Genomic DNA, 57,464 nt, shown 5'->3' with positions numbered 1-57,464 from the left:
CGATGCTGCGATCGGATATGGGCGACGGCATTGGAGCGCCGCTCCTTGCTATAGTGTATAGTAATCATCAGTGTTCGATTGGAAGCAGACGGATCATTGCATAAAGATGGGGGAGCAGGATGATCACAGTTGAGCGCAAACGAAACCTGGACCTGCCCGCCGAGCGTGTTCGCGCTGTGCTGTCGGATGTCGAGCAGATGCAACGCCTGATGCCACGGGCGGAGCGCGTGGAAGTGCTGTCGCAGAACGAAAACCGGGCGCGGCTCGCGGTAACGCTGCGCTTCGGCAGATTCGGCACGCAGCGTGTCGAAGGCGAGGCGCGGCTGCTGGACGACGGCGTGCGATTCGTAGCGGTGCAGCCGATGGAGATCGACGCGCGCTGGACGATCGTGTCCTACGAAGCCGGGACGGAGGCAGTGGTGCGGGTGATGACCGCGATGCCCAGAGTGCTGGGCGCGTTCGCGCGGCTGATTCCACATCGCGTGCTTGAGGAGCGCATCGGCGTCGAGCTTGAGGCGGCGCTGGATGCGCTTGAGGCGGCGGGGAAGGAGCAGACGCCGGACAAAGAGCAGGCGCTGGGCAAGCAATAGATGCAGGAGGCGCTCGCTCCCGTACAAGCCAGCACAGATCAAGAAGGGCGTAGCACAGGCTACGCCCTCCATCGCGCCGTATTGAATGCGAGAGCTTAGCGGCGGCGCGATGCGTCGACGAACTCCGGTCGCTCGACGCCGACAAAGCCGAAGTAGGCCGCGGCCAGCGCCGTCAGCGCGTGCAAGATGACGTCAGCGCCATGAATCGGAATCAGCCCGAAGGTCGTGCGAATGGCATCGACCGGGATCAGGCCCAGGATCGTCAGCAGGCCATAGAAGATCGCCAGGCCACGGGCAAACGCGACCGAGCCGCTGAAGCTGCGGTACGAGAAGATGCCCCAGGCGCCGATCGCCAGGTGGACGAGGTTATGCAGCACGTTGATCGGGAACAGGCCCAGCAAATTACCTGCGAAGGCGTCAACTGCGAGATCAGGCCCGGTATAGGCAGAAAGCAGGGGAGGAACGAATCCCAGGAGGCCAACGAGTAGATAAACGATTCCGGCGATGAGCGCGAAATATCGAGTTCCCATACCTTCCGCTCCTTGATGTTGATCGTAGATAGCCCTTGTGCTAATCTAGTCGAGCACTACCTAAGCAACTTGTATGCCAGCTTCAAGCGTTCAAAGGTCTGCTCTGTCCCAATGATCGGCCCGTATTCACTGTTTCATCTCAGGCTATGCTCGATCCGCTGCGTCTAGCGCTCAGCCTTGGTTTCAGCGCGCTGATCGGCGCTCTCGGCTACTGGCGGCACTCGCTGACGCTCAGCGGCTGGCTCGGCGCGATCGTCGTCGGGACGGCGGCGGCTGGGCTGGGCGGCTGGCTCTGGGGCGCGCTGGTCGTCGTCTTCTTCGTCACATCGTCGGCGCTCTCCCACTGGCGACGAGCGGCCAAGGAGCGGGTCGCCGCCGATAAATTCGCCAAAACCGAGCGGCGCGACTGGGCGCAGACGATGGCGAACGGCGGCGTGGTTGCGCTGCTGGCGCTGGCGTACGCGCTCGATCCGCAGCCGCTCTGGTTTGCCGCCGCGCTGGGCGTGCTGGCGACCGTGACAGCCGATACCTGGGCGACCGAGGTGGGCACGCTGAGCCGCGCCGCGCCGCGCCTGATCACGACTGGTCAGATCGTCAGCGCGGGCACATCGGGCGGTATAACGTCGCTGGGTCTGAGCGCGACACTGGCGGGCGCGCTGACGATCGGCGTAGCGGCGTACGCGATAGCCTGGCTGCTGGGCGAGCCGCAGCGTACGTGGACGATCCTGGCGGCGCTCGGCGGTGGCGTGGCGGGCGCGCTCGTCGATAGTTTCCTCGGCGCAACGGTCCAGGCGATGCGCTGGTGTCCGCGCTGCCGCGTCGAGACTGAGCGGACGATCCATCGCTGCGACACCACCACGGAGCATCTGCGCGGCTGGTCCTGGCTCGACAACGACTGGGTCAATCTGCTGTCGTCGTGTGTGGGCGGGCTGCTCGGCGCGGTGATCTGGGCCGCGCTGGCGCGCTAGCTGACGAAAGAACCAAGAACCGGGTGTCACGCGGGTGCCAGACCGGGCGCTCTTTGGGCATGGGTGCCCGGAGTGAGGGCCGCAACTCACAACCTTGAACGCGAAACCCGGATGTTTCCCGAACATCTTCCCTGATTCTGCGCGATCCAGCGGAGCAGACGATCGATCCTATCAGACCGCAGCCTTTGACAGCGCTATCGCGCTCGCGTACAATCGCCACGCAAACGAGTTGTTACTGGAGAGATTATTCATGCGTGCCTACCTCGTCGTGGTTCGTCCGCAGCAGCCGACCGACGATCGACACCTGATCGCCGCCGCTCATGCCGCGCTGGGCCTGGATCTGCACAGCGCCTACGAAGAGCGGCGCTACCTGCTCAGCGGCAGCCTGGATGACACAACGGTTGAGCGCCTCGCTACCGAATTACTCACCGATCCGATCATTTCGACGGCGCATGTGTTTGCTCTGAATGCGCTGGAGCCGACCGACGCGAGCGCCACCTGGGCGATCGACGTGGCATATCGGCCCGGCGTCACCGATAACGAAGGCGAAAGCGTGCGCATCGGCGCACAGCGCGCTGGGCTGAGCGGCCTAACAGCCGTGCGGACGCTGCGACGGGTCTATCTGCGCGGCGAGCTGGCCTACGATGCGATCGAAGAGCTGGCCTACGAGCTGCTGGCGAACGATCTGGTCGAGGCGGCGCTGATCTCGCTGCCTGACGATACATCCGCGAGCGCTGCGTTCTACAATAAGCTGATCGAACCGCCAGCGCCGCAGGCACCGCGTATCGCGACCGTGCCGCTGCACGAAGCCGACGATGCCGAGCTGATGCGCATCAGCCGTGATGGCGTGCTGGCGCTCGATCTGCACGAGATGCAGGCGATCCAGTCGTACTTCAACAACGCGGGCCGCGCCCCGACCGACGGCGAGCTTGAGACGCTGGCTCAGACATGGTCGGAGCACTGCTCGCACAAGACCTTCAGGGCGCGCATCGCCTACCGCGAGACTGAGGGCGGCGACCTGGACACGCCCGCGATCCCAGAGACGATCGACGGCCTGCTGAAAACGTTTTTTATCGCCGAGACGCGGCGGATCGATCCGCCCTGGCTGCTGTCGGCGTTCGTGGACAACGCGGGTATCGTCGAGATCGGCGGCGATGCCGTCTCATTCAAGGTCGAGACGCACAATCATCCGTCGGCGCTTGAGCCCTTCGGCGGCGCGAATACCGGCGTCGGCGGCGTGGTGCGCGATATTCTGGGCGTGTCGGGCCAGCCGATCGCCAACATCGACGTGCTCTGCTTCGGGCCGCAGGAGATGCCCCACGACGCGCTGCCTGAGGGCGTGCTTCATCCTCAGCGCATCGCCGAGGGCGTGGTGGCGGGCGTGCGCGACTACGGCAACAAGCTGGGTATTCCCACCGTCGCGGGGGCGGTGCTCTACGACGAGGGCTACACGCGCAATCCGCTGGTCTTCTGCGGCACCGTCGGTCTTTCGCGTCCTGAGCAGCATGTCACGGGCGCGCAGCCGGGCGATGCGGTGGTGGTGATCGGCGGGCGCACCGGGCGTGATGGTATCCACGGCGCGACCTTCTCCAGCGAGGAGCTGACGCACCAGACGGCGGAGCTGGTCGGCGCGGCGGTGCAGATCGGCGATCCGATCACCGAGAAGCGCGTGATCGACGTGGTGCTGCAAGCGCGCGATGCGCGGCTCTACCGCGCGATCACCGACTGTGGCGCGGGCGGCCTGTCGTCGGCGGTGGGCGAGATGGGCGAGAAGACCGGCGTGCGCGTCGAGCTGGAGGACGTGCCCTTGAAGTATGCCGGGTTGCAGCCGTGGGAGATCTGGATCAGCGAGGCGCAGGAGCGCATGGTGCTGGCGGTGCCGCCGCAGAATCTCGCGGCGTTTCTCGATCTTTGCCGCGCCGAGGATGTGGAGGCGACGGTGATCGGCCATTTCAGCGACGATCGACGGCTCCAGGTAACGTATCGCGGCCATATGCTGGTCGATCTTCAGATGGAGTTTCTGCACGACGGCCGTCCGCAGCGACAGATGGAGGCGATCTGGTCGCCGCCCGCGATCGAGACGCCGCCCGCGCCCGACTCGCGTCCGGCGGCGCTGCGCTCGGCGCTGCTTGCGCTGCTGGCGCATCCAAACATCGCCACCAAGGAGCCAATCGTCCGCACCTACGATCATCTGGTGCAGGGCCGCACCGTGCAGGGGCCGCTCGGCGGCGTCGCGGGCGATGCGCCGATGGATGCGGCGGTGCTCCAGCCGCGTCACAGCCAGCCGACCGGCGTGGCGATCGGCTGTGGGGTCAATCCGCGCTATGGCCTGATCGATTCCTACTGGATGGCGCTGGCCTGCTGCGATGAGGCGCTGCGTAACGTCGTGGCGGTCGGCGGCGATCCCTACCGCACGTCGCTGCTGGACAACTTCTGCTGGGGCGATCCGCGCGAGCCGGATCGGCTGGGCGGGCTGGTGCGCGCCGCCGTGGGCTGCCGGGATGTCGCGCAGGTCTGGAGCACGCCGTTTATTTCCGGCAAAGACTCGCTCAACAACGAGTATCGCGACGCTAGCGGAGAGCGCGTGCCGATCCCGCCGACGCTGCTGATCTCGGCGCTGGCGGTGGTGCCGGACGTGGCGCGGACGGTGACGAGCGATCTCAAAGAGTCCGGCAATCTGGTCTATCTTGTCGGGCGGACGCGCAACGAGCTTGGCGGCTCGCACTACCTGCTGCTGAAGGATCGGCTGGGCACGACCGTGCCGCGCGTCGATCTGATCCAGGCGCGGCGTACCTTCCGCGCGCTGCACGCGGCGATCAAGGCCGGTCTGATCCGGTCGTGCCATGATCTCAGCGAGGGCGGGCTGGCCGTGGCGGCGGCTGAGATGATGATCGGCGGAGGGCTGGGCCTGGATCTCGATCTGGCGGCGATGATCGCCGACGAGGATTGTGCCGACGATGCGGTGCTGCTCTTCAGCGAAACGCCCTCGCGCTTCCTGGTCGAGGTCCGGTCGGCGGACAGCGCGGCGTTCGGCGATCTGATGGGAGGCGTCGAGGTCCGGCTGCTGGGCTACATCTCCGACGAGCCGGTGCTGCGCGTCGAGGGGCTGCGCGGCGATGCGGTGCTGCGCGAGCCGATCGCGGCGCTCAAAGCGGCCTGGCAGCAGCCGCCGACCGGAGCGGCGCTGAAAGCATGAGCGATATGAGCGAGACAACCTGGTCGGCGGTAGAATTTACGCAGGCTGCGGCGCAAATGCTGGCAGCGCAGCCCGACGTTGAAGTGATCGGCATCGGCGATCTGACGCTCAGCCTGCGGATTCGTGGTCGTGAGGTCGTCGGCGATCTCGCCAGCTTCTACAACGTGTACCGCGGCTCGCCCGATCGGCTGGAGGAGGTCTGGCTGCTGCTGGCGGATGCGCTGCTGGACCAGCCCGTCGATCGCAGCGAGGACGATCCCGATACGCTGCTGGGCCGCGTCATGCCGATGCTCAAGCCCCTAGCCCTGCTCAGCGAGCTGCGGGCGCAAAACGTGCCGCTGGTCGTCTACCGTCCGCTGGTCGGCGATCTGATGGTCACGTATGTGATCGACGAGGGCCAGAGCGTCGTCTTTCTGAACGAGGAGCATCTGGCAAAGTGGGGCGTGCGCGAGGCGATGCTGTATCGTCAGGCGCTCGCCAACCTGCGGGCCAGGCCGTGGCAGCCCTATCCCGGCGTGATGGGCACCGGCAAAGGCGCGCTGCTGATCCTCAACGGACGCGACGGCTTCGACGCGACGCGGCTGCTCCTGACCGAGTTGTTTGCGGAGTTTGCCGCGCGAACACCGGGCCGTATGGTTTTTGGCGTGCCCAACCGCGACTTTTTGATCGCGTTCTCCGACGCCGACGAGCGGGTGTTCAATCAGGTGCGAGCGCAGATCGAGGTGGACGCGCGGACTCAGGCGCATCCGCTGACCGATCAACTGCTGACGCTGGTCGATGGACACCTGCAACTGTACAGCGCCGATGCCTGATACTCCCCCTTGGCTGTGAGCCTACAGCCCTCGCGGCATCGACGGCAGATGATGATGCGGCAGGTCGGCTAGCGAATGATCGGCCCCGGCCTGTCGGCGCACTGAGAAGATCGACGATATCAGCTTGTACCATGCGTAGAGGCGGCTATCTCCGCCAGTGATCGCGGATTTTAGGCGCTGAGCGGCGGAAGCGTTCCCGCCGCGATGCAGCCATCGCGTATTGTCGCGCACGTTACCGAATGTGGTTCGCGACACGTCTTTGTTGTTTGCAGGAGCCGCCCATGTCCATCTTGCTGGTGCTGATCATAATCGTGAGCTACGGCTTAGCGCTGTTCTTACTGTGGCGGGATGGCTCGCTGCGCTATCTCCTGATGTTGTTCGCGGGGCACGTCGTGATGCTGCTGATGCCGCTGTGGCAGCGCATCTATCAGGTCGCGCCGATGGAGGGCGCTGGATTGTCGCTCCTGGGTCGCTTCACGATCCCGTGGGCGCTGCTGCTCGGCGGCGGGCCGCTGCTGGCGCTGCCGCCGCTGATCTTCTACTATGGGCTGCGGCACCGCTGGTGGCCTCGGCACTACGTCGCGATCTGGAGCGCCTACGTCGTCTTTGTGATGTACTTTCTGTTTATTGAGGCGGTGCTGGTACGCAACGAGGCGCTGATCTTTTCCGATACGCTGCTGGTTGCGGAGACGCCGATTCCGGCTGAGATCTTGCAATCGGTGCTGCTCGGCGGCGTGAGCCTGGGCATGGCCTATACGCTGGTCAGCACGCGCCATTACGCGCTGCAAGTGGCGGTCCTGCCGCTGCTGCTGTCGGGCCTGGTGTCGGCGCTGCTCTTCTTGGGTATTTTCGCCAGCCCGCTCTGGGTGACGGGCTTGCTCGAACAAGAGGGCCTGATCGTCGTGGGCGGCGCGCTGGTCAGTCTGGGGCTGGTGCTCTGGGGTGTTCATCTTCTGGCAAGTGGTCTTCACGCGGGGCGGAGGCAACAATTTAGGTGGCGGTAGTGTGCCGTCAGGCCGGGGGTATGGGGGTGCTCCCCATCATTTCTTTCCCCAGCCTGCCGGAGAACAAAGAACAACGAAACCGGGTGCCATGCGGGTGCCTTAGGACATGGGCACCCGGCAAAAGAACAAAGAACAAAAAGCAGAGAGCAAAGGGGAAACGTGGAACTCGCAACGTGGAACTCGCAACGTGGAACAAAGAACAAAAGGATGGGAGAAGGTTTCTAAAATTTTCCTCTGATGCTGAATTGCATGAACGCTTTCCCCCAAAGGTTCTGTGATTCTGCACCAGCGCAGTTGAGACAATGTATGCGTCCTGAAGACATTCTGATCTTATACAGCTTCAATAGTCTGCGCACGATTGCCCGCATACGCGAGTATCCCTTCGGCTCGCTACGCCGGGCGGAGTTGATTCCGGCGCTAGCCGAGCGCCTGTTTGATCCCGATGAAATTCAACAGCTTCTAGAGCGGCTTTCGGAGCGCGAGCGAGCCGTGCTGGATGTCGTGGCGCACGCGGGCGGACGCCTGGCAACCGATGATCTGGCGCATCTGCTGCTGGAGCAAGGCCTGGTGGAGAGCGTCGGCCCTGCGCGTCCGCGCGAGACGATCGATCGGATTCAGCCGAGCACACAGCGCTTCGATGAGCTCTGCGCGCGGCTGACGGCGTATGGGCTGCTCTTCTCCGAGCCGAAGGCGGGCGGCACCCTGGCGGGTCCGCACGATCTCTCGCCGGGGCAGGTCTTGTTCGTGCCCGGCCCGGTCTTCGAGGTGCTGCGGCGGCGGGCGCATCTTCCGGCGCAGCACACATCTCCTGTAGCCGAGGCATCGCGCGGCCAGCGTCAGGCGGCGGCAGCCGACGTGCAGATCCGTGGGCGGCTGATCGTCCAGCCGTCATATCAGGTGTTGGTGCTGCCGCCGCTTGACGAGCTAACGCTCCAGCGCCTGGGCGAGATCGCCGAGACAGTGCGCGTTGCCGAGGTGGCCGAGTTCAAGCTGACGCAGGCGGCGCTCTTCGAGGCGGTGCAGCGCGGTACGACGGTGGCCGAGGTGATCGCCTTTTTGGAGCAACGGAGCGAGCAGCCGCTGCCGCAAAATATCCGCTACACGCTCGGCTCATGGGCACGAGTCTTTGAGCAGGTGCGGATCTACGATGATACCGCTCTGGTCGAGGGTTCCGCCGAGCTGCTGGACCGCTTGCAGACCGCGCCGACGCTGGCCCCGCTGGTGATTCGGCGGCTGAGCCCGGAGCGCCTCCTGCTCCGGCAGGCCACGGCGGTGGAGCAGGCGCTCGCGGCGCTCGACGAGCTACCGCTGGTGCTGCGCTACGACGCGCCGCCCTCACGCGCGCAGTTCTCAGTCGCCGCCGATGGCACGCTGACGCCGACTACCGCCGATCTGCTGCTTCCGTCCCGTCTGCGTCGTGTGGCCGAGCCGCTGGCCGATGGGCGCTTTCGGCTCACGCCCGATCGGGTGCGTTCGGCGGTGGCGGCTGCTCCCGATGGGCTGACCGGCGTGCTCAAGTGGCTGCGGAGCAACGGCGACGAGCTACCTAGCGATTTGCTGGCGCGGCTCAGGATCTGGGCGCTGCCCAAGGATGCCGTCGCGCTTGAGCAGCCGCTGCTGCTGCGCCTGCCGCCGGAGCTGCTCGCCGATCTGCGGGCGATCCCGGAGCTTGCGCCGCTGCTTACCAACGAGTATCGCCCCGACTCGTCCGTGGTGCATGTGATGCCCCGCGACCGCGAGCGTCTGCTTGCGGTCTTGAGCACGCTGGACATCGTGGTGCCGCGCCCCGCCGACGAGACGTAGCGGCGGAGAACCGGGTGCCAGACCCAAGGGGTACCCCGGCGCACCAAGAACCGGGTGCCCACGCCGGGCACCCGCATGGCACCCGGCGTAGTGAGGGCCTGGAAGCTCGAAACTTGGACCTTGAAGTTGGAACTCGAAACGCTAGACAAAGAAAAACGCATGTGCTATACTCCTGGGCAAAGTAGTACATAGGTTCGAGTGGCTACGTTTGTAAGGAGTGCAGCCCCATGTTTCAGCGCCTCGATCAACTGCGAACCGGGTCCCTTTACATTGTTACGGGTCAAGCAGGCGCAGGCAAGTCTCACCTCGCAGCCAGCGCGCGGCGGAGCGGCACCGTCTGGGTGCTCGACACCGAGGGCGCGTCGCAAAATCTGATCGGCAAGCCCGGCATCCATCCCGATATTCAAGCCGTGCAAAGCCTCTCGCTGCGCCAGCTCCTCGACGCCATGCGCGAGGTCAAGCGCATCGGCAAGCCCGGCGATACGGTCATCCTCGATAGTGTTTCCAAAGTGCTCCAGGCGATGCGCTCGTATGCGCAGCAGCGGGCGGGCGCTGAAACCGATCGCAAGGCATCGCTCTCCTACGACGAGCACGCTTCTGTCAACCGCAATATGCAGGCGATCTACACGGGCCTGACCGAGCTGAAGCACGCGGGCTTCCACGTGCTGATCATCGGCCACCTGGCGAAGAAGTACCAGACCAACGGCAGCTCGCTCTCCGATGTGGGGCTGCGCGTGCTAGCCGACGAGCAGATCACCTACGAGGCCGACGCCGTACTGCTGGTCGAGCGCAACGGGGCCAAGCGCTCGGTGACACCGATCATCAAGCCGCCCCGGCAGCGCCATTTGCAGCTCAACCAGGAGTATCCGGCGACGCTTGCCACGCTCTACCCCGATCAGGCGGTCGAGGAGGCGGCTGGCGCAGAGGCGGCGGAGGCTCCGAGCAATGTTTCGCAGTTCCCCAGCGAAGAGGCGCGATCCAGCACGGCTCCTAAAAGCCCCCGCGATGCCGAGCGGCGCTTCTACGCCCGGTACGGCGCGATCATCGGCGGCACCACCTGGGAGAGCGTCGAGGCGTTCTTAGGCTATCCCTCGGAGAAGCCCAAGACGGTCGAAGATTGGGTCGAGGTTGCCGGAGAGGTCAAGGCCAAGATCGGCGATGCCGAGCTGGCGGCCTGAGCAGGATCGCATGAGCCTACAATCAGCGCAGCCCGACGGATGATGCGACGGCGTCGATCCGGCGGGCTGTGTGTTTGCCCGTATACACACGATTCAGCGATCTCCTCTATAATGTGCTGTCCATAACTTTTTCTAAACCATCAGTCACACATGGCACGTGAGAGGGACACGACATGGGCGGATTCATTCCCTGGCGCACGATCGATCTGCACCTCAGTAGCATCCGATCAATCTGGATCAGCACGACACAGCCAGACGGGCGGCCACACGCCGCGCCGGTCTGGTACTGCTGGGACGGCCTGCATATTTACTTTGTCACCGGCAGAGCGACGCAAAAGGCCAAAAATCTGGCGCATCAGCCGTGGACGATCGTACATGCAGGCGATGGCGATGATGTGATCATCCTCGAAGGCAGCGCTGCTATCGTCACCAATCCCAAGGAACAGCAGCGGGTCAACGCCGCCTACATGGAGAAATATGTCGATCCGCGCAGCGGCGCAAGGGCGACGATCTTCAATCCCGGCGATGATCTGTATCGCGTGACTGTCGAGCGGGTGATGGCCTGGCAGTATGGCATCGAGGCCACCCGCACCGAATGGTGCTTCACCCCGGAGCTATAGTCCGCATCCAGGCATAGCAACCTGGCGTCTCGTGCCCCCCACGAGCGCCTCATGTTTCCAAACCCGGCCCGACATCGGCAAAGACCCGGCGATTGCTGCGCTGTCATGCCAGCCAAGCGTCACGAGGCTGTGGAGCGCTACAGCATCAGCGCCGCCGCGCCTAGCACGCCCACTTTATCGGCGAGCTGCGCAAGCTGGACGGGCGTGTCGCGGTAGGGCGGCATCGCACGCTCGTTAATCATCCGAAGCATGTGCGGCTCCAGCAGGTCCATGCTTTTAGTAACGCCGCCGCCGAGCGCGATGCGTTCGGGCGCGAAGAGATGGAACAGGTTGACCAGGCCGACGCCGATCAGCTCGCCTTCGCGCTCCATCAGCGTTTGGGCCAGCCGATCGCCCTGAGCGGCGGCGGCGGCAATGTGTCGCCCTTCGACCGGCTCCGCGCCCGCGATCTCGGCGATCAGCGAGCGACGACCAGCCACCTGCTCTTCTCGGAGCGCCCCGACGGCGACGCGGGCCAGCGCGGTGCCGGAGGCCATCGACTCCCAGCAGCCATAGTTGCCGCAGCCACAGAGCGGCCCGTCGGTCTGAATCGTCATATGGCCGACCTCGCCCGCGATACCTTTACGGCCCAGCAAGAGCTTGCTATCGGCGATCACGCCGCCGCCGATGCCGGTGCTGATTGTGACGTAGATGAAGTGCTGGCAGCCGCGCCCGCAGCCAAAGCGCCACTCGCCCAGCGCCGCGACATTCGCATCGTTGCCAACCTCAACCGGCAGCCCGGTGCGCTCGCTCAGAATCGCTTTGATGGGCACGTTGATCCAGCCGGGAAGATTAGGCGCTTCCAGCACCACGCCCGCGAAGGGATCGATCGGGCCGGGCGTGCCGACCCCTACGCCGATGATCTCGGAGCGGCTGGTGTCGCCGGTGACGGTAGTGATCAAGCTCTCGATCTGGGCCAGCACTCCCGCAGGCCCGCTCTCGGCGGCGGTTTCTGCTCGTTCGTATGCGAAGATCTGGCCGTCGCGGTCGATCCTGACCGCGCGCACCTGTGTTCCGCCCAGGTCAACGCCAATGACATACTTCATGAAGCTCTATCCTTATAGCTGTAGCCAGGCCTGGTTGTATCGCGCTACGCTATTATACGGGCAAAGAACAAACGGAGAACAAAGAACAACGAAACAAAGCACAACGGAGCAGCGGACTAACTCGCTTGTCCGCTTGATCCCCGGTTCGCTTGTTCCCCTGCCCGCTGTTGCCGCTGCCAGGGCACTATGCTATACTTGCCGCCATTCAATTCCGCAGTGCTGCTTGATTCCGGTCATGGATACAGGAATCGTGTGTCCGCCGGAGGATCGTCCAGCAAGCATCTTGCATGTTGAACGGAGTTGCTATGCAGTTGCGGCATGCCGCCCGCACCGATGTCGGCAAGACGCGCGATCACAACGAAGATAGTTACGGCATGGAGGCTGGTGGGGAGCGTGCCGCAGCAGGTGCGCTCTTTGTCGTATGTGATGGCATTGGAGGCTATGCCAGCGGCGAGGTCGCCAGCGATCTTGCGGTCAAGACGATCATCGATCGGTTCTATGCAGGAGCCGATCAACCGCCGGAGGTCGCGCTCAGCGCGGCGTTTCAAGAGGCTAATCGGGTCGTCTTTAATCAGGGCGGCGGCAAGATGGGCACGACTGGCGTCGCGGCGCAGTTCCGCGACGATGTCGCGGTGATCGCCAATGTCGGCGATTGTCGCGCGTATCTGATCCGCAGCGGCAAGGCTCGCCAGATCACGCACGATCACTCGTTCGTCGCCGAGCAGGTGGCGGCGGGGATGCTGACGGCAGAGCAGGCGCGCGAAAGCTCCTACCGCCACATTATCACACGGGCCATCGGCCACCGCCCGGAGATCGAGGTCGATACGTTTCGCGAGCCGCTGCTCCAGGGCGATGTGGTGGTGCTATGCAGCGACGGCCTGCATGGTCAGGTCGAGCCGGATGAGATCGCGCTGGCTGTCACCAAGGTGCCGCTCGACGATGCCTGTCGCGGCCTGGTGAAGCTGGCAAACGAGCGCGGCGGTCCCGACAATATCACGATCATCGCGGTTGAAGTCGTCGCGCTCACGTTCCGGCCCGATGTGCCCTACGGCCAGCAAGAAGCGCCCGCCAGCTCGGTGGCGAAGACTGTGCGGCTCGTCCCAGAAGAGCCCGTCGAGCAAGGAACTGCGCGGCTGGATCGTACCGCGCCAGCGCAGGAGGTCTACGGCCCACCGCCGCTGGTCGATCGGCGTACCGGCGTCGAGCGGCGCGCGGCGCAGCGCGCGGCGGCTGCGGAGCGGCGCGCGGCGCAGCCAGCGCCAGCGGCGGCACGCTCCGGCCCTAATCCAGCACGATCGTTCATCTTCTGGCTGATCGGCCTGCTGCTGATCGGCGCGATCATCGTCGGCGCGTACACGATGGTCGTGTTGAACGCGGGCGGGCAGCCAAACCAGCCGGTCAACCCCGGCCCGACGCTCACGCCTCTGGTCCAGCGCACCACCACGCCGGTGCAGCCGACGTTCGTGCCCACCAGCAGCGCGACGACGGCTCCCTGAGCGTAGCAATCGATACATCCTAGGCGGCTCTTTCACGAAGGTGAGAGGGCCGTCATGGTATAATGCGCACAGATATTCGAGTGTACACATGGGGGATGAGATGCCGATTCGCGTGCTGGAGACGGACGTTGCAGCAAAGATCGCCGCCGGTGAGGTCGTCGAGCGGCCCGCATCCGTGGTCAAAGAGCTGGTCGAGAACGCGATCGATGCGGGCGCGACAGAGATTCGGGTCGAGATTCGCAGCGGCGGTCAGCGTGAGATTCGGGTGATCGACAACGGCTGCGGTATTCCCGCCGATGAGGTCGAGCTAGCCTTTCAGCGCCACGCGACCTCCAAGCTGCTGACGGCAGACGATCTCTTCGATGTGCATACGCTCGGTTTTCGCGGCGAGGCGCTGCCGTCGATCGCCACCGTAGCCCAGGTGGTCTGTATGACGCGCACCGCAGACGCGCCCAGCGGCGTCGAGCTACGGATCGCGGGCGGCGAGATCCAGAGCCGCACGCCCTGCGGCGGCTCGCCCGGCACAACCTTCATCATCAAAAATCTTTTCTACAACACCCCGGCCCGCCTGAAGTTTATGCGCTCCGAGGCAACCGAGTCGTCGCAGATCAGCTCGGTCGTCGAGCATTACGCGCTGGCCTATCCCGAAATCCGCTGGACGCTGATGGTCGATGGGCGGCTTGGCTTGCAGACGCCCGGATCAGGCCAGCTACTCGATGCCCTGATGGAGCTGTACGGCCTGGATATTGCCCGCCAGCTGATCACCGTGGACGCCGAGGACGGCGAGGGCGAGAGCTATACCACCGTGCGCGGCTTTGTCAGCCAGCCGTCGCTGAGCCGCTCCGGGCGCACATCGATTCATCTCTTCGTCAACAAGCGCTGGGTCAGGGCGAGCGGCCCGCTGGTCTATGTGATCGAGGAGGCGTATCAAAACCTGCTGATGAAGGGTCGGCATCCGCTGGCCGTGCTCAATATCGAGGTCGATCCGGGCGCGGTCGATGTGAATGTCCACCCGACCAAGGCCGAGGTCAAGTTTGTGCATCAGCCGCAGGTCCACGCGCTGATCGGGCGCGCGGTGCGTACGGCGCTGGCGGAGCAGACGGGTATTCAGGATCTGCTGATGCCCGGCGCGCGGCCCGCCGAGACATTACAGCGCCGGATCGAGCTGCGCCAGATGGGCACCAGCCGCGAGTCGCCGGGCACGCGCTGGTCGCAGCCCGCGCTCTACTCGTCCAGCCAGGAGACAGCGGCTCCGGCGGTCGAGCCGTTCAGCGACCAGGAGTGGGACGCCGCGCCGGAGTCCGCGCCCACGGCGGCAGCGCTCGATCGCGAGCCGGTGGAGACGACCGACGAGGCCGGAGTCGCCGCCGATCCGGTGTCCGCGCCTGCCGCGCCCTCGCCGATCCGCGCCGAATCCGCATCTTTTCGGCAGCCGGTCGCGCCGACAGCGCCGCCCGTTGCAGCGGCGACAACCGCTCCGCCAAAGGCCGGGCCGAATCGTCTGCCTCCGCTGCGGGTGGTGGGCCAGGTCAGCGAGACGTACATCGTGGCGGAGGCTCCCGACGGGCTGTATCTCGTCGATCAGCACGCCGCGCACGAGCGCGTCGTCTTCGAGCGGCTGATGAGCGACCACGGCAGGCAGCCGATCGAGCGGCAACATCTGCTGCTGCCTGTGTCGGTCGACATGCCGCCAGCGGTCGCGATGCTGCTGCTGGGTAATATGCAGGTGCTCGACGAGTGGGGCTTTGAGATCGAGGATTTCGGCAGCGGGACGGTGCGCGTGCGCGCGGTGCCGCATGGCCTGCTCGAAGCCCAGGTGACATCCGCGCTCTACGAGCTGGCCGACCATCTCGACGATCGCAGTGGCTCGACGCCCGAAGACTGGCGCGAGAAGATGCTGACCACGATCGCCTGTCACTCCGCCGTTCGCGCCGGGCAGACGCTCTCGCATGAGGAGATGCGGCAGTTGATCCAGCAGCTTGAGCGCTGCGCCTTTCCGCGCACCTGCCCGCACGGGCGGCCTACCGCGCTGCTGCTGAGCCAGTCGCAGCTTGAGCGGCAGTTCGGGCGGAAAGGCTAAAAAAGAACAAAGACGCGGGGTGCCAGGCGGATGCCATGCCCAGAGGGCACCCGGCATGGGCACGCGGCCTGGCAGCCGGAACCAAGAACAAAGCAGCTCAATCTTGTTCGTGGTTCTTACTGCGCCAGCAGCTTCTCCACGTCGGGCTGAAGCTCCTCGAAGGTAATGCCGCCCTCGTAGCGGCCCGCGACCTTGCCGTTTTTATCGACCAGAAAGAGCCACGGCTCGGTTTTCAGGCCCCACTCCTGCATCGCCGGAACCTGCTGAAGCTTCTCGAACGGGTACTGGTAGATCTCGACATGCACCGGGACGATCTTGTCGCCGAAGGTGTCGACGAGCTTGCCGAGCACATCCACGCCGGGGCCGCAAACGGCGGTCTGGCAAAAGCCGGGCGTGGCAAACAGGATCAGGCTCGGCTTGCCGCTGGTGACGGCCTGATCGATCGACGTCTGGTAGAGCCGGGGATCGGGCTCCGTGGACGAGGTGATCGTCTTCAGATCCTGAACGTCTGCGGCGGTCGGGGTTTTGCTCCGTGGCGCGTCCGAGCCGATCGTCGGGGCGGAGCCCTGTTCGGCAACGTCTAGCTGCATACGGTGCGTCGTGACGGGCTGGTTTGGGCGCTGCGCCTCGACCTCCATGCCCCAGGCTCCGGCGCTGTCAAAGCTGGGATGGACGATAAACGTGCCGCGCGGCCCCAGGCCCTCGCCGTAGTAGCGTGCATCTTCCTCGCCTGCAAGCGTCGCCTGCTGGCCGTTGAGCTTGTAGTAGCGCACGTGAACGCGTGTCTGCGCCGCGTCTGCGATCGGCACGTTCTTTTCCAGCAGCCCGATCGCCAGCCGGTTCGGCCCGACGACGACCTCCGATGTCGCCAGCACCGGCTGAAGCGTGGTGGTCGCAGCCTGCGCGGTCTGATCCTGATGATTGTCGCCGGCCTCGCCGCTGTGCTCGTGAGGCGTATTCGCCACAGCTCCAAAGCTGTCGTCGTTGGCTGTGGGCTGACCGCAGGCCGCGAGCAGCCCGATCATCACGACGATCGCGCAGAGCAATCTGTATCTCCGAATGGACATGCCGTGTCTCCAGTTCGTGTATGATGATGTGCTAGACTTTACACCATGAATGATCGATTGAAACATCAAGCGGGCATTGTACAACGAATTGTACGGCTTGCGCTGGTAGCAGGATTGCTCGTCGCGCTCGGCGGCTGTGCTTCCGCCACCACGCAGCCGAGCGCGCCGGTCGTCGGTGCTGCCGCGCCCGATTTTGCGCTGCCGACGCTCGATAACACCACGGTGCGGCTCTCCGACCTCAAAGGCCGCGTGGTGGTCGTCAACTTCTGGGCGACATGGTGCCCGCCCTGCGTCAACGAGACGCCGCGCCTGGTGCAGTGGTACGAGCAGCACCAGGCGGCGGGGCTTCAGGTTATCGGCGTGGACACGCTCTACCAGGATTCGCGCGAGGCAGTGGAGGCGTTCGCGCAGGAGCAGCAGGTCAGCTACCCGATGCTGGTGGATCAGCAGGGCGATGTCTCGCGGCAGTGGCAGGCGCGGCAGCTTCCGCGCTCCTACGTGATCGACCGCGATGGCGTGGTGCGCTTTGTACGCATCGGCGAGCTGACGGAGCGCGATTTTACCGAGCGGGTGCTGCCGCTGCTCCAGCAGACCGGGCTATGAGCGGGCTAGCGCGCGTCGAGATGGATCTCGGTCGCGTCGGAGTGCGGCTCTTCCAGTTGCAGCGTGACATGCTCGATACCGAAGCGGCTGTGTAGCAGGTGGCGTAGCTCGCGCAGCAGCCGCTGGTGATCGGCGCACGACGGCGCGTGCTCCAGGCCGATGTGGCCGCTCAGCGCAATAAAGTTCGAGGCCACGCTCCAGATGTGCAGATCGTGAACGTTGTCGACGCCCGGCACGGCGTTCAGCGTGCGCTTGACCTCGGCTACGTCGATCGAGGCGGGCGCGGACTCCAGCAGCACGTTGACGGTGTCGCGCAGCAGCCGCCACGCGCCCAGCATGATCAGCGCGCTGATGCCGAGGCTGAAGAGCGGATCGGCCAGGTACCAGCCGTAGGCGTACATCAGCAGGCCCGCAAGGATCGCCCCGACTGAGCCGAGCGCATCGCTCAGCACATGCAGGTAGGCGCTGCGCACGTTGAGATTCTCGCCGCTGGAGCGCATCAAGACCCAGCCTGAGGCGAGGTTTGCCAGCAGGCCCAGCGTGGCGATGATCAGCAGCGGCTCGCTCGCGACTTCTGGCGGCGCTTGCAGCCGTCCGAGCGCCTCGTACACCACATACAGCGATAGGACCATCAGCGACAGGCCGTTGATCAGCGCCGCCAGGATCTCGGCCCGGTGATAGCCGAAGGTCCGCTGCGCCGTTGTGGGCCGTCGCATCAGCCAGGCCGCGCCAATGCTCAGCCCCAGCGCGGCGACATCGGTCAGCATATGCCCCGCATCGGCCAGCAGCGCCAGGCTGCCGGTGATAATGCCGCCGATCACCTCCAGCAGCATCAGGCTTACGGTGATCAGCAGCGCGATCGTCATGGCTCTGGTGCTGCCGCCGTGGTGATGTCCGTGATGGTGGTGATGGTGATGATCGTGGTGGTCGTGGTGGTGATGTGCGGTGCGGACGGCATGCGGCGGCGCGACACACTGCTCGGAGCCGGGTCCACAGATGCCTGGGTTGTGCCGTTGTTCGATCATACGCTCTGTGCTCATGGTTTCATGCATGGGTTTGATGCGCAAGGCCCTGCTGGATCAGGCTGCGGATATGCTCGTCCTCCAGGGCATAGAAGACGTGCCGCCCGGTCTTGCGGCGGCGGACGATGCGCAGCGCGCGCAGCAGGCTTAGCTGGTGCGAGACGGCAGACTCGCTGATCTGCACGAGCCGCGCGAGGTCGCACACGCATAGCTCCGACAGCGCCAGCGCGTGCAGGATGCGTACGCGCGTAGGATCGGCCATCGCTTTGAACGTCTGCGACAGCCGCTCGCTGATCGTCGCCGAGACAAGCGCCTGCTCAACTGCCGCTAGATGCTGCGAAGGCGGGTGCGCCTCCGTGCTGTGCTCGTAGTTTTGTGTCGTCATACTCATATCTGAGCAATTGCTCAGGTGTTGTATCTATTAAACCGCGTTTGTCGGGCGATGTCAACCAGGGGATGTTCCTCACGCAGAGGCCGATCAGGTGAGGGTAACGCAGAAGATGCGGCGCGGGACGTGCCAGCCTACCGCACCAGCAAGCCCAGGCTTTGGGGGCGGGGATCAGGCTCGTAGGCTTGCTCAAGCTTGGAGCGGTAGTAGCGCCGCTGCGCCGCCTGTCCGGGCGGCACCGGCACCGCGCGCAGACGCGCCTGCGGCAGGCTCAACGTCCCGGCCTTGCCAACGGGCGACTCGACGGGGAAGCGCTGGCGGTACATGCCGACATTGTGCTCATCGACCAGCACCAGCGAGTCGAGGATCTGCTGAACCATCTGCTCGCGCTCGGTATCATCGGCCAGAGCATGCCAGAAGTAGAGCTGCATCACCTGATAGGGCGCGTCGTCCATCACAAACCAGGCCATCGTCGCCTGGGGCAGCTCAAACGGGCGGATCGTATAGCGACCGTCCGTAAATTCGTGGTCGAGCCGATCCCAGGGCACGGGCCGCAGCGCAGTGCGCGGCGTGACGATTGCCAGCGTGCTCCACTCGCCCTCGTACACCTGCAAGATCGCGGCGTTGATGCCGTTCAATCCGCGCAGATGGGCGATGAGCGTCGGATCGGGAAGATACTCTGGAACCGGCAGCGAGCTGTAGCGCACCGCGACGCTCGGATCGAGGTTGGTGACGGGGTAGATCACGAACTGACGCGGATCGATCTGCGAAACCACGGTGGTGCGCGTGCCCAGCTCGAAGGTATAGGGCGGAAGCTCCTCGCGCGTCAGGACCTCGACTGTCTCGGCCTCCCACACGCGCCGGATGCTGGCCGCGCCATCCACATCGGGCGCGACGCGGGCCTCAAGCACGCTCAGCGTTTCGCGATCGATCGTCAGAATCACCCGTCCAACGCCCTCGGCGACGCTGGAGAGCATATACGCCGACCGCCCGCGCCACTGAGTCGTGCCCAGCAGCGTGGGCTTGCCGCGCTGCGCCTGGGCCAGCAGCGCCAGATCCATCGACTCCTGCTCGATCGGCGTTTCGCTGAAGGTGCCGACGAACGGAAGCTGGCGGAGCAGCGGCATCAGCGTGGCGATCTCAGGATTGCGGACGAGCGTGCTGATCGGGCGGCTAAAGCCGTTATCGACCTCGTAGGCGATCCACGAGCTGCCGTCGGTGGCGAGATCGAAGACGGGCTTGGCCTGGTTGGGCTTCCGAACAGTGACACGTAGCCGCTGGGGCGAGCGATAGTCGTACCAGCGCTCCAGGAGCATCGTCGTATCGCCGCTGCCGACGCGGACTCGCTCGTGAAGCACGCCGGTCTGCGCTGGCTGCCGCGCGAACCTGTTCAGGGCACGATCCAGCAGCTCGGCGGCGCGCGGTGGCGGCTGTATCAGGGCAGCCGCTTGCGGCTCCGCCCGCTGCCACCAGCCGAGCGCTACCAGCAGCAGTGTCGCGGCCAGGGCTGGCTTCCAGTAGGCCAGCGCGAGCGGCTGTCGCTGGTGGCGGTGCTGTTGCACGATCTGATCGAAGTTGGCGGGCAGCGGCGCGCGAAAGAAGATATGCAGGGCTTTGCGCAGAAGCTCTGCCGTGCGGCGCAATCCACCGATCCGGCGGCGACATGCATCACAGCCGATCAGGTGCAGGCGGATCGCTCGTCCGATCTGCGGATCGTGCGCTTCCAGCAGATCGGGGGCGATCTCAGCGCACTCCTCGGATCTGCCGCCGGGCACAACGATGTTGAGGCCCTCGCCGACATAGCCGATCAGCTCGCCGACGCACTCGGCCATACCGCTGGTGCCCAGCCAGCTATCGAGGTCGTCGCGGCGCACATCCCACAGCAGATAGAGCGCCAGCGCGATGCGCTCCTGCGCGTCCCACTCGCCCAGCACCGAGAGCAGCCGGTCGGCCTGTTCGCGCCGTATGCCGAGCGACAGCCACTCGCTTGGACCGGCAGCGCCGGGCCAGCTCAGCCAGCCCTGGGGCACGCGCTCGACCAGCATCCGCAGGGCGGTGCCTTCGTTGGCCGGTGCCTGCGCCAGCACATCAGCGGCCAGCAGCGCGGCGCTATCGGCATCGCCGACCGCAATATGCGCGAGTTTGAAGAGCTGAGGAGCATTGGCAAGCAGTGCTGGCGCGATTTCGGGCGGCTGCTCCGCGAGGAGCGAGAGCTGTCGAAGCGCACCAAGGAGTTGAACGGCTCGTTGTCGCAGCGTCACGATCCGTGTGCTCATGACATAAAGTATAGCAAAAGTCCAGCCTGCTGTCCTGCGTATGTCATGCTGAATCTGCGCCGGGTTCATCCGCATAAACCCGGCGCGGGCAGCGAGCGTGATCGACATGAAGCGCCGTTGTGGAATACTCTCTGCTACACTATGGAGCATCAGTGATCAAGGAGGCTTACGATGATCACGAGCCACACGAATCTCCTGAGGCAGCTCCACGAGTACGTCGATGAGTACGTCGATTACCTGGCGACGTGCGCCAACACACCCGCGTCATGCGCCGAGGTGCGGGACGACATTCGGAAGATTATTCAGGAGCTTGAAGCGTTACAGGCGCATCCCGATCAACGGTCGGAGGCCGAGCGCTTATCGCAGCGTGTCGGCGATCAGATCGCGCATCTCCGAATGCTGCACGCGCAGATGCCCGCGCGCCCGGTGCGGCCCTCGCAGCCCAGGCGCACGCTCACACAGGCTTTTCAGGATTACATCAACACCGAGGTCGAGTATCTGGCACGGGCTGGCGGCGGCGCGCAGCGAACGCAGATCAATGCGCTGCTGTCCGATGTTATCGCCGATCTAAAGGCGCTGACGCTCAACCCAACCGACGAGCAAGCGCTGGTGCTGGCTCACGATCTGGAGATCAAGCGCGAGCAGTTGAAGAGGCTTCAGCGTCCGTGGCAGCAGTTGCTCAGCCGCGAAGCAGGTAGATAGGGACGAGAACAAAGAACAGCGGAACAAAGAACCAAGAACAACCTGCTCCCCTCTCCTACGCCGAAGGGGGCGCCCTGTGGGCCTGGAGAGGGGCTGGGGGTGAGGGCCTGCAACGCGAATCAATGCATCGATCTAGGCGTCGGTGATGTCGATCCGGCTGGTTAGCGTCTGGTGAACGGGACAGCGACCGGCGATCTCTTTCAGCCGCTGGCGCTGCGCATCGTCCAGGCTGCCCTTGAACGAAAGCCTGACGCTGATTCGGTCGAGCTTCACATCTTTCTCGACGCACGCCTCACAGTCGGCGGCATAATCTTTGGTATGCGTCAGCTCCACCTCGACGCCTTGCAGATCCCAGCCTTTGCGCTGCGCATACATCGTCACGGTGATCGCCTTGCACGATCCCAGCGCGCCGAGCAGCAGCTCATACGGATTCGGCCCGGTATCGTCGCCGCCAATATCCGTCGGCTCGTCGGCAAAGATGATATGATCGCCTGCGATGATCTCCTGCTGGTAGCGGTTAATGCTGCGGACGGTGACGGTGGTAGCCATACCGGACTCCTTGCTAGGCTGGTGGTGCTTCGGCTTCGGGCGGCGTGTCCTGGTCGGGCTGTGCGGTATCGGCCAGCAGCACCAGCGTCTTGGGCGTCAGCAGCGTCACCATGCGCCCGCGCCCGGCCTGGGGCCTGCCGTCAACGTCGATGCGGATCACGCCGCCTTTTTTGAGCAGAATGCCGCGCTCGTCGGCGTTGATCAGGCGGGCGGCCAGCGCTGAAAAATCAGGCTCGTGACCAACCAGCATGATCGTCTCGTGGGCGTAGCGCCGCAGCAACCGCTGGAGGTCGTCGAGGATACAGCCAGGCTGGAGCTCATTGGCCGTTTCGAGCGGCGCTTCAAGCACCGGCGCGACGATCTCGGCGGTCTGTGCCGCGCGCGCCAGCGGGCTGGTCAGCACAACATCGGGCCTGATGTTCAGCCGCCGCAGCGCCTGGGCGATGTGCTGGGCTTGAGAGCGGCCCTCCTCCGTCAGCGCGCGCTCACGATCGCCAATGGCTCCGTGAGCAGGCTCGGCAATGCCATGCCGCAGAAAAAACAGTTTCATAAACCTATTCCTTAATGCAGAATCAAGGCGCCTTTTTGGAAAACAGCGTATGCGGCTTTGCATCAGCAAGGGAATGTTTGGGGGACTCGCGCGCCTCGTCCCTGACCCCAATCCCTGATGCCTTTGTTCCCTTGTTCCTTTGTTCTGCGGCCAAAGGACACCCGCCCCGGCCTGTCGGCGCATGAGCCAGGACAAAGCTTCGGCAGGCGACTACATGCCGTCAGTATAGATGTGGTGCCGTGGCTCCGTCAACCGCTGGCAACGGGCCTCACTGCCGACTCGACGGCGCGCGGCTGCCGTCCGACGCCGATCAGGTAGCTGTACAGCGACAGGCCCGTGCCGAAGGAAACCGCAAGCTTGGTCCAGACCGGCAGGCTCGACGGCGAGATAAATGCCTCGATCGTTCCTGCGATCATCAGGAGCGGGACGCAGCCAATCATGATCACGATCGCGCGCTGAGCCGCCTCGCGCAGCGCAGCGCTGCGCGACAGCAGCCCCGGATGCAGGATCGCCCATGCGAGTTGCAGGCCAGCGCCGCCCGCAAAAAAGATCACGCTCAGCTCGATCGCCGCGTGGGCCGCGATGAAGCCCCACAGCCGCGCGCTAAAGCCGTAGAAGGCGCTCAGCCCGGCGATCACGCCGAGCATCAGGCCGTTGAAGATCATCGCGTAGATCGTCAGCAGGCCGAGCAGCATCCCGCCCGCGAACGCCTGGATCGTCACCAGGATGTTGTTGCTGGCGATCAGCGCCGCGTTGCCGCTGCGCGAGTTGTTGATGTCCAGCCACCACTCTTCCTGGTTCTGGATCTGCTCGGCGAGATATTCCGCGCCCGGAAAAAGCAGCCCGGCCTGGCTCGGCTCCTGGTAGGCGACGAAAAACGCGATCAGCGCGGGCAGCGCGAAGAACAGAAAGGCTACCAGCGTAAACGGAAAGGTCTGTCTCCAGGTCTGCGGAAAGGTCAGCACCACAAAATCACGCAGCCGACCCCAGGTGGTCGCCTCGCTCTGATAGACCGCCCCATGTGCCCGCCCGACCAGGCCGTTCAAGAACTCGGTGACGCGATGCTGCGGAAAATCGCGGCGCGCGACGGCGAGATCGGAGGTTGCCTGACGGTACAGTCGGCCTAGCTCGTACAGCTCATCGGCGGAGAGCGCCGCCAGCCGTGCCGACTGGGCCTTGCCCAGCAGTTGCTCCAGCCGCTCCCACGACGAACGCTTGGCATTGATAAAATCTTCTGCTACCATACACTATCCTCAAGACGTGCTCGCAACCGCGCGACACGTAGCATACTATAGCTGCCGCCGCGCTTCAAGGGTACTATCGGCATGGAGCGGATACCACCGCCCGCCAACACTGGACGCCTATGTTTGACGATCGCCTGTATACCGTAGAAACGCCCGAACAGATTGAGCTTGCCTACGACGTGGCCGGCATCGGGTCGCGCTTTCTCGCCGCGCTGATCGACCATATCATTATCGCGATTATTCTGTCGCTGTCGTGTACCGGGCTGGCGCTGGCCGCCGATCAGATCGACCTGGGCCTCGACGACTCGCTGGTGCTGGGGCTGTTCGGTCTGGGCGTGTATCTGTCGCTCTGCGCCTACTTCATCTTTTTCGAGACTGTGTGGAACGGCCAGACGCCGGGCAAGCGCCTGATCGGCCTGCGGATGGTCCGCACCGGCGGTCGTCCGATTGGCTTTCTCGGCAGCACCGTGCGAAATTTTATCCGGCTGGCCGATTTCCTGCCTGTGCTCTACGGCCTGGGCGTGATCGTCATGTTCATCGACAAGCGCTCGCGGCGGCTGGGCGACCTCGCGGCTGGCTGCATCGCGGTGCGCGAGCGCAAGGCGATCACGCTAGCTAGCCTATCCGCCCCCACCGTCGCCGAGCCATCGGTCGTCGCGGCGGCGCAGCAGGTGACGATCCCCAACCTGGGCGTGCTCCAGCGCGAGGACTATGACATCGTGCAGGAGTACCTGCGGCGAAGTGCAAGCCTGAGCATCGACGCGCGGCAACGCCTGGCGCTGCAACTGGTCGACGGCTTGCAGCGACGGCTGGGCTATCCGATCCGCAGCCAGGGCGGCGCGGCGCTTGGCCTCTACGATGCCGAGAACTTCCTGCGGCTGGTCGCGTCGGAGTACCAGGCGCTCGATCGGATCGGACGCGGGTCGACTTAGGGAACGAGGGAACAAGGGATCAGGCGGTTTAAGCCGTTGTTCTGTTGTTCTGTTGTTCTGTTGTTCTGTTCTTGGTTCTTAGCTCTTGGTTCTTGGTTCGCGAATCTCCTCCATCGCCCGATCAAGCAGCGCGGGATCGTCGGCTGGCACGTGCACACAGTGCGGCAGGCGCTTGAACCACATATCCTGCTTGCGGACAAAGGCGTGCGTATTGAACTTTAGCCGCTGGATACACTCCTCAAGCGGCGCGCTGCCCTCGAACCAGGGCCGAAGCTCTTTGTAGCCCAGGCTCGACAGCGCCGGAAGCGACCAGTCGTAGCCGCGATCGAGCAGCGCGCGTACTTCGTCGACCAGCCCCGCCGCGATCATGGCGTCGACGCGCTGGTCGATGCGGCGGTAGAGCGTGGCGCGATCGAGGGTTAGCCAGAGCGTCGTGATGCGATACGGCGGCGGCTGCCTGGTCTGCTGCGTCGAGATCGGAATGCCGGTGATCTCATACACCTCCAGCGCGCGAATAATCCGCCGCCGGTTGTTCGGCTCGATCCTGGCTGCGGCGGCAGGATCGAGCGTCTGGAGCCGCGCGTAGAGCGCCGCCGTGCCCTGCTGCGCGGCCTCCGCTTCGAGCCGCGCGCGCACGTCGGGCTGCGGCGGCACTCGTGGGATATTCCAGCCCTCAAGGACCGCCGCCACGTACTGGCCGGTCCCGCCGACCAGCAGCGGAACGTGCCGCCGCCCGACGATCTGCTCGACGGCGTGGAGCGCCTGCTGTTGATAGACCGCCAGCGAGTACGGCTCGTCCGGCGCGACGATGTCGATCAGGTGATGGGGCGCGGCGGCTTGCTCGGCAATCGACGGCTTGGCGGTGCCGATGTCCATGCAGCGATAGATCTGGCGCGAGTCGGCGTTGACGATCTCGCCGTCAAGGCGACGGGCCAGCGCGATCGACAGCGCCGTCTTGCCCACGGCGGTCGGCCCGACGATGGCGACAAGTGGCGGGAGAGCGTGTCCATTCATGCCCGCATTATACGGGGTTGGCTGCTGCTTGCGGTTGCCGAGCGCGTAGCGTATGATCGATCGAGATACAAGGAGTGGATCATGCTGCTGGATGCACACATCGAAGAAGCGCTGGCGCAGGTCGCGTGGCGCTACGGCGCGGATCTGGATGCGCTGCGCGCGGCGCTGATCCACGAGTCGGCGGATGAGCTGGCGCGGGCGCTGGGGCTGGATCGGGCGGCGGCGGATGAGCGCATGGCCCGCGTGCGGCGGGTGCTGACGGTCCAGACCGACTGGGGCGCTGGCTGCAAGCTGCTGACGGAGGACGTGCAGCACGATCTGCTGGCGGCCATCGCGGCCTGGTGAGCGCGATCCGACCTTGAGCGCCGCACAATAATGAAAAACGACCAGCGGCCAGCTCATGGGCTGTGTCAGACGGCACGTTTGCCAGCGGTCAGCATCAAGCGAAAACTACGCCAGTTATACCTCTTGACATTGATTCATCGGGCTCTATACTCATTGACATTGATTCATCGGGCTCTATACTCAAGGTACCAACTGCGACGATCTACCTCCCATCCTCACCAGCGATCCACAAACCAACCTCGCGACATCCATTGTGGCCCCGTCACCTTCCTGTCCAGGCTCGGCAGCAGGAGTTGAGCTAACGTTACCTCTGGCCTGTCTAACCTGGCGTAGCGCTCGTTGTACCGCTCGTTAGTGCCCGATGGTTCTGAGGTCGTATGAGACACACGCAGCGCAACGTGTTGATCGCGGTGCTCGTCATGGTGTCCCTCAGTCTGATGTTCACGCTCAACCCCAGCGCGTGGGCAACTCATGTGCCACCTGAGCTGATTGTCGGCGCGGGCAATCAGCCCTGCGCCGGTTTTGCCCCGCTGGGCGAGAGCTGGATCGAGCTAAAGGTCGATCTCCCACAGAACGGCGTATTTACTGATGGTGTGCTCACCGTAACGATCACCAAAACCTTGGCTGCACCCTCGATTAGCAGCCTCAGGATCGCATGATAGGCCGCGCTCGGTCGTAGGAAAGAGCCTCCACGCAAGCAACGTGGAGGCTCCTTGAATAGGCTTCTGCCTGGACTACCGCTCGTCCTCCGGCTCCCAGGGATAGACGATCCAGGCTTCCGTCGCCTCGACATAATACTCAGGCTGCTGATCGGGGAAGAGCGACGCCCTGGGCTTGTAGTGCAGCACCGCCGTGAAGGGCGTACCACCCGCCGCGACGATCCGGCTTTTGACGGCGGCGATCGTCTTGCCGCTGTCCCAAATATCGTCCACGATCAGCACGTTTTGACCGTTGATGAACGGATCGGCGGGGAACTGCAAGAACGAAGGCGTGTCGGCGCGCTGTCCCACGCCGGTGTAGAACTGCACGGCGGCGACCAAAATGTTGCGCATGCCGAGATGGTAGGCCATCATCCCGGCGGGAACCAGGCCGCCGCGCGTCACCGCCAGCAGCGCGTCGAACGAGCGCTCCCGCGCCGCGCGGGCCAGCCGCTCGACCATCGTCTCGATCTGCTGCCACGAGACATATTCTTTGGTGATCGACATGATTACTATTTCTGCTCCTCTGACAACCAACGTCTGCAATTCTAGCATAGCTCTTGCTAAACCGGTGAGGTATTAGGAAGGAGGCACAGCATGTCGTGGCGAACACCATTGATCCAGATGATCGCGCTGCTCGGCGCGCTGATCGTCGGCTCATTCTTTCCGATCCCATACCTGGGCGTTATTCTGGCTACGGTACGCCTATTGCTGGTAATGGAGCTTGGCGTAGCGCTGATCTACCTGGGCATCTTGATACGCCGACAGCAAACCCAGCCCGTGCTCGTCCGCTCCACCGACGATGTGCTGTATGAGATGGAGCGCGGCGGCTAAGCAGAGCGCCGCATCGATTGGCCTGGCGGCATTGGCGTATTCGGGCGTTTTGTTGCATAATAGTCGGTTGGAACGGGTAGAGCTTGTGGTGGAATGCGAAGTTTCGTCCCAAGACAATCGAGCGAGTCCGAGCGATTGGACGGCACGATCGACGATCTGCGATTGCTGCGAGCTAACCTGCGCGATATGGCGCGGGCCAATCGCTGGCTTGGAACACACCGCGCTGTCACGGGGCGAGTAAGCGAGTGGCTCCAGAGCGTACCGCCGGGCTACACCCTGCGCGTGCTCGACGTTGCCACCGGTGGCGCGGATCTGCCGCAGGCGTTGCAGCGCTGGAGCGAGCGTGAGGGCCGCGCGCTGACGCTGCTAGCAAGCGATATTCGCCGCGATGTGCTGAGGATTGCTCAGCACACGACGCGCCATACGTCGATTCAACTGTTCCAAAGCGATGCGCTGGCGCTGCCCTTTGCCGATGGCGGTGTGGACATCGTCACGTGTACGCAGGCACTTCACCATTTTAGCCGCGATGCTGCGGTACGGCTCTTGCGCGAGCTGGCGCGAGTAGCCCGCATTGGCGTGATCGTCAACGACCTGCGGCGAAGCTACATCGCCTACTGGGGCGCGCGGCTCCTCGCGTATGGTCCAGTCTCTCCTCTTTCGCGCCACGACGGGCCGCTCTCGGTACTGCGCGCGTACACTCCATCCGAACTCAACGCGCTGGTACACCAGGCGCACCTGCCCGCTCGCGTTCGCCGCGCATCGGGGTTTCGGCTGGAGGTGGACATACAGCAGACCATGCCGGGCTATGAGGCGACAGAGCGCTGCGTGTAGATACGATAGGATGAATCGCTAAGGTTTGAACGAATGGCAACAAAGCGAAAACAAGTAACGAAGGATGAGGCGATGGCAACCACGCCCGAAACGACTGAACAGTATGCCGGATTAAGTCCTGAGCAGCTCATCGAGATGTACCGGCAGATGGTGCTGATCCGTATTTTCGAGGAGAAGTGCCAGGAGATGTACACCCGCGCCAAGATCGGCGGCTTCTTGCACCTCTACGTCGGCCAGGAGTCGGTCGCGGTCGGTACGGTCGGCGCGCTGAGGCCGGAAGACCACATCATCACCCACTACCGCGACCACGGCCACGCTATCGCGCGCGGGCTGGATGTCAACCCGCTGATGGCCGAGCTGTTCGGCAAGGCCACGGGCTGCGCGCAGGGCCTCGGCGGCTCGATGCATCTGGTCGATGTCAGCAAAAACTTCTGGGGCGGCTACGCGATCGTCGGCAGCCATCTGCTGATGGCCTGCGGCATGGCGACCGCCGTCAAGCTCCAGAAGAAGCAGGAAGTGGTGATGGTCTTCTTTGGTGACGGCGCGACCAACGGCGGCGAGTTCTACGAGGCGCTCAACTTTGCCCAGCTTAGCAAATTGCCGGTCGTCTTTGTCTGCGAAAATAACTTGTTTGCGATGGGCACGCCGATCGCGGTACATACCTCCGTGCAGGAGATTTACCGCAAAGCCTGCGCCTTCGACATGACCTCCGAGCGCGTCGACGGCAACGATCCGGTCGCGACCTACGAGGCTGCCAGGCGGGCGGTCGAGCACGCGCGCACGGGCAAAGGCCCGGTGCTGCTGGAGGCCGTCACCTATCGCTTCCGAGGCCACTCCGCGCAGGATACGCAAAAGTACCGCACCAAGGAAGATGTCGAAAAGTACCGCGCGAAAGATCCCAATCTGGTCTTCCGCAAGCGGCTGATCGACGATGGCATCATGACCGAGGAGCAGGCGCAGCAGATCGATCAGCAGGCCGAGGAAGAGGCGCAGGCGTCGGTGGAGTTTGCCGATCAGAGCCCGCCCGCCGACGAGAAATGGCTGACGACCGGCGTGTACGCCAATCCGATCTCCGACACGTATTAGCGCGGGAGCGGGGCGCAGGGATCAGCCGCCAGCACGCTAGGTCGATGATCTCGCAGCCCGCACCCAGAAACCTACAGGAAACATATGGCTGTTATGACCGTCCGCGAGGCGCTGCGAGATGCGCTTCGTGAACAACTCAAAGACGATCGTGTCTTTATCATCGGCGAGGACATAGGCTACTACGGCAGCACCTACGGCGTGACGGCGGGCTTTTTGGAGGAGTACGGCCCCGACAAGATCCGCGACGCGCCGATCGCGGAGGCGGGAATCGTCGGCATTGGCGTCGGCGCGGCCATGCTGGGCATGCGTCCGATCTGCGAGATTATGTCGGTCAACTTCTCGCTGCTGGCCTTCGATCAGATCATCAATCATGCCGCCAAGCTGCACTATATGTTCGGCGGCCAGATCCAGTGCCCGATGGTCCTGCGTACCACCAACGGCTGGCGCAACCTCTCGGCGACGCACTCCCAGTCGTTCGATAGCATGTTTGCGTACGTGCCCGGCCTGAAGGTCGTCGCGCCCGCCACGCCCGCCGATATGAAGGCGCTCTTCACGGCGGCGATGGAAGATCCCGATCCGGTCATCTTTATCGAGCATACGTTGATGTACGGCGCGAAGGGCGAGGTTCCCGACGACTACGAGGCCAGGATCGGCGAGTCGCGGGTGCATCGTCCCGGCAAGGACGTGACGATCGTCACCTACTCGCGTCCGGTCCACCTCTGCACTGAGGTGGCCGAGAAGCTGGCGCAGGAAGAGGGCATCGAGTGCGAGATCATCGACCTGCGCACGATTCGTCCGATGGATATGAGCAAGGCGCTCGAAAGCTTCCGCAAGACCGGGCGGGCGGTCGTCGTCAGCGAGGAGTGGGAGTCGCACGGCGTGCAGGCGGAGATCGCCGCGCGGCTGTACGAGCACGGCTTCGACCACCTCGACGCCCCGATCGCGCGGGTTGGGTTCAAGGAGGTGCCGTTCCCGTACGCGACCAACCTGGAGAATCAGGTGGTGGTAACGCCCGAACGCATCACCGAAGCGATCCGCAGCGTGCTCATGTAGCGCCAGCGCCGCTGACCGCAGCGTCGGGCGGCAGGTCGGCGGCTCGTGTTTGTTGCTCAAGGAATTGGAGCAGAGGATGGCCGAAGTTACAATGCCCAAGATGGGCTTCGATATGACCGAGGGGACCATCGTCCGCTGGCTCAAGCAGGTAGGCGACGAGGTCAAAAAGGGCGAGCCGATCGCCGAGATCGAAACCGACAAGGTCACGATCGAGATCGAGTCGTTTAGCTCCGGCACGCTGACAAAGATCGTGGCGGAGGAGGGCGCGGTGGTGCCCGTGGGCCAGCCGATCGCAATCCTGGGCGAGGACGGCGAGGCGGCACAGCCAGCGGCCAGTGACGGCGGCGCTGCTGCCACAACGTCCGGCGATACGCGGCAGGCCGAGACGGCGGAGCGTGTCGAGCAGAAGGCGGGGACGCAGCCCGGCGCAGCGCCGGAGCAGTTTACCGGCGAGGGCGGCGAGGGCGCGACGGCAGCCGCGCAGCAGACCGAGGCGGCCAGCGGCACGGACACGTCCACGATCGACCAGCGCGCGGAGCCTGCGGGCGCGCGAGCGAACGGTGGTCACGTCCCGGCCTCGCCGGTGGCGAAGCGTCTGGCTCGCGAGAGCAACGTGGACATCGCGCAGATCGCGGGCTCCGGTCCCGGCGGGCGCATCGTGCGCCGCGATGTCGAAGACTTCGTACGTACCGGCGGTCGCAAGGCGGTGGCACAGCCAGCGGCGCAGCCGGAGCAGCCAGCGGCACCAGCGCAGCCCGCACAGCCACAGCCGCAGCCTACGGCAGCCGCGCAGCCAGCGCCACAGCCACAGGCCGAGCAGCGGCCCGGCACGCGCCGCGAGCCGCTATCGCGGCTGCGCCAGACGATCGCGCGACGCATGGTGCAGAGCAAGGCTCCGGTGCCGCACTTCTACGTGACCACCGAGATCGACATGGGCGCGGCGATGGCGCTGCGCAAGCAGCTCAACGAGAGCGGCGATGTCAAGATCACCGTCAACGACCTGATCGTCAAGGCTGCCGCGCTTGCGGTCCAGAAGTTCCCGGCGCTTAACGCCTCCTACGCCGAAGACTCGCTGGACTATCACGACTACGTCAACGTGTCGATCGCCGTCGCGACCGACAATGGCCTGCTGGCACCGGCAGTGACCGACGTGGATAAGAAGTCGTTGGGCACGATCAGCGCCGAGGCCAAGGAGTTGATCGAGCGGACGCGCAACGGCAAGGCCACGCCCGACGAGCTCCAGCGCGGCACGTTCTCGGTGTCGAACCTGGGCATGTATCCCGTGGAGAGCTTCACGGCGATCATCAACCCGCCCCAGGCGATGATCCTGGCGGTCGGATCAGTCAGCGAGCAGCCCGTAGTGCGCAACGGCCAGATCGTGATCGGCCAGATCATGAAGGTGACGATCTCGATCGACCACCGCGTCTCGGATGGCGCGGCTGGCGCGCAATATCTGGCGGAGCTGAAGCGCCTGCTCGAAGCGCCGATGCTGATTCTGCTGTAGCGCACAGATCAACAAACGTAGGGGCGTATTGCAGTACGCCCCTACAGATTCTCGTATCAACCTTGTGCTTAAACCAAACGTTATTCTTCGCGGCATCGTCGCGGCGGCGCTGATGCTGCTGCTTCCGGCTGGCGTCTTCACCAGCGCACAGGGGTTGCCGCTCTCAGGCGTGACGGTGGCGATCGATCCCGGCCACGGCGGCGATGACTGGGGCGTCGATCCGGCGGGCAGCGGGCTGCGCGAGAAAGACGTAGCCCTAGAGATCAGCCGCCGCCTGCGCAGGCTGCTCGAAGCCGACGGCGCGACGGTTGTCGTCACCCGCGACAGCGACCGCTTCGTCTCGCTGCCCGCGCGCGTCCGTTACGCCAACGCGCTGCTCTTCCGCCCCGACAACGGCGCGCAGCACGGACGCCTTCTATCGGTGCATATCAACAGCAACCGCAAGCAGCCCAACCTGCGCCGCGTTGAGGTGCTGGTCGATCCTGAGGCCGCGCCGCCCTACACCTTCGCCGAGAACATGGCGCAAAAGCTGCTGGCCGCGACCGGCGGCAGCGTCGGCTATCGCGACGCGGGCTATCCCGACGGCGTTCACCCTTCGGATGTCGCGCCCGTGCGCTGGACCTATCCGCGCGGCCTGAATCTGCTGACCGAATCGGCGTTTTTGTCGAACCCGACACAGGCCGCGCAGCTCAAAGATCCGGCGTTTCTGGATGCCATCGCGCGCGCCCACCGCGATACGCTGCGCGAGGAGCTGGGACGGTAGCGGGTGACGCGGCTACTTGCCGGTCGGGACGTGCCGCTCGAACCACCAGATGCCGTAGCAGAAGCCCGCGAGCAGCGCCAGGCCCACGGTGTACGCTTCGGCGAAGTGCGCCTGCGTCAGAAAGACGGAGAGCATGCCCACGCTGCTGGCGGCCAGCCAGCAGATCAGCACGGCCTCGCGGCGGGTAAAGCCCAGCGCGACCAGCCGGTGCGAGATGTGGTCTTTGCCCGGCGTGGTCAGCGGATTCTTGCCGCGCCGCAGCCGCGAGATAAAGACCAGCGAGGTGTCGAAGATCGGCAGCAGCAGCACTACAACCGGCACCATCCACGTGACGACGTAGGTGTTGCCCAGGAAGCGCAGCTTGATGCCGAGCGCCGCCAGGATAAAGCCGATGAACAGCGCGCCGGTGTCGCCCATGAAGATCGAGGCGGGGTTGAAGTTGTAGCGCAGAAAGCCGATGCACGCGCCGAGCAGCGCCGCGCCGAGCGCGCCCACGAGAAACTGACCGTTGATCGCCGCCAGCAGCACGAAATGCGCCGCGCCGATCGCCGCGATCCCGCCGGATAGCCCGTCCATGTTGTCGAGCAGATTAAGCGCGTTGGTCACGCCGACGGTCCAGAGCACCGTCAGCAGCACGTTAAGCACCTCGATCGGGAAGAGCTTGACGCTCAGCCCGCTCAGCGGCAGCACGCACGCGGCGGCGATCTGCGCCAGCAGCTTGAACGCGGGCCGCAGGCCGCGCACATCGTCTACCACTCCAACCACCGACACGAACGTCGCGCCGACCAGAATGCCGATAAGCTGGCGAATCTCCTGCCGTCCGCCCAGGATCAGCAGCGTCACCACAAACGCCAGATAGATCGCCGCGCCGCCCAGCAGCGGCACGGGCTCCTGGTGAACTTTGCGCGCATTCGGCGCGTCGACCACGCCGTTTGCCAGCGCCCAGCGCCGCGCCAGCGGCGTGCCGACGACCGAAAAGACCAGCGCGACGATGAAGATCAGGAGAAATTGCTGCACGGTGAAGTTCCTTAGAACAAAGAACAAAGAACAAAGCGAGAACCCAGGGCGTTGAACAACGGAACAAGCGATCAAAAGAACAAAGGCTTAAGCGGGTAGTTCCCTTGTTCCTTACCCTCCTGCTTTCGTCCGCATCATATCGAGCAGCCGTTGCAGATCTTCCGCCTCGCGGCTGAGCTGCTGCTGCTGCGCCAGCGCCAGCCCTTGCTCGGCCTGCTCCAGCGCCGCGTCGAACTGCTGCGTATCGCTGAGCGCGACCGTGTACTGCTGCCGGTAGGTCACGTTCTGCGGATCGCTCTGCACCATCTGGTCGAAGATCTCGCGCGTGCCCTCGGCATCGCCTGCGGCTGCGCGCACCCGCCCTAGCTGCGAGAGAAAGCGCGTGTCGGGCGCGATGGTGCGGCCCTCCGCCTGCGCCTGCTGGATCTGCTGATCGTAGCGCTGCTTCTGCTCCTCGAACGCCGCCCGCAGCGCCGCGATCGACTGGGGATCGCGCTCAAGCGTATCGAGGAGCGGGCCGAGCTGGCGGGTGTCGGTTTCAAGGATCGTGCGGTTGCGCTTGACGGCCTCGACGAACTGCTGTGTGGCCTCGGCGGTGCGTCCGTTGGCTCGGTACAGCTCGCCCAGGCGCGCGTACGTCTCGGCGTAGCGCGGATCGAGCGCGATCGACTCTTTGAAGCGCGACTCGGCCTGGTCGGTATCGCCCGCGAGCGCCAGGTTGGTCGCCAGCTCGTTGAGGATCACCGCGTCGTTGGGCGCGATGCGGTGGGCAACGGTGAACCACTCGATCGCCTGCTGGAAGTGCTCCTGCCCGCCGTTGACGCGCCGCGCCCAGAGCGAGTGCAGCCGCCCCAGGTTGGCCGGATGATCTTTGTTGCCGGGATTAATCTCAAAGGCGCGCTCCAGCACCAGCTCGGCGTAGCGCAGCAGTTGCTCGGTGCTGTTCTTCTGGAGCAGCTCGACCACGCGCTGGTTTTCGTCGGCGGAGGATGCGAAGAGATCTTGCATGCGCTGATTCGAGCGAGGCGCGGTGCTGCCGTCGAATGTCTGCTGCGCCGATAGCTTGTAGGGATAGGCCATCTTCAGCAGCGAGCTGCCCAGTTGCAGGTAGTAGTAGTCCTCGCCCGGATCGTTCTCGACGGCGCGCAGCAGCTTCAGGTAGCCGAACGCCTCGTCTTGCAGGCCGCGCGGCGTGAACGACTGGGCCTGATTCAAGAACATATCGGCGTAGTTGTTGCGCAGGTTCCAGAACCAGCCCAGCATCAGCGCGCCGATCAGCAGCAGCGGATAGGTCCAGCGGAAGCCCACGCCCCGCGCGGCGACGGTGGTCGTCACCGGACGACCGCTCGCTGCGGCGCGGCGGCCACGCGGCTGGCTGGCGGCACGCCCCCTGGCTTTCGCGCGCTCCGGCGCTTCGGGCGCGGCGGCTTCGCTCGGCTCGGCAGCGGCAGCCTCGGCGCTCACGGGCCGTCCGTCGATCGTGTACAGGCCCGCCAGCAGGCCGCCGACCACGAGCACGCCGAAGGTTGTCCAGAGCATCGTCAGCGTCGAAACGATCGGGATGCCGACGAGCACCTCGAAGAAGTGAGCGGCGATCGTCGCCAACGCCGCAATCGCCAGCACCTGAAAGCGCAGCTCGGTCGCGCTGCGCATCTGCTTCCAGGCCAGCCAGATCGCGCTGCCGAAGAGGAAGAAGTAGCTCAGCAGACCAAGCATGCCTTTGGTCGCCAGCTCGTCGAGCCACGCCTGATGCGAGCGGTCGGGCGACGCGCCGCGCGCCTCGTAGCGCGCCAGCTCCGGCGGATAGAACGGATTGAACGCGGTGAACATCGTCTCCGGGCCGTGGCCGAAGGTCAGCGTGCGCAGCCAGTTGGACTGAAGCAGGCCCACCGCGCCGCCGCCGCGCTCGTCGCCGAACCAGATCAGCGTGCGCACCCGCCCGGTGCCGTCGTCGGTTTCGAGCAGCCGCCCCAGCCGCCCGATGTACTGCACGTTGCGCAGCCGCTCGAAGATCGGCGCGTCCGACAGGTTGAAGGTGATCAGCAGGCCCGCCGCGAGCACGCCCAGCGCGATCGTCGCCCAGAGCGCCGCGCGCAGCCGCCCCAGCGACGACCAGCCCTCGCGCTGTCCGGTCCAGATCAGCCGCAGCAGCAGCAGCAGCACGAACAGCCCGATCCCGACCATCCCGCCGATCCACGGGCCGCGACTCTGCGAGAAGAAGATCGCCATGACGATCAGCAGCAGCGCCGCCCCGTTGCCGATGATCTGTCCGAGCACAAAGGTGCGCGTGTGCGGCTCGGTGCGACGCGGCAAGAAGAAGCTGGCGATCAGAAAGCCGATGATCGCGACCACGCCGAGCACGACCCACAGCCACCAGTCGCGCAGCAGCGGATTGTCCGTATCGACCGTCTGGCTGTTGGCCGAGGCGGTATACGTCAGCAGCAGCAGCAGCGTCCACAGCCCAAAGCCTGCCAGCAGCGTGCCCATCAGCTTTTTGCTGGGCTGGATCGTGTGCGCGGCGTTGACCAGCGCGAAGGTGCCGCCAACCAGCGCAATCGCGACGGGTGGCACCCACCAGTAGCGGAAATCGCCGTTGACCGGACGCACGCCGCTCATGAACTTGAGGATGCCGAGAAAGAGCGCCTGCTGGCCCAGGATCAGCAGGCTCATAAAGCCGAGCCAGGTCCAATCGGTCGCGCGCTCGCCCTGCGGCGCGCTGCGATAGCGCGCCATCGCCAGCGTCAGGCGGTACAGCACCCAGGGCACGACCATGATCAGATAGGCCGCGACGAAGATCGAGTTGCCCATCGTCGACGAGATGCGCGTGATCACGTTGCCCTTCCACGGCAGCGGATCGAGGCCATAGTGCTGCACGATGCCGTACGCCGAAACCGAGACGCCCGTCAGGATCACGGTGGTCAGCACGCGCTGAAGCTGCTCGCGGCTGCGCAGGTTGCCGACGATCAGCGCGAAGAGCGCCATGTACGATAGGTTGGTGTAGGTGCCCTGGCCGCGCTGGTACGAGCCCCACCACGAGATGCCCGGCTGGACCGAGGCCAGCGTCGCCAGCACGAAGACGCCGCCGAAGAGCAGCGCCGGAATCGCCAGCGGCGCACGCCACCAGGCCCGCCAGGTGGGCCGCTCGTTGACCATCGAGATCTGCTCGATGGTTTTGACGCCCCAGGCCGCCAGCATCACCAGCACGATCGCCCGTAAGACCATCGCTTTATCGGGCTCGAAGTGGCGCGCGGTCAGGAGATTAAAGAAATAGGGTGTAAAGACCAGCGCCAGGAGCCAGCCCGCCTCGATGATGCGGTCTGCCCAGCGCGTTAGAAACGTTTGGCGTTGCAAACTGTCCTCCAAATACGGGGGAGCCTAGGCCAGCCCAGGGGTCAAGGGTCGGGGGTCAGGGAGGAGCGTTCTGCCCTTTCCCGCTTCCCCGGTGCTCGCTTTGTTCTTGGTTCTTCCTTTATGCGCCCACAGGGCACCCGGTTCTTTGTTCTGCCGCTCTACTGCGTGTCGCCGACGACCGCCATGTCGTGCAGATCGGACGCCGGGCGGCTCTGCTGCTTGAAGGCCAGCGCCCGCTCAAGCATCGTTTTGGCGCTCAGGCGGCTGGCCTCGCTGATCGGCACGCCGTCGAGCATCTCGGCCACCTCGTCGATCCGCGCATCCCAGTCGAGCGGCGTCACGATTGAGCGGGTGCGACCGCTCTCGACCTGCTTGCGGATCGTGTAGTGCGCGTCGCCGAAGGCCGCGACCTGCGGCAGGTGCGTGATACACAATACCTGATGGTTGTTGGTCATCGCCCACAGCTTCTCGCCGACGACCGATCCGGCCCGCCCGCCGACGCCAACATCCACCTCGTCGAAGACCAGCGCGGGCACAACGTCTACCAGCGACAGGATCGATTTCATCGCCAGCAGCAGCCGCGCGCTCTCGCCGCCGGAGGCGATCCGCGCCAGCGGCTTCAGCGGCTCGCCGGGATTGGGCGAGATCAAAAACTCGATGCGGTCGATGCCGGTCTTGTCGAAGCCGACCCGCGCGCTGTGTGTGCTATCCGCGCCGCTCTCAGGCGTGAAGGCTACGCCGTGCGCGTCGGGGCTGTGCTCGATCTGCACAGCAAACTTGACGTGCGGCATCGCCAGGTCTTGCATCGACTGTTCGATCCGGCGGCTGAGATCGTGGCCTGCCGCGCGCCGCTTGTTCGATAGCTCGCTGGCGAGCGCGCCCAGCTCTTTGAGCAGCGCCGCCTCCTGCGCTTCGAGATCGGCCATGTGCTCCGCCGAGTGCATCAGCCGATCCAGCTCTGCCCGCGCCGTCTCAACCGAGGCGATCAGCTCCTCGATCGTGCCGCTGTACTTACGTTGCAGCGTGCGCAGCAGCAGGAAGCGCTCTTCGATCTCGGCCATGCGCCCCGGATCGAAATCAAGATTATCGCGGTAGTCGCGCAGCGTCGCGGCCAGGTCTTCGAGGCGGAAGAGCAGCTCGTTGGACTGTTCCAGCGCCCCGTTCATGGTCGTGTCGAGCCGCGCCAGATCGTCGATCGCGCCGACGACGGTGCCGAGCAGATCGAGCACCGCCTGCGCTCCGCCGGGCGCGTCCTCGCCCTCCGCCAGCACGCTGTACGCCGTATTGACCAGCGCCGTGACCTTCGCTGCGTTTTGCAGCAGCAGCCGCTCGCGCGTCAGGTCTTCTTCTTCGCCGACGCGCAGGTTGGCCGCCTCGATCTCTTCGATCTGGTACTGTAATTCTTCGATCCGATCCTGACGGCGCAGTTCGGAGCGGCGCAGCTCCTCAAGCTGCTGGCGCACGTGGCGCAGCCGATCGACCAGCGTAGCGACCTCGGCGCGCAGCGCCAGCAGGTTGGCGAAGCGGTCTATGATTTCGAGGTGCGTCTTGGTGTTGAAGAGCGAGACGCCCTCGTGCTGGCCGTGAATATCGACCAGCCGCCCGCCGATCTCGCGCAGCGCGGCGGTATTGACCGCCCGCCCGTTGATGCGGGCCACGCTGCGGCCCGTCGCGGCGTTGATCTCGCGCACGAGGATCACCTGCTCGTCGCTCTCGTCCAGCAGGCCGTACTCTTCGAGGATCGGCAGCACCTCAGCACAGTCGTCGAGCGAGAAGATCCCCTCGACGCGCGCCACGGTACTCCCGGCGCGAACAAACGTCGGGTCGGGCTTGTCGCCGCGCAACGTGCCCAGCGCGTCGATAATGATCGACTTGCCAGCGCCGGTTTCGCCGGTGAGCACGTTGAAGCCAGTGGCGAATTGCAGGTTGAGGCGGTCGATGATCGCGAAATCGCGAATGTTGAGTTCAAGAAGCATGAAATACTAAATCTATGGCTTTAGAATGCGCTATCTCCGCACAATATCATATACATAACCAAGTGGAATTGTACCATAGCGGCTAGGGGCGGGCAAAAGATCGGTGCGAATCTGCCTGTGAACTCATCTGCTTCGCCTACTTCAGCGTCCACTGGTCCACCAGCGCCCGTAGCTTGTGGGCCTTGTCAAGAAGCTCAGTGCTTTCGAGGCAGCTTATTTCCAATATCCCTGGGAGCTGGGCATACACCTCTGGGAGTCCTAGCCGCGTCTCGACCTGCTCACGAATCCATTTGTTGTAGGCGATGGGATAGGTGCGATGCGCGATAAAGAGGGCTTGCAGAAATTCTTGCAAGGCTTTGTACAGCCGATCAAAGGCCTGGAAATACAAGCCCCGCCTGACAAAAAAGGGCACATGATCCAGATCGTAGTGGCACGCACTGCGGACCATTGCAAGCCGCTGCTGGCGCAGTGTCTCCCCATAGTAGGGCAGCCAGGTTGTCTTCAGATCGCGAAATGCGGTCGTTCCTTCCCAGAGCGGCTGGCTGTACGCCACCTCGTTGCCGATCCCCAGCTCAAACCCATCTGGACCGCCGCCGTCATCCCAGGATTCGGGCACAAACTGCCCGTCGAACAGATCCAGATGCACACCGGTGAATGGGCCGGCAGCCCGTAAGTGGTGAAAAACTTGCTCCGCAGCAAAGAACTGTTGCCACTGCTGCTCCAGGCTGTGCCGATCGGACGTGGACAGCGCTGGCGCTACCAGCACGGCAATATCGAGATCGCTGTCTGCTGTGGCGACGCCGCGCGCGCACGAGTTGACCAGCAGCACCGCGTCAACACCGGAGCAGGGACGGAAGAACTCCACAATCGCTTCCGCCGCCTGTTGATGCAGCGGTGTTGGAAAAGGGGCGCGGTTGGACATGCAGCGAACTCCTGGTCCCGAACGGAACAAACGGTTGCTTTTGGTCGCGACGTTGATGGTGCGATGGTTCTGGAAGACGAGCAGCGCTGCGTGGCGTAGAAGCCGAACGGCTGAACTGCCCCAGCTCAGCCTCCACGCTCAGGCATCTTCGCTCTCGAAGGTGATGTACTCGTACACGGACGCTACAGGCAGCGTGCAGTTAATCGCACCAACTTGCACAACCTGATCGACGACAAAAAAATCAGCCAAGAGCCATCGGTGATCATCTTGACGAACATAGTGCTCGATGTGTACGCGATCTTGTGCTACGACAATATACTCCTGTAATGTTTCGATCGTTCGATACTGTTCAAACTTTTTCCCCCGATCATAGTTTTCTGTGCTTGGCGATAAGACCTCGATGAGAATCGAGGGGTTCGTGACGGTATCTTGCCGCCCATCGGCAAAGTAAATCGGCCCGCAGATCACGGAAATATCGGGATATGTATATAATCCGGTTTGTTCTATATTTAAGACGAAGATCGCTCGGAAAGACGCCGCAGGATGATCCTCGAAGCTGCCCATGCAGCAGCGCGATGATATTTGCGACGATCAGATTATGATGGGCAGTACCGCCGGTCATGGCATAGATTGCGCCGCGATAATACTCGTGTTTGCTCTCACCCCGCTCTTCAAGGGCAAGATACTGCTCAATCGTCATGTGCTCAACGGCGGATGTGCTCATCAATTCCTCTCCATCGGCATCGATCGATGAGCAAGTGTACCATGACCTTGCTGTTCCACTGTGAGGCATGGTGATCGCCGCGCGCTTGATTCCCCTTAATCATTCCCGACGCTTGCAGGCTGCCGGATGAACTGTCGATATGATGTATCATGGGAGCCGGATCGCTCCGCTGCCCACCAGCATCGGACGTACATCTTTTCCGTGAAGGAGCGTGAATGGGCGTCTTCGATCATCTCAAAAACTACATCGGACTGGTGCCGAATCCGGTAAGCGAGCAGACCCGCCAGGCCCATGCCCGCATCCGGGGCGCTGCGGCGAGCGTCAGCGTGTGCCCCTACTGCGCCGTGGGCTGCTCGCAGATCATCTACACCAAGAGCGGCAGGATCATCGACATCGAGGGAAACTACGAGAGTCCGATCAGCGGCGGCACGCTCTGTCCCAAAGGCTCCGCTACCTTCGGGCTGCTGCATAGCCCGCTGCGCGAGACAAAGGTCAAGTATCGCGCGCCCTACAGCGACCACTGGGAGGAGCGGTCGCTGGATTGGGCGATGGAGCAGATCGCCCAGCGGGTCAAGCAGACGCGCGACACAAGCTTCGAGGAGATCGACGCGCAGGGCATGACCGTCAATCGCACGACGGCGATCGGCCACCTGGGCGGCGCGACGCTCGACAACGAGGAGAATTACCTGATCAAGAAGCTCTGGACCGCCGGGCTGGGCATTGTCGCCGTCGAGAACCAGGCGCGCATATGACACTCCTCCTCGGTGCCCGGTCTGGGCGCTCGACTTGGCAGAGGTGCCGCGACGACGACGCAGCAAAGCCTGGCCGATAGCGATTGCATCGTGATCATGGGCTCGAACATGGCCGAGAATCACCCGGTCGGCTTTCGCTTTGTGATGAAGGCCAAGCAGCGCGGCGCGACGATCATCCACATCGATCCGCGCTTTACGCGCACCTCGGCGATGGCCGATCTGCATGTGCCGCTCCGCGCGGGCAGCGACATCGCCTTTCTGGGCGCGCTGGTCAACTATGTGATCAGCAGCGAGCGCTGGCAGCGCGATCCCTTCTTCAAGGAGTACGTGACGCACTATACCAACGCGCCGGTGATCATTAGCGAGCAGTTCAAGGATACCGAGGATCTGGACGGCCTCTTCTCAGGCTACGATCCCGACCGGCGACAGTATGATTCTGCGACCTGGCAGTATGCCGGAAACGAAGCGCAGGCGACCAGCCCGACCAGCGAGCCGCAGGGAAGGGCCGACGAGGTGCAGACCGCCGAGCCGCGCGGTGAGCAGGTGGGCCGTGCCACGTGGGAGATCCGCTCCGATCCCACGCTGCAAGATCCGAGATGCGTCTTCCAGATCGTCAAGCGCCACTACGCGCGCTACACGCCCGACATGGTCGAGCGTATCTGCGGCGTGCCCCGCGAGCAGTTTCTCAAGGTGGCCGAGGCGCTGGTCAATAATTCTGGCCGCGATCGAACCTCGGCCTTCTGCTATGCCGTCGCCTGGACGCAGCACACGATCGGCACGCAGATGATCGGCTGCTGCGCGCTCTTGCAACTGTTGCTCGGCAACATCGGACGACCCGGCGGCGGCGTGCTGGCGCTGCGCGGCCATGCCACGATCCAGGGCAGCACCGACATCCCGACGCTCTACAATCTGCTGCCGGGCTACCTGCCGATGCCCAGCGCCGCCAACAAGCACGAGACGCTTGAGACGTATCTTGAGACGGAGCAGCCCGAGCGCGGCTGGTGGTATCACATGCCCAAGTATATCGTCAGCCTGCTCAAAGCCTGGTACGGCGACGCCGCCACGCCGGAGAATGGCTTTGCCTATGATCTGCTGCCCAAGATCGAGGCCGACTACTCGTTTCAGAAGATGCTGCTGATGATGAAGGACGGCATCATCAAGGGCCTCTTCTGCATGGGCGAGAATCCGGCGGTCGGGGGGCAGAACGCGATCCTGGGCCGCCAGGCGCTCGCCAATCTCGACTGGCTGGTGGTGCGCGATGTTCACGAGGTCGAGACAGCGGCCTTCTGGCACGACGCGCCCGAAGTACGCAGCGGCCAGATCCGACCGCAGGAGATCAAGACCGAGATCTTTTTTATTCCCGCGTCGCTGACGGGAGAGAAAGCAGGCTCCTACACCAACACGCAGCGGCTGGTGCAGTGGCACGATAAGGCGGTCGATCCGCCGGGCGACTGTCGCTCCGAAGCCTGGTTTATGCTCCATCTTGGTCGTCGGCTCAAGCAGCTCTATCAGCACGACGATAGCCCGCGCGGGCGGCAGATTCGAGCGCTGACCTGGGAGTATCCGACGATCGATGCGCTTGGCGAGCCTGATCTGGATGCGGTGGTCAAAGAGATCAACGGCTACACCGTCGCCGACGGCAGGCTGGTCGAGGGCTTCGGCGCGCTCCAAGACGACGGCTCGACCGCCTGCGGCTGCTGGATCTACTCCGGGATCATGCCTGAGGAAGGCAAGAATCAGGCGAAGAATCGTATGGGCGACGATCAGGCGGCGCTCGGCTGGGGCTTTGCCTGGCCCGACAACCGGCGTATCCTCTACAATCGCGCCTCCGCCGATCCACAGGGTCGGCCCTGGAGCGAGCGCAAGAAGTGGGTCTGGTGGGATGCGCAGCAGGGCCGGTGGACGGGCTATGACGTGCCGGATTTTCCCAAGACTAAGCCGCCCGACTACCAGCCGCCGCCCGACGCCAGAGGCATCGACGCGCACGGAGGCGACGCGCCTTTCATCCTGATGTCCGACGGCAAAGGCTGGCTGTTCGCCGCGTCCGGGCTGCGCGACGGCCCGCTGCCGACGCACTACGAGCCGTGGGAGTCGCCGGTCGGCAACTCGCTCTACCCCGATCAGCCGCGCAGCCCGGCGGCGCTCTTCTTCGAGCGGCCCGACAACCGCTATCACGCGATCGGCGATCCGCGCTTTCCGTACGTGATCACGACCTACCGCCTGACCGAGCATCTGACCGCTGGCGGGATGAGCCGGTGGGTGCCGTGGCTGGCCGAGCTACAGCCCGGCGGCTTTGTCGAGATCAGCCCTGAGCTGGCCGCCGAGCTTGACATCGGTAACGGCGACTGGGTGACAGTCACGACGCTGCGCGGCGCGGCGGAGGCGCGCGCGCTGGTGACGCTGCGCATCAAGCCGCTGCGTCTCGATGGCAGCGTGCTGCACCAGATTGGCATGCCCTGGCACTTTGGCTACGGCGGCCTCGCGCGCGGCGGGATCGCCAACAACCTGAGCGCACTGGTCGAAGATCCAAACTCGCGTATTCACGAGGGTAAGTCGTTCACCTGCAATCTGCGCAAGGGCCGCGCGACCGATCAAGCTGTCGCCGCTGACGAAGGAGGCCGCTGGAGATGAGCGCATCCATTCCGCTGATCGATAAGTCGCTGGTCGGCACCACCGGGGCGCGTCCCGGCGCGATGGGCTATCTGACCGATACGACGCTCTGCATCGGCTGTAAGGCGTGCGAGGTGGCCTGCAAGCAGTGGAATCAGCTACCGATGGACAACTTCGAGTGGACCGGCCACAGCTACGATCATACCAAAGACCTGGGCGCGACGACCTGGCGGCATGTGGCGTTTATCGAGCAGATGAGCAGCGACGGCGACGGCAGCGCGACGCTGCCGCCCTTCCAGAGCGACTGGCTGATGATGAGCGACATCTGCAAGCACTGCGTCAAAGCGGGCTGCCTGGAAGCCTGTCCGACCGGCGCGATCATCCGCACCGAGTTCGATACGGTGGTGATCCAGCAGGATATTTGCAACGGCTGCGGCTACTGCGTGCCGTCGTGTCCGTTCGGCGTGCCCGATCTGAGCACCACGGACCACAAGGCGCATAAGTGTACGCTCTGCTATGATCGGATGGTCGACGGGCTGGAGCCTGCCTGCGCCAAAGCCTGCCCCACCGATTCGATCCAGTTCGGGCCGATCGATGAGCTGATGGAGCGGGCACAGCGCCGGGTTGCCGATCTCCAGGCGCGCGGCATCAGGAGCGCCTATATCTACGGCGATCGGGCGGTGGGCGGCACCTACGGCATCGAGGGACTCAACAGCTTCTTCATCCTGACGGCGGAGCCGGAGGTGTATAACCTGCCCGCCGCTCCAGCGCTGCCGCAGGATCAGGTCGGCCCCGCGTTTTTGACGACGTTGGGCGCGGCTATCGCGCTGGGCGTTGCCGCTATCGCGGCGCTGCGAGGAAGGTAGCGGGCCATGGAACAAGGAAACAAGAGAACAAGGGAGTTAAACGTTTATTCATTTGTTCTTTGTTCTTTGTTTCCCCTCTGTTCTTTTGCTCTTTTCTCGGTTCTTCGTTTGTTCCTTTGTTCTTTTGTTGTTTTGTTCTTTCGTCTCCCAGAGGCACCCATGTCAGTATCCTACGAGCGAACCTGGGAAAACCGGCGCAAAGGTGGCCGCTCCGTGACGGACGAGTCGCGCGCGAGCTACTACGGTATACCCGCGATCCACAAGCCGCACTGGAAATGGCTGATCATCTGCTACTTCTTCCTCGGCGGCATCTCGTCGGCCAGCTACGTCATCGCCAGCATCGCGGAGCTGTTCGGCGGTCGCGACACGCGGCGGATCGTGCGCGTCGGGCGATACATCTCGCTTGCGGCGCTGATTCCCAGCCCGATCCTGCTGATTCTCGACCTGGGACGACCGGAGCGCTTCCTCTACATGCTGCGGATCGTCAAGCTGCGCTCGCCGATGTCGGTGGGCACCTGGGGCCTGACGCTGTTCGGCGGCTTCTGTGCGCTATCGGCGCTGATCCAGGCGGCGCAGGATGGCCTGCTGAGCCGCGCGAATCTGCTCAGCCGGGCGCTGCTGGCGCTGCCCTCGAAGACGATTAGCGTGCTGGGCGGAGCCTTCGGCTTCTTTGTGGGCGGCTATACCGGCGTGCTGCTGGGCGCGACCGCTGTGCCGCTGTGGGCCAGAAACGCGCTGCTGCTCGGCCCGCTCTTCCTCTCATCGGCCATGTCCAGCGCCTCGGCGGCGATCACGCTGGTGCTGGCGCTGATGCGTGGCACCAGCCACCAGACGATCAGGCGGCTTGAGCGGCTCGACACGGCTGCGCTGCTGGCCGAGCTTGGCCTGATCCTGGCGGCGCGGCGCAACGCCGGAGCGGTTATCGGACGGCCTGTGCAGCATGGGCCGCTCAGCCGCATCTTGCGCTGGGGTGTGCTCGGCCTCGGCGTGGGCGGGCCGCTGCTGCTCCAATCGATCGGGCGGCTGAGCGACCGGCTGCCGGTGCGTGGCCTCGCGGTGCTCTCGTCGGTGCTGACGCTGACCGGCGGGTTTCTCCTGCGCTATGTGATGGTGATGGCCGGTCGCGCCTCCGCTGACGATCCGGAGGCGACCTACGAGCTTGCCCGGCGCGGGTGATGCCGTGAGAGCGCAGGAGGTCCGCGATGAGCTTCGATCGGCGTGATATTCGCAAAGCGATGGATGTCTATACCCTGGACAATGTCTACCTGGGTAGCGTGCTGGCGGTTATTCCCGGCCCGATCGCGGCGGGCGAAGGCGAGGTTGTGCCGGAGTCGTGCCAGACGAGCAGAGTCAGCGGCGAGTTGCTCGGCCCGATGCCAACGCAGACCATCGGCAATCCCGGCCCTACCACGCAATCCGCTGCCCGGCTCTACCACACGGCAGCCGACGGCGCGCCGCCCCTTGGACGCGGGAGCATCACCGTCGGCCTGTGGTGGGGCTTATTGCAGCGCCGCACCATCCCGCTCGATGCGATCCAGACGGTTTCGTTCGAGCGTGTGGTTCTGAAGTATCGCCGAGATCAGATCTAGGGGCGGCGCATCCCGATCTGCGCGCCCCGCAGCTCACATTACTGCGGTGCTGTTTCGGGCGTCGGAAGTGGGATTTTGGCGCTGGCAGCTAAGGTATTCTGGTTAAAAGCCAGGATTTCAAGCTGCTGAGCACCAGGAGGTACGCTCAGGTCAGAGATGATATGCTCTCCATCGGTAATATCCAGCGTTTTGAAAGGCCGCCGATCGATGTAGATATCCAGGCGGGTTAGGTTGCTCGTGCCGACAGTGATTTGAATACCGCCGTCGACCGCGCTCATCTGCGGATTCAGCCCGTAAGCAGGCTGTTGAGCGAGCGCCGCGCCAGCCGCATTGAATAAGTCTACATAGCCATTCAGCACATCATTTTTCGTTATGCGATGAACCTGATCGGGCACGATCCCCAGATCCTCAATCGGCTGTCCCGCGTACTGCCCGACCCGCACAGCGCGCCTCACGGCCAGGGTCAACGCAGCGCCTTTCGGCAGCCCTTGCGCGCTGGTTTGTTTTCCCTGATTGAGAATATTCATCACCGCCGTAGAGCTCCACATATTCGCTCCACCGGCCCCGCTGTTATCATCGACCCCGATCACTTTACCGAGGCCGTTATCCATGAATGCTGCGATGAACATATCGGTTGTGCTGTAGCAGAGCGCGTCAATAATCAGCACCACTGGTCCGTAATATTTTTGTCCAATATCATTGTAGCTGGTGCTGTAAGGTAAGAAGGGCAACGCCTGCGAAAAATCGCTGCCGCTGCGAAGACCTATCTCGATCGATGGAATCCAGCCTTTGAAATCGTAGGCGTCGGGAGCATTCTTCGTCAGCGCGAGGGTGGTTTCCGTATTCCGAAATTGATAAAGGGCCGTATCCACGGGTTTAGGTGAAAACAACTGTAATAAACTTTCACCCGCCGGAAGAATCCCTCCGGCATTACCGCGTAGATCTAAGATCAAGCCGTTTTGGGGAATCAGCGTCAATAAGCGCTGGAATTCGGTCAGAAACGCCTTGATAAACCCATCGGTGTTAAGCGGGGGCCAGGTCTGGGTTTTCTCGAATGTCGCGATCCGAATATAGCCGTAATCGCCATGCTCGGTGTTCACCGTGCGCACCGAGAAGTTATCCGGAATCGTCGTTGTTTGGCTCGGCTCCGGCGCGCTTTCAGCAGCAGAAGACGCGCCGCTATCGTTGGCGCTGGTCGTCGACGTGCTCTTAACAGCTTGTTTGACCTGATTCAGGGCATGAAGCTCAGGATCTACTGCCCTGATTACCGCTAAGAGATCATCCTTGGGATGATCGAACAGCTCTTTGACCACCGCTGCCTCGGCAATCTTCCATTGGAAACGTGTCTCGAAGCGTGTTCTGTGAGCATTTTTATATGTCACCAGCACCGAATCCGTGACCGGAGCAAAGCTATACGCCAGGTGCCGCAGGGTCATTAACTGAATGGCACGGGCATGGCTCGACGCGCGATTGGAGCCGAACGTCGTGCGGCGCAGCGCCTCGATGTCCTTAGCGATCGGCACCCCGTTCCAGAGCATGACCTCAAGACCGACCTTGAAATGCGGATCATCGATCTCCTCTAAGAGTTCTGCCACCACGTAGCGCGGGCGATTATTCTCGACATATTCTTGCAGCGTAAAGGGCAGATACGCGGCTTTGGTCTGGTATGGCGCAGGCAACGTGTACCGCGTGTGCAGATCGCGGAGGTCGATAAAAATATCGAGCAGGGCGTAGTGAAAGCTTAGCTCGCTGATGTCGGCCATTTCCTCTTTCAGGAGTCGCATACGGCGATCGGGCGCCTGAGCAAACAAGGCTGCCTTCAGGGGCAGGTGAGCATACACCGATTGAATCAGCGCGATGCATTGGTCGATAATCTGGCCGCGCTCTTTCATCGTCAGCGTTCCAGGCAGCTCGAGAAACTCCGCCAGGGTCATCGTTTGAGTATCCGGCATACTACGCTCCTTGAGTTATGGCACTTGGTCTACAGCTGGCGTGCCCGCTTCGCCAATCGCGATCTGCGCCAGCGGAACGCCTCGAATTTCACCAAACTGATCCAAAAACCGCATCAGCAGGCTATTGATCCCGCCGAGCGCACAGCAGGCAGTGCCGAGGCTCGCGGAGACGAGATACAACGTCTGCACGGCACAGCCCGCGTTCAGCAGCGTCAGGCGATACGCGATCGTTTCATACTTCCAGGCAAGCTGCTCCAGCCGACTGGTGATCAGCATGACCATCTGCGGTAGCCGGTTGGGGCTGCCCCACTGATGCGCAGCATTCGAGATCAGATGCGCTCCATACGGCGAAACCTTGGGCAAATGCCGGAGCGTATGCTGTTTGTCGTCGTAGGCATAGATACCGGCTGGAAGGCCATCGCAGAGACGTACGATCAGGTAAAACTCCAGTTCGTGAATGCCTCCGGCGCTCGGATAGGCTTTGGTATAGGTGGGAAGCGCCGGAGTCGCGGCAGCTTGCTCCAAGTCAGGTCCGCCGCTGCGGGCCTCGCTGGCGTTGAGGGCGAAAAACAACAGCGTGGAGAGCGCCGCCAGCGACATACCCCTGGCTCCATGCTGGCGTATCGAGCGCCGCGCCCGCAAGCTGCGCAGCATATCCGTGTCCAGCAGCTCGGCGTCGGGCGCGGGGAGAGGACATTCCTGAGCCGTGTGCGGCGGCTGGGACGCGGCTGGATAGGCGTGGTCGCCCGCGAATCGGTACGTCGCGCCAAATGGCTGATTGAGCCGATGGATCGTCGACTGGGTGTGAAATAGCCGATCATGAAATTCCCAATAGCGCCGTGTCGGAGGCTCGTGACGCGGCTCCAGGAAGCCCGTCAGCGCCAGCAGATCAAAGAGCTGGCGATACCTGTCATCGGCAGGCTCCGGCTCAGGCAGTGTGAGCAGCCATGCTCCAAGCTCCGGGGCCAGGTCGCAGATGATACAGGCGGCCTCAGGCGACTCAAGGCAGAACCGATCTCCGTCGCGGCGCACGTACGCGAAGCGCGAGAGCGTGTTGGCACAGGCGAGGGCCGGATTCTGCCAGGTAAAATCGGGAGTGAGCGGGTGGATCGTAAGCAGCGCTCGGTCGCCGGGCTGCCAGGTGAAGAACAGCAAGTTCTGCTCGATCAGTCGGCGATAGTAAGGCAGGACCAGGCGTTCAAGCTCAAGCCGGTCGAACATGTGAACCAGCTCGGCCTCCGAGGTGCTCCTGTGCAAAGCATCGCGCAGCCGACGCTGCCACGTTGCCGCGCGCTGCTCGCGCGGCTGAAGCTGGCTCGCATCGCGGCAGTGGATGCGCAGCGTGTGCGGAGCAAAATAAACGTCCAGCATGTCGCTCATCGCTCAGGCTCCGCCAGATCCTTGCCAATCATATCCAGCAACATCCAGGCATGACCAAGCACACGATCGCGCCAGGCAGGATCGGAGGGACAATACTGCTCAAGCAACGACTGACGCAGGGCCGCCGTGTCCTGTGAGCTCCAGGCCAGCCAGCGATCATAGAGGATCGCCTCGATCATCTGGCGCGCGGGATACGTGCCGTATTCAACGACCAGCGGGATACAGCGCTGCGGCAGACGGGTAAAGGCTTCCAGCACCAATCCAGAGAAGTTGTGCGTGCTCAGCGGCAGGTTATGGGCATCGAAAATCAGGCTGCGCCGCTGCGAAAGAACCGAGGGGAGGCGGATGGCTAGCTCGATCGGCGTAAGCTGCTTGACCAGGATCAGCGCCTCGCCAAACTGGCCGACTCCCGTGTGAAAATCCAGAACAATCAACGTCGTCACGAACTCAGGGATAAGCCCGGCAATCCGCTGCAAAACGCGCTGACTCCAGCCTGGAGCGGTGCCGCCGTACATCACGCCATCGGGATAGTCGTACTGACCGCCGGAGAAGGCTCTATTCCAGCCGGTTAAGCCGTGCGTCCTGATAAACGTTTCCTGAAAATCCCAGAAGCGGGCAATAGTGCGCTCGTCCCAATCTTGGAAACAGAGATGCTCATGCACCATCGGATAGAGCTGATTAACGGGCAGCACGCTGGTAAAGTCGATGATGCTGCGGTTTATATCAACATGCTGCTCATCCGTGCGGCTGAAATGCCGCATGCCCCACGCATTCAGGCCATGAATGTGGATCTGAAACATCGGATGACAGGCGAGATACTCGTTGTAGTGCAGCACAGCGCTTTGAATAGCCGAGCCACAGTAGCCCTCGACGCCGTGAGTTCCCGACAGCGTGATCAGCGCATAGGGCGAGCGATGGGGCACTATCACCGCATCACAAAACAGATCATCGGATTGAGGATGGGAAAATGCCTGGTGGAGCGCCGTTGCGCGCTGCGCAGCTTCCAAGAAGCGCGTGCGAGCGTGAACATAATCTGTGGAAAAAAAACGGTCGGCAGGAGCGCTAAATGGTAGTGTCATCTCGTTGCCCGGTGTGAACATCGCTCGTAACCAGATGAACCAGGTGTTTATCTTGCATCGCGAAGAGCAGCTCCAGCTCAAGCCCTGAGAATGCCTGTTGAATCTGCGGGAAGGTTGCCTGCTGTTGCTTGAGGTAGCTCAAGAAGACATACTCAAAAAAAGTCAACTGCTCTGGAGCGCGGTAGCGGCGGTAGTGTGCGTACCACCTCCCCTGACTCTGGCTGACACTTCGGATCGATGGATGCAGGATGGCGCGAATGTCCGCCGGATCGCTCACCGGAGTTGTGGTTGCTCCCTGGCACCACAGGCTAGCGCCAAGCTTGGAGCAGCGCAAGGCAATGTGCGCCGGCGCGCTCGGCGTGGGCATGCCGTGATCAAAATCCAGGTACAGACAGCCGAAGCCCTCGATCGCGGCGTAGCCGGTCTTCGCAGCCACTATTGAAAGAAGCTGCTGGTTCACGCTGCGATAGATCGGCGTCTGCTCGAAGGGATCGACGATCTCCGGGCCGTCGGACGTGCCAATCATCGAAAGAAACGGAGCATAGATATAGGTCGCCGTATGCATTGCGCGATCGGTTTCTAGGGTCCGTATGGGAACAGCCCGCTCAAAGGAGATCGGTTTGTAGCAGCCCATGTCTGCGAAGAACGTCAGCTTCTGGCGCAATCGCTCGCCGATCACCGAGGACGGTACGGTCTGACTGATGCGAAACGCTGTTTTTAGAAGAAACGCCTGGATACGCCAGTGAACAGCGTTTTTACAGACCAGAGCAGACCAGACCAGCGCGGCTGTGACCCAGTGGAAGAAGGCCCGCTCAACATCGCCGAGCGCCTCCAGGACTTCGGCGAGCAGCAGATGTTGATAGAGATAGTCGGCAGGCTGTTTAAAGCCTTCTAATTGCTGGAAGGCACGCTCGAAATGGGTAAGCGCCGCCGCATACTCCTTTTTCGATCTGGCGATTCGTCCTAAATTCAGCTCATTCGTGTAATGGATATTCGTAGTATAGAGCGCGGGCTGCTCACGGTAGCCGGAGATCCGCTGCTGAAGCGATTGCGCGGTCTTCGTCTCTCCGCCACGGAACGCCAGGAGTGAGAACGCATTCAATTGATACAGCTCATGCGTCTGGTGCGCCTCAAGCTCGGCGTGGATACCAGCGGCGGCAAGCTGATCGGCTGCGCGCGCCTGGTCATTGGTGAGCAGCGCTGCATATCCTTGAATAAACGCCAGCGTCGTCGCCTCGTCCTGGGTCGCTGGAGCAACTTCCATGTCCGGCTGTTGCAGCCGGGTAAAGTGCTGTAAGCCGAGCAAAAACGCCTGGCGCGCTACAAAGAGCCTGGCGCGCAGCGCAGCATCCTGCTCCAATCGACAGCAGATCGTCAGCCAGGCAAGCGCCAGATCGGTGGCACCCGTGCTCAGGATATGCCAGATGAAGATCATCCGCCGCTCAAGATCGTCGCTGGCAGGCTCCAATCGCTGGTTGTCGATCAAGAACTCGTAGAATGGCGAATCAAAGAGCTGAAGCCAGGTTTCGGGCAGACGTAGCGCGCTATGCCATTGATGGGCAGGATCATCGAAGAGATCTTCAGATGCGGCTGCTGCATCGCTCAGGCGTGAAAAAACCGGAGCATACGTATCGTAGAACGCAGGCGCTTGATAGCAGAAGCGTAGCGCGCAGCGCGTTTTCTGGTAAAAGTACCAGAGAAACGCAAGGTTTTCCTCGGTCATCGAGCTGTCGACAAGAACGAGCAGATACAGCTCTACGCCTTGAAGTCGCTCGGCAAGACGCATCGCCAGGCGCTTGGCCTTAATCAGATTGGTGTTGCCAATCGATTCAAGGCCATACCAGATGTTCGTCAGATCTGAGAAGTCAAGGTAGACGACCGGATCAAAAAGCAGCGGTAGCAGATCTTTAAATGATTCATGGAGCGCGGTTTGAATCAGATCGTAGGCAGCTTTAAATGGGGTGGCGTTGGGCTGCGTCAGGTCGATCACGATGGCTTGAGGCGCAGACGTTGGGCGTGCCGGGTCTGCGTCACGTATGGCATAGGTGATGCTCATAACGCATCCGCTTGAAACAAAAGGCCGAGCTTGCCGCGTGTCACCTTGTGGCGGAACTGCTGAACGAGGTCTTTTCTAGCGACGATTGTTTCAAAATGCAGGAGGCACTCGTCGTACAAAGCCAGCTTAGCGGGTCGGGGCATCGGGGCGTCGTCCAGTGTTTCAACAATGCGCATCAAGATGACCCAGGTATAAAAATGGTCGGGAAAGGCCCTGACCCAGGCCACCAGCCTTTGCACGTATGCATCGCCGGGCTTGAGAATCCGGCCTACTGTTGCCAGGGCTGGCAACAGCACGTACTGATCTTCACGTGGAACGGCGGTTAATTCCATGCAGAGCGCATACATCGGCTGCCACTCGCCCAGCGCAGATAAAACCGTAACCCGCATCAGGCTACGATCGGCAAAGAGGGTTTTGAGCGTTTCTTTCAGCTCGATGTCCAGTCGCACGTGCGCTCCCGACACCAGGCAGGCAAAACGAGATGCGGGAGTAGCATCTACGTCACGGATGCCGCACTCGATCACCGTGTCGATTGTATCTATCGTGGAAGTTCGGTCAAGGCTCTTTGGCGCAGACGTTGCGGCGATCACGTCGACACGATCCCGGTAGGCGTAGAAGGACTCCAGGTACGGAGCTGTTGCCATGATCAGCAGCTTGCGCACGGATACACGCTGACGAGCGCTCGCCGCCGCATCTGCCTGCGCCTGGATCTGCGCTGCCATATTCAGCGCCGCTGGCGGATGCAGCTCGTCCTGATGCTCCCGCAGCTCGTCGAGATAGGCGAGGAACAGCTCCGTCCATGTCATCACGGTCAGCGGGGCAGTTCGAGATAATATCCCAGTCTCAGGCGCGGCCCGCCGAGCGGCGACCAACAGGGCGGCGGCATCTGGAACGATCGCTTCCCGATCCAGCGCGGCGGCTAAGACTTCTCGGTAGCGCCTGCCAGCCGAGGCCGGATACATCGCTTGAAGACGCTCGCGACAATCTCCTAGAGCAAAGCTGCCGTCGAGCAATGCAAGAACCTGTCGAGCCAGAGCGGCGGCATCCATATCGAGCACGCCGGTCGCCGCGCTGCTCTGCACATCGACGCATCCGCCGCACGCGCCGACGATCTCGACAAGCCCGTCCCAGCGCGTCACCAGCGCGGGCGTGCCGACGCTGAGCGCCTCGACCAGGGCTTTTCCAAAGGATTCTTCAAGCGTTGTCGAGAGGTTGAGCAGGATGTCACTTGCTTGCAGCAGCGCGATCTTCTGCCGGGTATCGCGGATCGTTCCCAGAAATTCCACATGCGCTTCAAGGCCAAGCCTGCGCACCCGCGCGATCAGGACGCTGGCATAGGGCGTGTGCTCCTGTGTCGTCGGATCGCATAGCTCGCCGGCAATGCGCAGCTTTATCTGCGTGTATCCCCACTGCCGGAGCAGCGCCAGCGCATCGATCTGCCGATGGATCAGCTTGGTTGGAATGATCCGCGACAGGCTCAGCAGCGAAACCGGACGTCGACGCCCATCACTCGACGGAGGTGCCTGGTGCGGGGCAAGCGCTCCCTCCAGCGCGGCGGGGTGGGGAGCGACTCGAATGTAGGGGGCGAGATCGCCGTTTAGCGCTTGAATCGCATCACGCGCAAACTCGCTCGGCGCGATAATCACATCTCGCTCCGACAACAAGGGCGCTAAGAGTGCCCACTCCAAGGCATACAGGCCAGGCGAGTGAGCAATGAGGCAAAACGCAACCGGCGATCTGGCTTGATTGCGGAGCGCCATCAACAGCGGCGCGAAAAAAAGGTAGCGATAGTCGGGGCAGATCACGTCATACGCGCCGAAAGCCCGCTCGAATAAGGCCACATCCGCAGACAGCCGCTCCGGCAGCGGCGCGGGCGAATCGACCAGGCGCGATTGCGCAGCGCTCCAAAACTCCTCGTGGTTGTTCCTCGTTACAGCAACGCCGATATGGCGCAGGCTTGCGGCAAAGGCTTGCTCGAAGACATCTCCTGAAACAAATGCCCCGCTCGTATCTGTCAGCCGAAGTAGATGTAACGATGACATAGGTGCTCTACACGTAGGACCTTTGGTTGCAGTTGTAAGCAGGAATCGCTGCCCAGCTCGATCCGGCTCACCATCGCCCGCAAGGATGATAGGACCGTGGAATGCTGTTTATGATCTGGCAGGCCCGTCATCCAGTTGCAGCATCCGGCTCAACGATTGCCGGGCAAGCTGCGCCCTGATGAGCTCTAGCTCAAGCGCGGCGTGGCTTGGAAAGTTCGCTTCTTTGAACCATTTCGTGTAGTGCTGATCGAGCGTCAGCGCCTCGTGGCGAAAATGGTCTTGAAACAACTCCTGAATCGTTGCGTCGCGCCCGTGCTCGCTGTCGATCATAAAAGGCGCGTACTGGTCGATGAGATCCTGTTGAAAGGCTGCTTTGCGCAGAAAATCCTTGTAGCGATTCGTGAGGATCAGCTCCTCCATCAGCAGGCCGGTACTGCCCAGTCGTCCGTGCTTCAGCCAGAGCCACTGGTGCATCCGGCGACAAAGAGCCTTTTGCCGCATCAGATCATTAAAGAACGCTTCATCAATATGATTGTCTCGTAGCCACTGCTGAAACACATCATCTTTGACCAGACGATGTTTCAGTTTGAAGCGACGCCGCTCGTCCGCTATATCATCCGAGGTGACTTGGACGCCCAGCATCTCGGCCAGGATCAGGGCGAGGCCGCGATTCAGCGCGCTGAAGTTTGAATACTCAAAGCTGGCGTCGTGCAGCGCATGATACGACATGACATCGCCGCGCGTAATCTTCGTATCGCCTTCCCAGATCGAAGCATCTTTCAAGAGCAGCGTCTCGAAAAGACGATTATTTGCCAGCTCGAAATCGGCGACGAAGGGCGCTAAGTCGTCGGGGAGTCTGGTCAGGACCGTCAGCAGATCGATGGCGTCCTGACGTTTGACATCTACGTAGTTCGTAGCAAAGAACGCAGCGAGCTTGCCGCCATCGGCTACAATACCCTGCTCTACCGCCGCGCTGATAAAAGCCGGGCGCGTACGCTCTGCAAAGTAGATCTGCTTTGCCAGTTGCTCTAAAGCCTCGTACTGCGCTTGATCGATGATCCCATGCTGCCGGGCCTGCACCAATGTTTCCCGCACATTGACCATCGGCTCCGTGAGCGCGCGATAGTTGGTGTCGGCGTCGCCATGCACCAGCGCTACTTCGTCATCGTCGAGGAATTCGCCGCTGGCAAATTTCTTAAAAATCTCGCCGACGCCGCGCATGCCAAACGCGGATAGCTCAGCCGCACGCAGCGCTCCCATGCTGCTGGCACCATAGACATGGATGCCGCAGGTAAGGGCGTACAAAATTTCTTTGTGCCAGACCGCAGGTTTGGAAAGAAAGACGCCATCGATCAAGCCGATCACGCGGGGCTTAAAGTCGTTCACCACACCCAGCAGATCGCCTTGCTCCGCTGGAGGCAGGAAGGTTGCGTTGCGGATCTTTTTCGCCTCGGCCAGTGGCAGCGACGGGCCTAAAAAAACGACGATCTCTGCTGGTTGCAGCATTAAATGATTCCTCCTGCCGGAGAGTGGGTCGATGCCTCGCGTGCGAGCGTACTGCTCTTGATCCGGGCTACGGTAGATGCGTCGCAAACCTGCTCGATAAAACGGTATGCCCGCCACCTGGGGTTGTAGCCGTAATAGTAGTATCCCTCAAGGCCGGGCACGATTACTCGTAAGACGCTGATGTCGATTGTTTCCGGTGAAAGGTCGAACACAATCACCTGCTCCAGCCCGGCCTGTTTCAATCGCTCTATCAGCAGATACGCATCTTCCTCGAAGGTCGCGTGGCCGACATTGGTGTAGCTCAGCGGTACGCTATCGGCCTTGGATTCGACGTGTTTGACCAGCGAGGTATACCGGATGCGATTCGCGCGATAAATATCCTTGAATAAATCATCGCGCGCGCCCGAAATAATCAGCGTTCGCGCCTGGACCGCTTCCGTGAGCGCGCGCGTGATCGCTACTGCCGGGTTGAGATGCGCGCCATAGCCATGCGAGATCGGAACGACGTTCGATCGCATGTCGTAAAGATACGCCTCGAAGGTGGGAACGCCAATATCGGTTGTACAATCCAGAATAATCGGAACAAGCTCTTTCGCGCGCAGCATGGCGATGATCTGCTGGATCGTCTGATCCGCGATGCTCTCCAGCGTGATCCGCCTTTTCTGCCATCCATACCGCTCGGCCTCGCTATGACAGGACACGCCATCACGCTCAATCAGCTCGTACAGACCGGAGAGCAGCGCTTCTAAAAAGTGATTTCCGGAGGCCAGACCATTGGAGTCCATCGTAAAGGAGGCGGGGCAGGTCAACTGATTAAGC

At 63.1% G+C, this 57,464-nt stretch carries 50 protein-coding genes; 26 read left to right on the top strand and 24 right to left on the bottom strand.

The features are described from left to right. Nucleotides 1–119 precede the first annotated feature (119 nt). On the top strand, nucleotides 120–590 hold the full coding sequence (locus VFZ66_27095) for an SRPBCC family protein (GenBank protein ID HEX6292882.1): 471 nt from the start codon (nucleotides 120–122) through the stop codon (nucleotides 588–590). Nucleotides 591–685: 95 nt separating this feature from the next. On the opposite strand, the gene VFZ66_27090 is transcribed toward VFZ66_27095, so the two are convergent. After that, on the bottom strand, nucleotides 686–1,120 hold the full coding sequence (locus VFZ66_27090) for a DUF4383 domain-containing protein (GenBank protein ID HEX6292881.1): 435 nt from the start codon (nucleotides 1,118–1,120) through the stop codon (nucleotides 686–688). Nucleotides 1,121–1,266: 146 nt separating this feature from the next. Here VFZ66_27090 and VFZ66_27085 point away from each other — a divergent pair, with 146 nt between their 5' ends. The 7 genes from VFZ66_27085 to VFZ66_27055 all read left to right on the top strand — a co-directional run bounded on the left by VFZ66_27085 (nucleotide 1,267) and on the right by VFZ66_27055 (nucleotide 10,701). Beyond that, complete coding sequence (locus tag VFZ66_27085) at nucleotides 1,267–2,088, top strand: DUF92 domain-containing protein (GenBank protein HEX6292880.1); 822 nt, start codon at nucleotides 1,267–1,269, stop codon at nucleotides 2,086–2,088. Between the two features lie 250 nt (nucleotides 2,089–2,338). Further along, the gene (gene purL, locus VFZ66_27080) at nucleotides 2,339–5,284 is read left to right on the top strand and encodes a phosphoribosylformylglycinamidine synthase subunit PurL (GenBank protein HEX6292879.1); all 2,946 of its coding nucleotides are present in this window, start codon (nucleotides 2,339–2,341) and stop codon (nucleotides 5,282–5,284) included. Between the two features lie 5 nt (nucleotides 5,285–5,289). Beyond that, entirely contained in the window at nucleotides 5,290–6,096 is an 807-nt protein-coding gene (locus tag VFZ66_27075; GenBank protein ID HEX6292878.1) for a DUF1444 family protein, read from the top strand. A gap of 281 nt (nucleotides 6,097–6,377) precedes the next feature. Continuing rightward, a complete protein-coding gene (locus VFZ66_27070) occupies nucleotides 6,378–7,100 on the top strand; it encodes a hypothetical protein (protein ID HEX6292877.1) in 723 nt (240 codons plus the stop codon). Between the two features lie 306 nt (nucleotides 7,101–7,406). Next, the gene (locus VFZ66_27065) at nucleotides 7,407–8,903 is read left to right on the top strand and encodes a helicase-associated domain-containing protein (protein HEX6292876.1); all 1,497 of its coding nucleotides are present in this window, start codon (nucleotides 7,407–7,409) and stop codon (nucleotides 8,901–8,903) included. A 227-nt stretch (nucleotides 8,904–9,130) separates the two neighbouring features. Continuing rightward, nucleotides 9,131–10,081 carry an AAA family ATPase gene (locus VFZ66_27060; protein ID HEX6292875.1) on the top strand — a complete coding sequence of 317 codons (951 nt, stop codon included), beginning with the start codon at nucleotides 9,131–9,133 and terminating at the stop codon, nucleotides 10,079–10,081. 173 nt (nucleotides 10,082–10,254) lie between these two features. Further along, complete coding sequence (locus tag VFZ66_27055; protein ID HEX6292874.1) at nucleotides 10,255–10,701, top strand: pyridoxamine 5'-phosphate oxidase family protein; 447 nt, start codon at nucleotides 10,255–10,257, stop codon at nucleotides 10,699–10,701. Between the two features lie 137 nt (nucleotides 10,702–10,838). Here VFZ66_27055 and VFZ66_27050 read toward each other — a convergent pair whose 3' ends face one another. Beyond that, nucleotides 10,839–11,786, bottom strand: coding sequence for an ROK family protein (locus VFZ66_27050; GenBank protein HEX6292873.1), 948 nt, complete (start codon nucleotides 11,784–11,786; stop codon nucleotides 10,839–10,841). 305 nt (nucleotides 11,787–12,091) lie between these two features. Between VFZ66_27050 and VFZ66_27045 the strand changes: the two genes are divergently transcribed. Continuing rightward, nucleotides 12,092–13,282 carry a PP2C family serine/threonine-protein phosphatase gene (locus VFZ66_27045; GenBank protein HEX6292872.1) on the top strand — a complete coding sequence of 397 codons (1,191 nt, stop codon included), beginning with the start codon at nucleotides 12,092–12,094 and terminating at the stop codon, nucleotides 13,280–13,282. A 100-nt stretch (nucleotides 13,283–13,382) separates the two neighbouring features. Next, nucleotides 13,383–15,362: a DNA mismatch repair endonuclease MutL gene (gene mutL, locus VFZ66_27040; GenBank protein ID HEX6292871.1), complete on the top strand. Its 1,980-nt coding sequence runs from the start codon at nucleotides 13,383–13,385 to the stop codon at nucleotides 15,360–15,362. A 116-nt stretch (nucleotides 15,363–15,478) separates the two neighbouring features. On the opposite strand, the gene VFZ66_27035 is transcribed toward mutL, so the two are convergent. Further along, complete coding sequence (locus VFZ66_27035; protein ID HEX6292870.1) at nucleotides 15,479–16,429, bottom strand: hypothetical protein; 951 nt, start codon at nucleotides 16,427–16,429, stop codon at nucleotides 15,479–15,481. A gap of 45 nt (nucleotides 16,430–16,474) precedes the next feature. Between VFZ66_27035 and VFZ66_27030 the strand changes: the two genes are divergently transcribed. After that, the gene (locus tag VFZ66_27030; GenBank protein HEX6292869.1) at nucleotides 16,475–17,032 is read left to right on the top strand and encodes a TlpA disulfide reductase family protein; all 558 of its coding nucleotides are present in this window, start codon (nucleotides 16,475–16,477) and stop codon (nucleotides 17,030–17,032) included. A gap of 5 nt (nucleotides 17,033–17,037) precedes the next feature. Here the strand turns inward: VFZ66_27030 and VFZ66_27025 are convergent, their stop codons facing one another. From VFZ66_27025 to VFZ66_27015, 3 genes are all read right to left on the bottom strand, one after another. Continuing rightward, the gene (locus tag VFZ66_27025; protein HEX6292868.1) at nucleotides 17,038–18,072 is read right to left on the bottom strand and encodes a cation diffusion facilitator family transporter; all 1,035 of its coding nucleotides are present in this window, start codon (nucleotides 18,070–18,072) and stop codon (nucleotides 17,038–17,040) included. 4 nt (nucleotides 18,073–18,076) lie between these two features. Beyond that, complete coding sequence (locus VFZ66_27020; protein HEX6292867.1) at nucleotides 18,077–18,445, bottom strand: metalloregulator ArsR/SmtB family transcription factor; 369 nt, start codon at nucleotides 18,443–18,445, stop codon at nucleotides 18,077–18,079. Nucleotides 18,446–18,576: 131 nt separating this feature from the next. Then, the gene (locus VFZ66_27015) at nucleotides 18,577–20,718 is read right to left on the bottom strand and encodes a hypothetical protein (protein ID HEX6292866.1); all 2,142 of its coding nucleotides are present in this window, start codon (nucleotides 20,716–20,718) and stop codon (nucleotides 18,577–18,579) included. Nucleotides 20,719–20,889: 171 nt separating this feature from the next. Between VFZ66_27015 and VFZ66_27010 the strand changes: the two genes are divergently transcribed. Further along, nucleotides 20,890–21,420 carry a hypothetical protein gene (locus tag VFZ66_27010; GenBank protein ID HEX6292865.1) on the top strand — a complete coding sequence of 177 codons (531 nt, stop codon included), beginning with the start codon at nucleotides 20,890–20,892 and terminating at the stop codon, nucleotides 21,418–21,420. A 132-nt stretch (nucleotides 21,421–21,552) separates the two neighbouring features. Here VFZ66_27010 and VFZ66_27005 read toward each other — a convergent pair whose 3' ends face one another. The 3 genes from VFZ66_27005 to VFZ66_26995 all read right to left on the bottom strand — a co-directional run bounded on the left by VFZ66_27005 (nucleotide 21,553) and on the right by VFZ66_26995 (nucleotide 23,763). Next, on the bottom strand, nucleotides 21,553–21,969 hold the full coding sequence (locus VFZ66_27005; protein ID HEX6292864.1) for an OsmC family protein: 417 nt from the start codon (nucleotides 21,967–21,969) through the stop codon (nucleotides 21,553–21,555). A 13-nt stretch (nucleotides 21,970–21,982) separates the two neighbouring features. Then, nucleotides 21,983–22,519: a phosphohistidine phosphatase SixA gene (gene sixA / locus VFZ66_27000; protein ID HEX6292863.1), complete on the bottom strand. Its 537-nt coding sequence runs from the start codon at nucleotides 22,517–22,519 to the stop codon at nucleotides 21,983–21,985. Between the two features lie 248 nt (nucleotides 22,520–22,767). Further along, nucleotides 22,768–23,763, bottom strand: coding sequence for a stage II sporulation protein M (locus VFZ66_26995; protein ID HEX6292862.1), 996 nt, complete (start codon nucleotides 23,761–23,763; stop codon nucleotides 22,768–22,770). A 119-nt stretch (nucleotides 23,764–23,882) separates the two neighbouring features. Between VFZ66_26995 and VFZ66_26990 the strand changes: the two genes are divergently transcribed. Next, a complete protein-coding gene (locus VFZ66_26990; protein HEX6292861.1) occupies nucleotides 23,883–24,695 on the top strand; it encodes an RDD family protein in 813 nt (270 codons plus the stop codon). A 78-nt stretch (nucleotides 24,696–24,773) separates the two neighbouring features. Here the strand turns inward: VFZ66_26990 and miaA are convergent, their stop codons facing one another. Continuing rightward, nucleotides 24,774–25,709, bottom strand: coding sequence for a tRNA (adenosine(37)-N6)-dimethylallyltransferase MiaA (miaA, locus tag VFZ66_26985; GenBank protein ID HEX6292860.1), 936 nt, complete (start codon nucleotides 25,707–25,709; stop codon nucleotides 24,774–24,776). A gap of 81 nt (nucleotides 25,710–25,790) precedes the next feature. On the opposite strand from miaA, the gene VFZ66_26980 reads away from it, so the two are divergent. Then, nucleotides 25,791–26,054 (top strand): hypothetical protein, encoded by a 264-nt coding sequence (locus VFZ66_26980; protein HEX6292859.1) that lies wholly within the window; start codon nucleotides 25,791–25,793, stop codon nucleotides 26,052–26,054. A gap of 377 nt (nucleotides 26,055–26,431) precedes the next feature. After that, nucleotides 26,432–26,713 (top strand): hypothetical protein, encoded by a 282-nt coding sequence (locus VFZ66_26975; GenBank protein HEX6292858.1) that lies wholly within the window; start codon nucleotides 26,432–26,434, stop codon nucleotides 26,711–26,713. 75 nt (nucleotides 26,714–26,788) lie between these two features. On the opposite strand, the gene VFZ66_26970 is transcribed toward VFZ66_26975, so the two are convergent. After that, complete coding sequence (locus VFZ66_26970) at nucleotides 26,789–27,259, bottom strand: phosphoribosyltransferase family protein (GenBank protein ID HEX6292857.1); 471 nt, start codon at nucleotides 27,257–27,259, stop codon at nucleotides 26,789–26,791. Between the two features lie 90 nt (nucleotides 27,260–27,349). Between VFZ66_26970 and VFZ66_26965 the strand changes: the two genes are divergently transcribed. The 6 genes from VFZ66_26965 (at nucleotide 27,350) to VFZ66_26940 (ending at nucleotide 32,823) form a co-directional block, all read left to right on the top strand. Beyond that, nucleotides 27,350–27,586 (top strand): hypothetical protein, encoded by a 237-nt coding sequence (locus tag VFZ66_26965; protein HEX6292856.1) that lies wholly within the window; start codon nucleotides 27,350–27,352, stop codon nucleotides 27,584–27,586. Nucleotides 27,587–27,679: 93 nt separating this feature from the next. After that, nucleotides 27,680–28,417 carry a methyltransferase domain-containing protein gene (locus tag VFZ66_26960; protein ID HEX6292855.1) on the top strand — a complete coding sequence of 246 codons (738 nt, stop codon included), beginning with the start codon at nucleotides 27,680–27,682 and terminating at the stop codon, nucleotides 28,415–28,417. A 72-nt stretch (nucleotides 28,418–28,489) separates the two neighbouring features. Next, nucleotides 28,490–29,503 (top strand): pyruvate dehydrogenase (acetyl-transferring) E1 component subunit alpha, encoded by a 1,014-nt coding sequence (gene pdhA, locus VFZ66_26955; GenBank protein ID HEX6292854.1) that lies wholly within the window; start codon nucleotides 28,490–28,492, stop codon nucleotides 29,501–29,503. 84 nt (nucleotides 29,504–29,587) lie between these two features. Next, the gene (locus VFZ66_26950; protein HEX6292853.1) at nucleotides 29,588–30,556 is read left to right on the top strand and encodes an alpha-ketoacid dehydrogenase subunit beta; all 969 of its coding nucleotides are present in this window, start codon (nucleotides 29,588–29,590) and stop codon (nucleotides 30,554–30,556) included. 76 nt (nucleotides 30,557–30,632) lie between these two features. Continuing rightward, nucleotides 30,633–32,060 (top strand): dihydrolipoamide acetyltransferase family protein, encoded by a 1,428-nt coding sequence (locus tag VFZ66_26945; GenBank protein HEX6292852.1) that lies wholly within the window; start codon nucleotides 30,633–30,635, stop codon nucleotides 32,058–32,060. A gap of 64 nt (nucleotides 32,061–32,124) precedes the next feature. Continuing rightward, nucleotides 32,125–32,823 (top strand): N-acetylmuramoyl-L-alanine amidase, encoded by a 699-nt coding sequence (locus VFZ66_26940; protein HEX6292851.1) that lies wholly within the window; start codon nucleotides 32,125–32,127, stop codon nucleotides 32,821–32,823. 12 nt (nucleotides 32,824–32,835) lie between these two features. Here the strand turns inward: VFZ66_26940 and VFZ66_26935 are convergent, their stop codons facing one another. From VFZ66_26935 to VFZ66_26910, 6 genes are all read right to left on the bottom strand, one after another. Next, nucleotides 32,836–33,840 carry an MraY family glycosyltransferase gene (locus VFZ66_26935; GenBank protein ID HEX6292850.1) on the bottom strand — a complete coding sequence of 335 codons (1,005 nt, stop codon included), beginning with the start codon at nucleotides 33,838–33,840 and terminating at the stop codon, nucleotides 32,836–32,838. A gap of 111 nt (nucleotides 33,841–33,951) precedes the next feature. Next, a complete protein-coding gene (locus VFZ66_26930; protein ID HEX6292849.1) occupies nucleotides 33,952–37,191 on the bottom strand; it encodes a tetratricopeptide repeat protein in 3,240 nt (1,079 codons plus the stop codon). 158 nt (nucleotides 37,192–37,349) lie between these two features. Continuing rightward, a complete protein-coding gene (gene recN / locus VFZ66_26925) occupies nucleotides 37,350–39,167 on the bottom strand; it encodes a DNA repair protein RecN (protein ID HEX6292848.1) in 1,818 nt (605 codons plus the stop codon). Between the two features lie 136 nt (nucleotides 39,168–39,303). Continuing rightward, entirely contained in the window at nucleotides 39,304–40,089 is a 786-nt protein-coding gene (locus VFZ66_26920) for a nucleotidyltransferase domain-containing protein (GenBank protein HEX6292847.1), read from the bottom strand. A 138-nt stretch (nucleotides 40,090–40,227) separates the two neighbouring features. Next, nucleotides 40,228–40,557 (bottom strand): Uma2 family endonuclease, encoded by a 330-nt coding sequence (locus VFZ66_26915; protein HEX6292846.1) that lies wholly within the window; start codon nucleotides 40,555–40,557, stop codon nucleotides 40,228–40,230. Then, on the bottom strand, nucleotides 40,457–40,720 hold the full coding sequence (locus tag VFZ66_26910; GenBank protein HEX6292845.1) for a hypothetical protein: 264 nt from the start codon (nucleotides 40,718–40,720) through the stop codon (nucleotides 40,457–40,459). Before VFZ66_26910 ends, VFZ66_26915 begins: the two co-directional genes overlap by 101 nt. Here VFZ66_26910 and VFZ66_26905 point away from each other — a divergent pair. From VFZ66_26905 to VFZ66_26885, 5 genes are all read left to right on the top strand, one after another. Continuing rightward, a complete protein-coding gene (locus tag VFZ66_26905; protein HEX6292844.1) occupies nucleotides 40,652–40,843 on the top strand; it encodes a hypothetical protein in 192 nt (63 codons plus the stop codon). The two genes, VFZ66_26910 and VFZ66_26905, sit on opposite strands and share 69 nt — an antisense overlap. Before the next feature lie 185 nt (nucleotides 40,844–41,028). Further along, entirely contained in the window at nucleotides 41,029–44,196 is a 3,168-nt protein-coding gene (gene fdh, locus VFZ66_26900; GenBank protein HEX6292843.1) for a formate dehydrogenase, read from the top strand. Further along, nucleotides 44,193–45,041 (top strand): 4Fe-4S dicluster domain-containing protein, encoded by an 849-nt coding sequence (locus tag VFZ66_26895; protein HEX6292842.1) that lies wholly within the window; start codon nucleotides 44,193–44,195, stop codon nucleotides 45,039–45,041. Before fdh ends, VFZ66_26895 begins: the two co-directional genes overlap by 4 nt. A 159-nt stretch (nucleotides 45,042–45,200) precedes the next feature. Then, a complete protein-coding gene (gene nrfD, locus VFZ66_26890; protein HEX6292841.1) occupies nucleotides 45,201–46,217 on the top strand; it encodes an NrfD/PsrC family molybdoenzyme membrane anchor subunit in 1,017 nt (338 codons plus the stop codon). 26 nt (nucleotides 46,218–46,243) lie between these two features. After that, on the top strand, nucleotides 46,244–46,630 hold the full coding sequence (locus tag VFZ66_26885) for a hypothetical protein (GenBank protein ID HEX6292840.1): 387 nt from the start codon (nucleotides 46,244–46,246) through the stop codon (nucleotides 46,628–46,630). A 38-nt stretch (nucleotides 46,631–46,668) separates the two neighbouring features. On the opposite strand, the gene VFZ66_26880 is transcribed toward VFZ66_26885, so the two are convergent. The 7 genes from VFZ66_26880 to VFZ66_26850 form a co-directional block, all read right to left on the bottom strand. After that, nucleotides 46,669–48,582, bottom strand: a complete 1,914-nt coding sequence (locus VFZ66_26880) for a S41 family peptidase (GenBank protein ID HEX6292839.1) — start codon at nucleotides 48,580–48,582, stop codon at nucleotides 46,669–46,671. Nucleotides 48,583–48,597: 15 nt separating this feature from the next. After that, nucleotides 48,598–49,962 (bottom strand): SagB family peptide dehydrogenase, encoded by a 1,365-nt coding sequence (locus tag VFZ66_26875; GenBank protein ID HEX6292838.1) that lies wholly within the window; start codon nucleotides 49,960–49,962, stop codon nucleotides 48,598–48,600. After that, nucleotides 49,959–51,041: a DUF2817 domain-containing protein gene (locus VFZ66_26870; protein HEX6292837.1), complete on the bottom strand. Its 1,083-nt coding sequence runs from the start codon at nucleotides 51,039–51,041 to the stop codon at nucleotides 49,959–49,961. The genes VFZ66_26875 and VFZ66_26870 overlap by 4 nt, the downstream gene beginning before the upstream one ends. After that, nucleotides 51,025–53,097: a hypothetical protein gene (locus VFZ66_26865; protein HEX6292836.1), complete on the bottom strand. Its 2,073-nt coding sequence runs from the start codon at nucleotides 53,095–53,097 to the stop codon at nucleotides 51,025–51,027. Before VFZ66_26865 ends, VFZ66_26870 begins: the two co-directional genes overlap by 17 nt. Beyond that, nucleotides 53,094–55,139, bottom strand: a complete 2,046-nt coding sequence (locus tag VFZ66_26860) for a glycosyltransferase family 4 protein (GenBank protein ID HEX6292835.1) — start codon at nucleotides 55,137–55,139, stop codon at nucleotides 53,094–53,096. The genes VFZ66_26865 and VFZ66_26860 overlap by 4 nt, the downstream gene beginning before the upstream one ends. A 108-nt stretch (nucleotides 55,140–55,247) precedes the next feature. Beyond that, nucleotides 55,248–56,645 (bottom strand): TfuA-like protein, encoded by a 1,398-nt coding sequence (locus VFZ66_26855; protein HEX6292834.1) that lies wholly within the window; start codon nucleotides 56,643–56,645, stop codon nucleotides 55,248–55,250. After that, nucleotides 56,645–57,464 (bottom strand): YcaO-like family protein (locus tag VFZ66_26850; GenBank protein ID HEX6292833.1); only part of this gene is annotated, 820 nt, incomplete at its 5' end. The genes VFZ66_26850 and VFZ66_26855, both read right to left, overlap by 1 nt.

The sequence above is a fragment of the Herpetosiphonaceae bacterium genome, from assembly GCA_036374795.1.
Lineage (GTDB): Bacteria > Chloroflexota > Chloroflexia > Chloroflexales > Kallotenuaceae > LB3-1.
Note: the sequence above shows the minus strand (reverse complement) of the source record. Positions and strands in the feature narration are given on the sequence as shown.

Coding starts and splice junctions, on each gene's coding strand:
- sixA (HEX6292863.1), bottom strand. CDS start 22,519: ATGAAACTGTTTTTTCTGCGGCATGGCATTGCCGAGCCTGCTCACGGA.
- VFZ66_27090 (HEX6292881.1), bottom strand. CDS start 1,120: ATGGGAACTCGATATTTCGCGCTCATCGCCGGAATCGTTTATCTACTC.
- VFZ66_26970 (HEX6292857.1), bottom strand. CDS start 27,259: ATGTCGATCACCAAAGAATATGTCTCGTGGCAGCAGATCGAGACGATG.
- VFZ66_27095 (HEX6292882.1), top strand. CDS start 120: ATGATCACAGTTGAGCGCAAACGAAACCTGGACCTGCCCGCCGAGCGT.
- VFZ66_26960 (HEX6292855.1), top strand. CDS start 27,680: ATGCGAAGTTTCGTCCCAAGACAATCGAGCGAGTCCGAGCGATTGGAC.
- VFZ66_27050 (HEX6292873.1), bottom strand. CDS start 11,786: ATGAAGTATGTCATTGGCGTTGACCTGGGCGGAACACAGGTGCGCGCG.
- VFZ66_26865 (HEX6292836.1), bottom strand. CDS start 53,097: ATGAGCATCACCTATGCCATACGTGACGCAGACCCGGCACGCCCAACG.
- VFZ66_27060 (HEX6292875.1), top strand. CDS start 9,131: ATGTTTCAGCGCCTCGATCAACTGCGAACCGGGTCCCTTTACATTGTT.
- VFZ66_26875 (HEX6292838.1), bottom strand. CDS start 49,962: ATGAGCGACATGCTGGACGTTTATTTTGCTCCGCACACGCTGCGCATC.
- VFZ66_27005 (HEX6292864.1), bottom strand. CDS start 21,969: ATGGCTACCACCGTCACCGTCCGCAGCATTAACCGCTACCAGCAGGAG.
- VFZ66_27045 (HEX6292872.1), top strand. CDS start 12,092: ATGCAGTTGCGGCATGCCGCCCGCACCGATGTCGGCAAGACGCGCGAT.
- VFZ66_26920 (HEX6292847.1), bottom strand. CDS start 40,089: ATGTCCAACCGCGCCCCTTTTCCAACACCGCTGCATCAACAGGCGGCG.
- VFZ66_26990 (HEX6292861.1), top strand. CDS start 23,883: ATGTTTGACGATCGCCTGTATACCGTAGAAACGCCCGAACAGATTGAG.
- recN (HEX6292848.1), bottom strand. CDS start 39,167: ATGCTTCTTGAACTCAACATTCGCGATTTCGCGATCATCGACCGCCTC.
- VFZ66_26860 (HEX6292835.1), bottom strand. CDS start 55,139: ATGTCATCGTTACATCTACTTCGGCTGACAGATACGAGCGGGGCATTT.
- VFZ66_26870 (HEX6292837.1), bottom strand. CDS start 51,041: ATGACACTACCATTTAGCGCTCCTGCCGACCGTTTTTTTTCCACAGAT.
- VFZ66_26995 (HEX6292862.1), bottom strand. CDS start 23,763: ATGGTAGCAGAAGATTTTATCAATGCCAAGCGTTCGTCGTGGGAGCGG.
- VFZ66_27020 (HEX6292867.1), bottom strand. CDS start 18,445: ATGAGTATGACGACACAAAACTACGAGCACAGCACGGAGGCGCACCCG.
- VFZ66_27055 (HEX6292874.1), top strand. CDS start 10,255: ATGGGCGGATTCATTCCCTGGCGCACGATCGATCTGCACCTCAGTAGC.
- VFZ66_26885 (HEX6292840.1), top strand. CDS start 46,244: ATGAGCTTCGATCGGCGTGATATTCGCAAAGCGATGGATGTCTATACC.
- VFZ66_27030 (HEX6292869.1), top strand. CDS start 16,475: ATGAATGATCGATTGAAACATCAAGCGGGCATTGTACAACGAATTGTA.
- VFZ66_26975 (HEX6292858.1), top strand. CDS start 26,432: ATGAGACACACGCAGCGCAACGTGTTGATCGCGGTGCTCGTCATGGTG.
- VFZ66_27070 (HEX6292877.1), top strand. CDS start 6,378: ATGTCCATCTTGCTGGTGCTGATCATAATCGTGAGCTACGGCTTAGCG.
- VFZ66_26855 (HEX6292834.1), bottom strand. CDS start 56,645: ATGCTGCAACCAGCAGAGATCGTCGTTTTTTTAGGCCCGTCGCTGCCA.
- VFZ66_26905 (HEX6292844.1), top strand. CDS start 40,652: ATGCAGCAGCGCGATGATATTTGCGACGATCAGATTATGATGGGCAGT.
- VFZ66_27010 (HEX6292865.1), top strand. CDS start 20,890: ATGATCACGAGCCACACGAATCTCCTGAGGCAGCTCCACGAGTACGTC.
- purL (HEX6292879.1), top strand. CDS start 2,339: ATGCGTGCCTACCTCGTCGTGGTTCGTCCGCAGCAGCCGACCGACGAT.
- VFZ66_26965 (HEX6292856.1), top strand. CDS start 27,350: ATGTCGTGGCGAACACCATTGATCCAGATGATCGCGCTGCTCGGCGCG.
- VFZ66_26945 (HEX6292852.1), top strand. CDS start 30,633: ATGGCCGAAGTTACAATGCCCAAGATGGGCTTCGATATGACCGAGGGG.
- nrfD (HEX6292841.1), top strand. CDS start 45,201: ATGTCAGTATCCTACGAGCGAACCTGGGAAAACCGGCGCAAAGGTGGC.
- mutL (HEX6292871.1), top strand. CDS start 13,383: ATGCCGATTCGCGTGCTGGAGACGGACGTTGCAGCAAAGATCGCCGCC.
- VFZ66_27085 (HEX6292880.1), top strand. CDS start 1,267: ATGCTCGATCCGCTGCGTCTAGCGCTCAGCCTTGGTTTCAGCGCGCTG.
- VFZ66_26950 (HEX6292853.1), top strand. CDS start 29,588: ATGGCTGTTATGACCGTCCGCGAGGCGCTGCGAGATGCGCTTCGTGAA.
- VFZ66_27025 (HEX6292868.1), bottom strand. CDS start 18,072: ATGAGCACAGAGCGTATGATCGAACAACGGCACAACCCAGGCATCTGT.
- miaA (HEX6292860.1), bottom strand. CDS start 25,709: ATGAATGGACACGCTCTCCCGCCACTTGTCGCCATCGTCGGGCCGACC.
- VFZ66_27015 (HEX6292866.1), bottom strand. CDS start 20,718: ATGAGCACACGGATCGTGACGCTGCGACAACGAGCCGTTCAACTCCTT.
- VFZ66_26980 (HEX6292859.1), top strand. CDS start 25,791: ATGCTGCTGGATGCACACATCGAAGAAGCGCTGGCGCAGGTCGCGTGG.
- pdhA (HEX6292854.1), top strand. CDS start 28,490: ATGGCAACCACGCCCGAAACGACTGAACAGTATGCCGGATTAAGTCCT.
- VFZ66_26895 (HEX6292842.1), top strand. CDS start 44,193: ATGAGCGCATCCATTCCGCTGATCGATAAGTCGCTGGTCGGCACCACC.
- VFZ66_27065 (HEX6292876.1), top strand. CDS start 7,407: ATGCGTCCTGAAGACATTCTGATCTTATACAGCTTCAATAGTCTGCGC.
- VFZ66_27035 (HEX6292870.1), bottom strand. CDS start 16,429: ATGTCCATTCGGAGATACAGATTGCTCTGCGCGATCGTCGTGATGATC.
- VFZ66_27075 (HEX6292878.1), top strand. CDS start 5,290: ATGAGCGAGACAACCTGGTCGGCGGTAGAATTTACGCAGGCTGCGGCG.
- VFZ66_26880 (HEX6292839.1), bottom strand. CDS start 48,582: ATGCCGGATACTCAAACGATGACCCTGGCGGAGTTTCTCGAGCTGCCT.